This is a genomic window from Pseudomonas sp. GM80, assembly GCF_000282515.1.
Taxonomy (GTDB): domain Bacteria; phylum Pseudomonadota; class Gammaproteobacteria; order Pseudomonadales; family Pseudomonadaceae; genus Aquipseudomonas.
The window spans coordinates 1-57671 of the sequence record NZ_AKJD01000060.1 but is presented as its reverse complement, the minus strand read 5'-3'; the positions used below and the strand labels follow the sequence as shown (position 1 = coordinate 57671).

The window sequence follows — 57671 nt, the reverse complement described above, 5'->3', positions numbered from 1 at the left end:
CGGTGTCGATCTGGTCGCCGACAAACAGGCGATCGCCTTCAACGAGTACGCGACGTACGCCCTCTGGGGACACCACGAATACCTGACCAACAATGCTTTTGACGATGGCAACAACACTGCTCATTGAAGACTCTCCGGGTGTCACGTTCAGTTGACTTCCATGGACCTGATGGCATGGGCGCCGATTCAGTCTGGACGTACTTTAAAAATTTGCGAAACAAGTTTGACGCGTCTACTCGTCAATAATTTGGCTATATTCTTTCGCTATTAACTTTATGCCAAACTATTGACCTTATGGGTGCCATCCTAAACAATCGCCCCACTAATGTCACATTGATATTTCCGCGGCGACCTGTCCTTCAGCGTGTGATCCAGTTCCTGTTTTGAACTTTCCGACATACGGTCAATCTGGTTGCCATCATCCGACGCAGCGCCACGTTTTGCTGTGATTCAAGACAAGTAGTTCTGGGAAATTCCTATCATGCGTTCGCCCCTGTTTCTGGCTGTACCTTTCGCTCTCGCCGCCTCTTTTGTACAAGCACAATCCTTACCAGAAGCCATGCAACAGGCATTGGATGTCCATCCGGAAATCCAGGCAGGGGTCAACAGTCGTTTGGCCGCGGATTATCAATTAAAGGCAGCGAAAGGGGGATACCTGCCCAAGGTCGATCTGCTCGGCGGTTATGGCCGTGAAGGCACCGACAGCGTCACCACCCGTGCCGCCGGTAACAGCAACCACTGGGAAACCCTGAACCGCAGCGAGTCAAGTTTACGTCTCTCGCAAATGGTTTTTGACGGTTTTGCCACGTCCAGCGAAGTAGGGCGTCAACAAGCCACCGTCAACTCCCGCGCTTATTCCTTGCTCGGCACTTCCGAGCGCACCGCGCTGACCGTTGCTCAGGTGTATCTGGACGTGCTGACCCGTCGCGAATTCGTGCGTCTGGCCGAAGAAAACCTCAAGAGCCACCAGCGCATCTACGACCAGATCCAGTTGCGCACCCAGCGCGGCGTCGGCAGCGGCGCCGACCTCGATCAGGCTGAAGCGCGGATGGCTCAGGCCCGCAACAACCTGATCACCGAGCAGACCAATCTGGCCGACTCGGAAACCAACTTCCTCAGCGCCGTCGGCCAGATGCCCGATCAACTGGAGCGTCCGGCGCCGTTCATGGCGATGATGCCGGCCAACCTCAATGAAGCTCGCACGCAGATGCTGGAAAACAGCCCGATCCTGCGTTCGGCCGAGTCCGACATCGCCGCTGCCGAGAAGCAGTACGAAACCGCCAAGTCGACCTTCTACCCACGTTTCGACGCCGAACTGGGCCGCACCGCCGATAACGACCTCGATGGCCAGAACGGTCACAACAACGAGTGGCAAGCCATGTTGCGCATGCGCTTCAACCTCTATTCGGGCGGCAGCAACAAGGCCGATCTGGAGTCCAAGTCGTACCTGTCGAACCAGGCGCTGGACATCCGCAACAACGCCCTGCGCCAGTTGAACGAAGAGCTGGGCCTGGCCTGGAACGCCTTGAACAATGCGAACGCGCAGGTGCCGATCGCGCAGCAATACGTTGATCACAGCACCGCCGTGCGCACCGCTTACCAGCGTCAGTTCAGCCTCGGCGAACGCACCCTGCTCGATTTGCTCGACAGCGAAAACGAGTTGTTCACCGCGTCGCGGCGTCTGGCTGACATCAAAAACATTCAGTTATTTACTCAGTACCGAATCAAGGCGACCATGGGCGAATTGCTCAGAAGCCAGGGAGTGGTCGCACCGTTGGCATCCGTTGTGCAGAACGACGTGAAGCCCAAGGTCCAGCTGCCTGGGATGAATTGAGTTGTCCCTTTTCAACTGTTAAGAGTGTCGAGCGTGGAATCAGAAGTCAGTCGAGTTCATCTCAGTCATGATCCACGCGCGTTGCACGACGATCCGTTACTGGACGGTCTGCTTGCCCTTTGCATGCTGCACCAGAAGCCTGCCAGCGCGGCGATGCTGACCACCGGCCTGCCGCTGCCCAAACAACGCTTGAGTGTCGAGTTGCTGCCCCGCGCGGCGGCTCGCGCCGGCCTGCAAGGTCGAGTGCTGCAGCGCAAACTGGAAGAAATTCCGGCGATCGCCATGCCCGCGTTGCTGCTGCTCAAGGATGGCCGCAGCGCCGTCCTGCTCGGCTGGCAGGGTGACAATGAAGCGTGGGTGTTGCTCAGTGAAACCGACGGCGGCGAGTCCATCGTCAGCCGCGAACTGCTCGTCGACGACTACACCGGCAAAGTCTTCTTCGCCCAGCCGCAACACAAATTCGACGTCAACCACGGCACGCTGATTCCGCGCGCGCGCTCGTGGTTCCGCGACACCCTCAAGCGTTCGCGCTGGCTGTACGCCGATGCGATTGCCGCGAGTTTCCTGATCAACATCATTGCGATGGCCGCGCCGCTGTTCGTGATGAACGTCTACGACCGTGTGGTGCCGAACCAGGCCGAAGCGACGTTGTGGGTGCTGGCCCTCGGGATCACTGGCGCTTACATTTTCGACCTGATCCTCAAGAGCCTGCGCAGCCTCTGCCTGGACCTGGCCGGGAAGAAAACCGACCTGATCATCTCCGCCACATTGTTCGAACGCATCGTCGGCATGGCGATGAAATACCGCCCGGCGCGGGTCGGCAGCTTTGCGCAGAACATTCATGAGTTTCAGAGCCTGCGTGACTTCCTCGCCTCGCTGACCCTGACCAGCCTGATCGATCTGCCGTTCACTATCCTCATCTTTATTGTCATCGCCATTCTCGGCGGACATCTGGTGTGGATTCCGGTGTTGGCGTTCCCGATTGCCCTGGCCATCGGCTACGCGTTGCAGAAACCGCTGGTGGCAACCATGGAACGCACCATGGCCCTCGGCGCCGAGCGTCAATCGAGCCTGATCGAAACCCTCGCCGGCCTCGATGCGGTCAAGGTCAACAACGCCGAGAGCGAGCGTCAGTACCAGTGGGAGCAGACCATCGGCACCCTCAGCCGCCTCGAACTGCGGGTGAAAATGCTCTCCGGCCTGGCGATGAACATCACCTTGCTGATTCAGCAACTGGCCGGGGTGATCATGATCGTCTTCGGCGTGTACCAGATCATTGATGGTCACTTGAGCATGGGCGGTCTGATTGCCTGCTACATGCTCAGCGGTCGCGCGCTGAGCCCGTTGGCCTCGCTGTCCGGTCTGCTCACGCGCTATCAACAGGCGCGGGTGACCATGACTTCGGTCGATCAAATGATGGAGCTGCCGCAAGAGCGCAATTTCGAAGAGCGTCCGCTGAGCCGCAAGGTGTTGCAGGGTGCCATCGAATGCCGCCAGCTCAACTTCACCTACCCGGAACAACAGAACCCGGCGCTGAAGAACATCAACCTGGTGATCCGTCCCGGCGAAAAAATCGGCATCATCGGCCGCAGCGGCTCGGGCAAAAGCTCGCTGGCCAAACTGCTAGTGGGCCTGTATCAGCCGGACGATGGCGCCTTGCTGGTCGACGGTGTGGACATCCGCCAGATCGACGTCAGCGAACTGCGCTACAACATTGGCTACGTGCCGCAAGACATCCAACTGCTGGCGGGCACCTTGCGTGACAACCTGGTGTCCGGCGCACGCTATGTAGAAGACGAGTTAGTGTTGCAAGCCGCCGAACTGGCTGGCGTCCACGAATTCGCCCGTCTGCACCCGCAAGGCTATGAGCTGCAAGTCGGTGAGCGCGGGCAGAATCTGTCCGGTGGCCAACGACAAAACGTCGCGCTGGCCCGAGCGCTATTGCTCAATCCGCCGATCCTGTTGATGGATGAACCCACCAGCGCGATGGACAACACCGGTGAAGAACGCCTCAAGCAACGCCTCGCCGCCGTGATCGAAAACAAGACCGTGGTGCTGGTCACGCACCGGGCTTCACTGTTGTCGCTGGTCGATCGTCTGCTGGTGATCGATCGTGGACAGATTCTCGCCGATGGCCCGAAAGCCGCCGTGATGGAAGCGTTGAAGAAGGGGCAGATCAGTGTTGCTTAAGTCGGGTTTCAAGGATTCGATCCGTCGCTACTTCAAGGGCACTGCTTCGCTGCAGGGCCAGCCACTGCCGGAGGTCAACAAGGCGCTGATCGAGGACGCCCCGCGCGTCGTGCGCCTGACCATCTGGGCGATCATCGGCTTCTTCGTCTTCCTCATGCTCTGGGCCAACTTCGCCGTGATCGACGAAGTGACCAAGGGCGACGGCAAGGCGATTCCATCGTCGAAGATTCAGAAAATCCAGAACCTTGAGGGCGGGATCGTCTCTGAACTGTTCGTCAAGGAAGGCCAGATCGTCGAAGCCGGCGCACCGCTGATTCGTCTCGACGACACGCGATTTGCTTCTAACGTCGGCGAAACCGAGGCCGATCGTCTGTCGATGCTGCTGCGCGTTGAGCGTCTGAGCGCCGAAGTCGATGATCGTCCGCTGAATTTCCCCGAAGACGTGCTGAAAGCCGTGCCGGGTCAGGCCAAGAGCGAAGAATCGTTGTACATCAGCCGCCGTCAGCAGTTGCACGACGAGATCGGTGGCTTGCAGGAGCAGTTGATTCAGCGTCAGCAAGAACTGCGCGAATTCGCTTCCAAGCAAGCGCAGTATCGTCAGCAACTCGGCTTGCAGCGTCAGGAAATCAACATGTCCGAGCCGCTGGTGGCGCAGGGTGCGGTGTCCCCGGTGGAAGTCTTGCGTCTCAAGCGTGCCGAGGTGGAAACCCGTGGTCAGCTCGATGCAACGACGCTGGCGATACCGCGTGCCGAATCGGCGATCAAGGAAGTGCAGCGCAAGATCGACGAAACGCGCGGCAAATTCCGCAGCGAAGCGCTGACCCAACTCAACGAAGCGCGCACCGACCTGAACAAGGCCAGCGCGACCGGCAAGGCGCTGGAAGACCGCGTCAGCCGCACGCTGGTTACCTCACCGGTGCGCGGCATCGTCAACAAGTTGCTGGTCAACACCATCGGCGGCGTGATCCAGCCGGGCAGCGACATGGTCGAAATCGTCCCGCTGGATGACACCTTGCTCGTCGAAGCGAAGATCCGTCCGCAGGACATCGCCTTCCTGCATCCGGGGCAGGAAGCGATCGTCAAGTTCACCGCGTACGACTACACCATTTACGGCGGGCTGAAGGCGCAGTTGGAGCAGATCGGTGCCGATACCATCACCGATGAAGACAAGAAAACCACTTACTACATCATCAAGGTGCGCACTGAACGCAGCCACCTCGGCACGGACGAGAAGCCATTGCTGATCATCCCGGGGATGGTCGCGTCGGTGGACATCATCACCGGTAAGAAGTCGGTGTTGAGCTACCTGCTCAAACCGATCATCCGCGCGCGGGCTGAGGCGTTACACGAACGCTGATCCCCCAATAATCCTGTAGGAGCTGTCGAGTGGAACGAGGCTGCGATCTTTTGATCCTGTTTTTTAACAGCAGAATCAAAAGATCGCAGCGTGCCGCAGCTCCTACAGGGATGTCCGCAAAGTGTGAATAAGTGACAAAAACCGTCACTCACCATCCAGTCCATTCCGCCATATCGTTATTCATTAACGGTATTTAATTTCCAATTCTTATAGCTATAAAGTCATCCCCCTGCGTACCTGCCGACCAATCGGCGCGCCGCACGACCTGAACCAACACGCAATCCAGCGTGAGTGTCTGATCGACGAGCGCGCCCGTGAGCGCGCCGTGCGTGGGAGATGGAAAGATGTCCGCAGCTACTGCTTCCCCTGGTGTCGCGACCGCCGCGCCGCAAACCTTCGAGATTCGTCCCTTCAGCGGTGCCGTTGGCGCCGAGATCATTGGCCTTGACCTCACCCGGCCGATCAATGATCAGGACTTTGCGCGCATCCATCGCGCGCACCTTGATCACCACGTCGTGGTGTTCCGCGACCAGCAAATCACCCCGCAACAGCAGATCGACTTCAGCCGCCGCTTCGGTGTGTTGCAGATCCATGTGCTCAAGCAGTTCCTGCTGGCCGACCACCCGGAAATCCTCATCGTTTCCAACATCATCGAAAACGGCCAGAACATCGGCCTCGGCGATGCCGGCAAATTCTGGCACTCCGACCTCTCCTATAAAGCGCTGCCAAGCCTCGGCTCGATGCTTCACGCACAGGAGTTGCCAGAGGAGGGCGGCGACACGCTGTTCGCCGACATGCACAAAGCCTGGGACAACTTGCCCGAAGCGTTGCGCAAAGCGGTCGAAGGCCGCAGCGCCGCGCACTCCTACACGGCGCGTTACAGCGAGACCAAATTCGAAGGCAACTGGCGCCCGACCCTGACCCCGGAGCAACTCGCCCAAGTCGCGGAAGTGGTGCACCCGGTGGTGCGCACGCACCCGGAAAACGGCCGCAAGGCGCTGTTCGTCAGCGAGGGTTTCACCACGCGCATCGTCGGCCTGCCGGATGACGAGAGCCAGCAACTGCTGAGCGAGCTGTACGCCCACAGCGTGCTGCCGCAAAACATCTACCGCCACCAGTGGCAGCCCCACGACCTGGTGTTCTGGGACAACCGTTCGCTGATTCACCTTGCCGCCGGTTGCCCCGCGCACCTGCGCCGCAAGCTGTATCGCACGACCATTCAGGGCGACGCGCCTTTCTGATTCGCCGGAGATTGATCACATCATGAACGCTCCCTTGCCAGGCCACGCGGCCAGCAACCCGGTCGCCCGCAGCGAAGCGCTGCTGGCCGTCGATCACGTCAGCCTCGAATACCGCACGCCGCAACGTGTGGTGCGCGCCACTCACCAAGTCAGTTTTGAAATCGACCCGGCCGATCGCTACGTGCTGCTCGGCCCGTCCGGCTGCGGCAAATCTACCTTGCTCAAAGCGGTCGCCGGGTTCATTCAGCCGTGTGAAGGCGAGATCCGTCTGCAAGGCCAGCGCGTCGATGCGCCGGGGCCGGACCGGATAGTGGTGTTTCAGGAATTCGATCAACTGCCGCCGTGGAAAACCGTCAAACAGAACGTGATGTTTCCACTGCTGGCCTCGCGCACGCTGAAGAAGAAAGAAGCCGAAGAACGTGCGCTGCACTATCTGGAAAAGGTCGGCCTGGCGGCGTTCGCCGATGCCTATCCGCACACCTTGTCCGGCGGCATGAAAGCACGGGTGGCGATTGCCCGGGCGTTGGCGATGCAGCCGAAAATCCTCTTGATGGACGAACCGTTCGCCGCACTCGATGCGCTGACCCGCCGCAAGATGCAGGAAGAATTGCTGCTGCTTTGGGAAGAAGTGCGTTTCACCTTGTTGTTCGTCACGCACTCGATTGAAGAGGCTTTGGTGGTCGGCAATCGCATCCTTTTGCTGTCGCCACATCCGGGGCGGGTGCGCGTCGAAGTGCACAGCCATCAATACGATTTGCACAGCCTCGGTGGCGTGGCGTTTCAGGAATCGGCGCGGCGCATTCATCGTTTGCTGTTCGATGAAGGCCAGTCGCCGGAAAACGAGCGTGATCACGACTTCAACGACATTCGCATCGCCTATTGAGCGGCCAGGAGGACTACCCGATGAGCCATTCATCATCTGTGCGTGAAGAGTTCGAAATTATTTTAGAGCCGCTGACCGAAGTGCCGATAGAGCGAGAGCTGTCGCTCGGCACGCGGCTGTGGCAACAGGGCTGGTTGCGTAAAAGTCTGATCCTGATTGTGCTCGCTGTCGTGTGGGAAGTGGTCGCGCGGATTCAGAACAACGACCTGATGCTGCCGAGTTTCCTGCAGACCAGCCATGCGCTGTTCGATGGTGTGCTCAGCGGTGAACTGCTGGCCAAGGTGTGGATCTCGTTGGTGGTGCTGATCAAGGGTTATCTGATTGGCATTGTGCTGGCGTTTGCCTTGACCACCTTGGCGGTGTCGACGCAGTTGGGCCGCGATCTGCTGAGCACGATGACCTCGATGTTCAACCCGCTGCCGGCGATTGCCCTGTTGCCCTTGGCGCTGCTGTGGTTTGGTCTGGGGCAGAACAGCCTGATTTTCGTGTTGGTGCATTCGGTGTTGTGGGCGCTGGCGTTGAACACTTATGCAGGGTTTCTCGGGGTTTCCGAGACGCTGCGCATGGCTGGGCGCAATTACGGTTTGAAGGGTTTGCGGCTGGTGTTGTTCATCCTGATCCCGGCGGCGCTGCCGTCGATTCTGGCCGGGTTGAAAATTGGCTGGGCGTTCGCCTGGCGCACGTTGATCGCGGCGGAGTTGGTATTTGGCGCGACCAGTGGCAAGGGTGGGCTGGGCTGGTACATCTTCCAGAATCGCAACGAGCTGTACACCGACAAGGTGTTTGCCGGGTTGGCGGTGGTGATTCTGATCGGGTTGCTGGTGGAGAATCTGGTGTTCGACACGCTGGAACGCGTGACCGTGAAGCGTTGGGGGATGCAGCGCTGACCTGAAAAGATCGCAGCCTTCGGCAGCTCCTACAGGGGATCGCATTCCATGTAGGAGCTGCCGAAGGCTGCGATCTTTTGATCTGCTAGCATTGCACCCAGATCAATCCTGATCCGCCATGAGTGCTCAAGATGCAACTCCCGGACATGAACCTTCTGGTCGCCCTCGACGCGTTGCTCGACGAGGGCAGTGTGGTCGGCGCCGCGCGGCGGATGAACCTCAGCCCGGCCGCCATGAGCCGCACCCTGACGCGAATCCGTGAAGCCATCGGCGACCCGATTCTGGTGCGCGCCGGCCGCGGCCTGGTGCCAACCCCCAAGGCGCTGGAGTTGCGCGAACAGGTGCGCGACGTGGTCGAGCAGGCTGCGTTGCTGTTTCGCTCGGCCGATGCGGTGGAGTTGGGCACGTTGCGCCGGCGTTTCAGCATTCGCGCCAATGACTTTTTCATTGGCGTATATGGCGGCAAGCTGTTCGACACGCTGGATCAACTGGCGCCGCATTGCGAGCTGCGTTTCGTCCCGGAGGGTGATGGCGATGATGAAGCGCTGCGTGAAGGGCGCATCGACCTGAGCGTCAGCAACACTCGCCCGGTTTCCCCGGAAGTGAAAGTGCAGAACCTGTTTTCCACTCATTTCGTTGGCTTGGTGCGTGAAGATCATCCGTTGCTCGATGGCGAAATTACCGCCGAACGCTACGCCGGGTTTTCGCACATCAGCATGTCGCGACGCGGTATCGCCCGTGGCCCGATTGATACCGCGCTGAACGCGTTGGGCCTGGAGCGGCGGGTGGCGGTCATCGCGCCGAGTTTCCATGCGGCGATGTTTGCTTTGCCTGATTCCGATCTGATCTTGCCCGTACCTAAAGAGGCGCTGCTCAGCGTACGCCGGCTCGGATTGAAGCTGCGTTCGTTCGACCTGCCAATCCCGTTGCCGACGTTGATGCTGACTCAGGCCTGGCATCCGCGCTTTGATAAAGATCCGGCGCACCGCTGGTTGCGAGAGACACTCAAGGCCTGCTGCGACGAGACGTGGCTGGCGGCACAACCCTGAAGATCAAAAGATCGCAGCCTGCGGCAGCTCCTACATTGGAATGCATATTCCTGTAGGAGCTGCCGCAGGCTGCGATCTTTCGCTTTTAATGATTGCGTCTGGCGCACTTATAAGCTGCCAATAAGTCAATTTTCGTCATTGCCAAGCCCGACTAAGATGCTCCGGTATTTTTCCCTCCGGAGTGTGTATTCATGACATCCCTGACGGCGGCAGCGTCCATCGCTGCGGCCAGCCCGGCGAAGGCGGCGACGCCACCGGTGTTCGGGGCGCGGATCATCATCGGCCTGGTCGGCGTGCTGCTGGCGGTATTGGTGTCGGGCCTCAACGAGATGGTGACCAAGGTTGCCCTGGCCGACATTCGCGGTGCGTTGCACATCGGCTACGACGAAGGCACCTGGCTAGTCGCCAGCTACACCGCCACCTCAGTCGCGGCCATGGCCTTCGCGCCGTGGTGCTCGGTGACCTTCTCGTTGCGCCGCTTCACCCTCTGCGCGATCGGCCTGTTCACCTTGCTCGGCGTGCTGTGCCCGTTCGCACCGAACTACGAAAGCCTGCTGCTGATGCGCATCCTGCAAGGCCTGGCCGGCGGTGCGTTGCCGCCGATGCTGATGACCGTCGCCCTGCGCTTTTTGCCAGCGAACATCAAACTGTATGGCTTGGCCGGCTATGCATTGACGGCGACATTCGGCCCGGGCCTCGGTACGCCGCTGGCCGGTTTGTGGACTGAATACGTCGGCTGGCAGTGGACGTTCTGGCAAATCATCGTGCCGTGCCTGATTGCCATGGCCGCCGTCGCGTATGGCTTGCCGCAGGATCCGCTGCGCCTGGAGCGCCTCAAGTCGTTCAACTGGAAAGGCCTGCTGCTGGGTTTTCCGGCGATCTGCATGCTGGTAATCGGTCTGTTGCAGGGCAATCGACTGGACTGGTTCGAGTCGAGCCTGATCTGTGGATTGCTCGGTGCCGGCTCGCTGCTGTTGGTGGCGTTCCTGATCAATGAATGGTCGCAGCCGATTCCGTTTTTCAAGTTGCAGATGCTCGGTATCCGCAACCTGTCGTTCGCCTTGATGACCCTGGCCGGGGTGCTGATAGTTCTGCAGGCGGTGGTGTTGATTCCGTCGAGTTATCTGGCGCAGGTGCAGGGTTATCGGCCGGCGCAGACTGCCCCGATCATGCTGATCGCTGCATTGCCGCAACTGATTGCGCTGCCGATGGTGGCAGCGTTGTGCAACCTGCGCTGGGTCGACTGCCGCTGGGTGCTTGGCATCGGTTTGAGCATGTTGACGTTGTCCTGCCTGGGCGGATCGCTGCTGACTTCTGAATGGATTCGCGACAATTTCTACGTCCTGCAATGGCTGCAGATCTTCGGTCAACCGATGTCGGTGTTGCCGCTGTTGATGTTGTCCACCGGCAGCATCCAGCCGCAGGACGGGCCGTTCGCCTCGGCGTGGTTCAACACGGTAAAAGGCTTGGCGGCCGTGGTCGCTACCGGGGTGATCGAAGCGCTGACCACCGCGCGTCTGCATTTCCACTCGACCATGTTGGTCGACAACCTCGGTAATTCGCCGCTGGCCGATCACAGCGATCCGGGCCTCGCCCATCGCCTGCACGAACAGGCTGTGGTGCTGACTTCTTCCGATCTCTATGTGTGCATGGCTGGCGTCGCAGTGGCGCTGATCCTGCTGATTTTCTGGCTGCCGACGCGGATCTTTCCGCCACGCGCGCCGACCTGATTGCTTCACTGAAACAGAAGGTTTTTATGACGACTCAAGCAAAGCAAAAACTCGCGGTGGCCATCGCCGCCGCACTGGCGGTCGGCGTGCTGGTGTACCTGGCGCTGCCCGGCGTGTTTGGCAAACGTACTCAGCAAAACACCAACGATGCCTTTGTCTCCGCCGACTACACGCTCGTCGTGCCGCGCGTGGCCGGGTTCATCAAGGAAGTCTTGGTGGAGGACAACCAGCAAGTGAAGGCGGGCCAGTTGCTGGCGCTGATCGATGATCGCGACTTGCGTGCTTCAGCCGAGGCGGCGGATGCGCAGACACTGGTCGCGCGGGCGCAGTTGCAGAACGCCAAAGCGACGCTGGAACGCCAGACGTCGGTGATCGCCCAGGCGCAAGCTTCGGTGGTGTCGGCCAAGGCTGAAATGGCCTTCGCCCAGCAGGAGTTGAATCGCTACAACCATTTGGCCGGCGTTGGTGCCGGCACGGTGCAAAACGCGCAACAGGCACGTACTCGCATCGATCAGGCCACGGCTCATCTCGACACCGCCACGGCAAAACTGGCGGCTGAGCGCAAGCAGGTCGACATCCTCACCGCTCAGCGTGACGCGGCTGAAGGCAGCTTGAAACATGCGCAAGCGGCGCTGGAAATTGCCAGTTTTGAACTCTCCTACACGCGCATCACTGCGCCGCAGGATGGAATGATTGGCGAGCGTGCAGTGCGCGTCGGTGCGTATGTGACGCCGGGCAGCAAGCTGCTGGCGGTGGTGCCATTGAAGCAGGCCTATGTGGTGGCGAATTTCCAGGAGACGCAACTGACCGACGTGCAGCCAGGGCAAGAGGTGCAAGTACGCGTCGACAGCCTGGGTGGCGAAGCGTTGAGTGGCCGTGTCGAGAGTATCGCCCCGGCGACTGGCGTGACCTTCGCAGCAGTCAAACCGGATAACGCCACCGGTAACTTCACCAAGGTGGTGCAGCGGATTCCGGTGAAGATCATGCTGGAACCGGGTCAGGCGCTCGCCGAGCGGTTGCGCGTGGGGATGTCGGTGGAGGCGAGTATTGATACGCGCAGCTCGGCGACGTCGGTGCGTGAGGTGACTCAGCGATGATTTGTGGTAATTCGACTGGCCTCATCGCTGGCAAGCCAGCTCCCACAGGGGTTCTCGGTGGGACTAGAGTTTTCGCACAACCTGCAAAGTCCCTGTGGGAGCTGGCTTGCCAGCGATGGGGCCAGTGGCAGCCACTGATTTTCAGTGCCTTGGTGACAGCAAGCCTCAGCGCCTGCACCGTCGGCCCGGACTTCCAGAAACCCGAAACCACACAAATCGCCGACTGGGCCAAACCGGCCAAGTCCGCGCCCAGCCAAGCCGTCAACGAACCGTTGAACGAACGTTGGTGGGAAGTCTTTCATGACCCACAACTCTCCGCGCTCACCCAGCGCGCCGTCCGCAGCAACCTTGACCTGCAACTGGCCAGCAGCCGCCTGCAACAAAGCCGCGCCGCCCGCCAAGTGATCACCGCCGACCGCTATCCGAACACCGCCGCCACCGGCAGTTACGGCCGCGAGCGCAACAGCGGCAAAGGCCTGAGCGATCCGTCCGGACACAACGGCGATTCCGCGTTCAATCTGTGGGACGCCGGTTTCTCCGCGTCATGGGAACTGGATTTCTGGGGCCGCGTGCGCCGCGAAACCGAAGCCGCCGACGCCAATCTCGAAGTTGCCGAAAACGACCGGCGCGGAGTGCTGCTGGCTGTGCTTGCCGACACCGCGCAGAACTACATCCAGTTGCGCGGCGTACAGAACACTCGCGCCGTCACTGAGCAGAACCTCGACGTCGCCCGGCACAGCCTGAAACTCTCGCAACTGCGCCTCGCCGATGGCGTGGCAACTGACCTCGATGTCGCTGAAGCCGCCGCGCAAGTCGCCGCCATCGAGTCGCGCTTGCCGGCACTGGAGCAACGCCAATCACAGTTGATCAACGCGATCAGCCTGTTGATGGGCGAACCACCGCAAGCCTTGGCCAAAGACTTATCCACCGACGCCGCCGTGCCGCAGTCGCCGCTGCAAGTCGCTATCGGCTTGCCGTCGCAACTGGCTGAACGCCGTCCGGACATCCGCCAGGCCGAAGCGCGCCTGCACGCGGCCACTGCCAATATCGGCGTGGCCAAGGGCGATTTCTATCCGCGCATCACCCTGTCCGGCAACCTCGGCTCGCAAGCCATGCAACTCAGCGACTTTGGCTCGTGGGGCTCACGCGCGTTCGGCATCGGCCCGCAATTCAGCCTGCCGCTGTTTGACGGCGGGCGCCTGCGCGGCGTGTTGCAATTGCGCGAAGCTCAACAGCAGGAAGCCGCCGTCGCCTACCAGCAAACCGTGTTGCGTGCCTGGCACGAAATCGACGATCAACTGACTGCTTACAACGCCAGCCAACGCCGCCGCGACAGCCTTGCCGAAGCCGTACGCCAGAACCAGATCGCCCTGCGCACCGCGCAACAGCAATACGTCGAAGGCGTGGTTGATTTCGTCAACGTGCTCACCGTGCAAGGCGCGTTGCTGGCGACGCAGGAACAGTGGGTGGAGAGTTCGACCGGCGTTTCGCTGGCGATGGTCGGGTTGTATAAGGCGTTGGGTGGGGGATGGGAGTCGGTGTATCCGGCAGGAGGGATGGCGCAGCTTTGAGGTTTCCCCTAGAGGACGAATTTGGCTAATAGAGCATTTCAACGGCTGAGTGAGTGGAACCTCAGCCTGCGAAATTTTCGATTTTGATTTGTCCGTCGGGAAACGTCGCGATGATTTCGAGTTCTCCGCCCATTGCACGGATGTAATTACGCAGTGTGCTGATGTACATATCCGTACGTCGCTCCATCTTCGAAATCGCTGCCTGATTGACATGCAACGTTTCGGCAAGCGTTGCCTGACTAAGCGCTTTGGCCTGTCGCAGCTCGTTCAGCGGCATTTCCTTGATGTGTTGTTCGTAGATCGAATGGGCGCGCTCCCGGGCTTCGGGGGTCATGCGCGCCTCGAGTTCGGCAAATTTCTTAGCCATTTTTACAACCCTCTTTGCGCAATGTTTCGAGATGCTCATCGTACAGTTGATCGGCGATCGGGACGTTGACTTCATACCAGCGATCCTGACCGGTTTTATCTCCACCGATCAATAGCAGGGCGCAGCGCCTGGGATCAAACGCATACAGTATCCGGTACGGTCTTCCGGCATGTTGAACACGCAGTTCCCTTAAATGCCCATGCCGCGCGCCATTGATTGCGCTGCTGTGCGGAAAGCGTAATCCTGGGCCAAATTGACCCAGCAGTTTCACGCTCGCAGCCACCGAGCTCTGCTCGTTTTCAGTCAGATCTTCCCACCAGTCGCCGAACTCGTCGGTGTATTCGATCCCAATTCATGGGTATCGAATATGAACGTTATGGAATATTCCATCAAGGTTATATTTTAGATAGGTTGACCATAGCTCTTCACTCGCGCGACAGCAAGGATTGCGATGCAATGATGGCCTTTCGCTTGACGCTAACCCCCGCTGTCGTAGACTCCGCACATCCGTCAGGGAGTAGCGGTTATGCAGCGTTTTCGTGGTTGGGTTGTCGGATTGACCTTAGTTACGTGTGCAGTTCAGGCGCAAACGCCCGGGCCAGACGATCCGCTGCTGGATAATCCGGGGACGGCGGCGGCCACCGTGAGCAGTGAGGCGCGCGGGGTGTTGCGGGCGCGTGATCAGGCGACGCTGGCCAGTGAGCTTTCCGGGCGGATTGTCGAGTTGCCCTACAGCGAGGGCGAGTCGTTCAAGAAGGGCGATACGCTGGCGAAGTTCGATTGTTCGGCCTATCAGGCGCAACTCAATGCCGCACAGGCGGCCAGTCGTGGTGCCGGTGAAGAGCTGGCGCACAACAAACAGTTGGCCGCCCTCAATTCTGTCGGCCGATTCGAAGTGGCGCGGGCCGAGGCCAAGGTCAGCGAAACCCAGGCGCAATCCCAGGTTTATCAAGTGCAGGTCAAGCGCTGTAGCGTGGTCGCGCCGTTCGACGGGCAAGTGGTCGAACGCAAAGTGCAGCGCTATGAAAGCGTGCCGGCCGGCGCACCGCTGCTTGATGTCGTCGATAACCGTACCCTCGAAATTCATTTGCTGGTGCCGTCACGGTGGATGGCACGGCTCAAGCCCGGCCAGACCTTCAGCTTCGTTCCCGATGAAACCGGCCAGCCGATCGATGCCACGGTCAAGCGCCTGGGCGCGCGAATCGATGAGGGCAGTCAGACCCTGTTGCTGGTCGCCACACTCCCCGAAGCCAAAGGCTTGCTGGCCGGCATGAGCGGCACGGCACGTTTCCCGGAGCTTAAGTGAACGCCCCGGTGAGCGGCGGCGCCGAGCAGGTATTCGCCAGGTTTCTTGACCTGGAACGCCAGACCCGCGCTGCCCGCGACGCCTCGCAACTGGCCTACAGCCTGGTCAACGATGGCCAGGCGCTGTTCGGCTTTCGTCATGCGGCGTTGTTGATTGCCGGCAAGGTGCAGGCGGTCACCGGGGTCAGTGCGGTGGAGCCCAACGCGCCGTTCGTGGCGTTCGTCGAGCAGGCCGTGGCGCAGTTGTTCAAACAGGGTGTGCTGCAGCAGGCGCGGGTGATTGCCCCGGAATTGCTGAATGACAGCATCCAGGCTGACTGGCGCACGCTGTCGGCGGCGCAGGTGTTCTGGCTGCCGCTGATCGACCGCGACGCTCAGGTGTTTGGCGGTTTGTGGCTGGCGCGCGATGTGCCGTGGAACCCTTCCGAACAAGTCTTGCTGTCGCAATTGGGCGACACCTACAGCCACGCCTGGCTGGCGCTGCAACCGCGCAAACCGTGGCGGTTGCGCTGGACACGTAAACGCCAAGTGGCGCTGGTCGCGGTGCTGTTGCTCGGGCTGTTGATCCCGGTGCGCCAATCGGTGCTGGCCCCGGCTGAAGTGGTGCCGCTGGGCGGCCGCGTGGTGGCGGCGCCGCTGGACGGGGTGATCGCCGAGTTTCTGGTCAAACCCAATCAAACAGTGAAAACCGGTGATGTGCTGGTGCGTTTTGAAAGCACCACGCTGAAGGCGCAGGCCGATGTCGCCGAGCGTGCGCTGGGCGTGGCCGAGGCGGAATTGAAATCCAACTCGCAGCGCTCGTTTGCCGACGCGGAATCCAGTGCCAAGGTCGATTTGCTCGCCGCCCGCGCCGAACAGAAACGCGCCGAACGCGACTACGCCCGCGAGTTGCTCAACCGCAGCGAAGTGCGCGCCGAACGCGACGGCATTGCGGTGTTCGCCGACGCCGAACGTTTGACCGGCAGACCGGTACAGACCGGCGAGCGCCTGATGGAAGTCGCCGATCCGAGCCAGGCCGAGCTGCGCATCGAACTGGCCGTGGGCGATGCGATTGCCCTTGAGCCCGGTGCCGAGGTGGCGCTGTTTCTCGACAGCGATCCGTTGAAGCGCCATCTCGCCACGCTGGAACGCTCGGCTTACGAAGCGCAACCGACGGCGGGCGGGCAACTCGCTTACCGGCTCGACGCCAACTTCGCCGAGGCGCCGCCGCGTATCGGCCTGCGCGGTACGGCGAAGATTTTCGGTGATCGCGCGCCCTTGGCGCTGTATCTGCTGCGTCGGCCATTGGCAGGCCTGCGCCAGAGCGTGGGCCTGTAAATGAACCTGCCGAGCCTGCGTGCCGACCTGCAATTGTCGTCCGCGGCGCCGGCCCTGGACGGTTCGCCGCGCTGGACCCTCGCCGATCCGGTGCGCGGACGTTATTTCAAGCTCGGCACGGCGGCGATGCGCTTGTTGCGCCACTGGTCGTTGGGCGATGCCGAACAGGTCTTGCGCGCGGCCAATCGCGAACCCGGCCTGCCGCTGGATGGCACCGAGCTTGAGCAGTTGCTGGAGTTTCTTCGCGGTCACGATTTGATCAGCGCGCTCGATGACCAGCAGCGCGCCAGCTACCGGCTCAAGGCGTTGGCGCAGCAGCAAAGTCTGTGGCAAATCCTTCTGCATCAATATTTGTTTTTCCGCATTCCGCTGTGGCGCCCTGACGCTTTTCTCAATCGTGCCTGGCCATGGCTGCAGCGCTTCGGTCCGCGTCTGCTGCGTTACGGCTTGCCGGCAACGCTGGCGTTGGGCGTATTTCTGGTGTCGCGGGACTGGCAACGCTTTGTCGGGACGTTTCCCCACCTGTTCAGCCTCGGCGGCGCCATGGCGTTCGGTGTGGCGCTGTTTTTCGCCAAGCTCTGCCACGAATTCGGTCATGCGTTCATGGCCAAGCGTGCGGGCTGTCGGGTGCAGAGCATGGGCGTGGCATTCATGGTTTTGCTGCCGATGTTCTATACCGATGTCAGCGACGCCTGGCGGGTCAATGACCGCCGCGCGCGGTTGCTGATCGGTGCCGGCGGTGTGCTCGCGGAATTGCTGTTGGCGTGTATCGCGTTGCTGGCGTGGTCGTTGTTGCCTGACGGCCCGGCACGCACGGCGGCGTTCATGCTCGCCAGCGCGACATGGATCACCACGCTGGTGGTCAATCTCAATCCGTTCATGCGCTTTGACGGGTATTTTCTGATCAGTGATTTTTGGCAAGTCGACAACTTGCAGGGTCGCGCGTTTGCCCTGTGTCGCTGGCGCCTGCGGGAGTTTTTGTTTGGCTATGGCGCACCCGCGCCGGAGCCTTGGTCGCCGAAGATGCAACGGCGTTTGCTGATCTGGGGGTATGGCTCGTGGTTGTGGCGTGCGGCGTTGTTTTTCGGGATCGCGCTGGCGGTCTATCACCTGTTCTTCAAGGTGTTGGGGATCTTCCTGATGCTGGTGGAACTGGTGTGGTTCATCTTTCTGCCGATCATGCGTGAGTGGCGCCAGTGGTGGAGCCGTCGCGAGCAGGCGCACGCTCCGCGCGTGTTGCTCAGTGCATTGGCGCTGCTCGGGCTGCTACTGGTGCTGATCGTGCCGTGGCGCAGTTCGGTGGAACTGCCGACGATGCTTGAGGCCGGGCGCGCCAGTGCCTTGCATGCGCCGACGGCGGCGCGGGTCAAAGCGGTGAAGGTAACGGATGGGCAGAAGGTTGCGCAGGGCGATGTGCTGATCGAGTTGGAGTCGCCGGATCTTGAATCGCGTCTGGCGATTGTCCGCCGCGAAATCAAAATTCAGCAGTTGTTGATGCGCCGCCAGGCCGGTCGCAGTGAAACCGCCGCGGACGCCGGCATCGTTGAGCAACGCCTGGCAGAAGCGGTGGCCGAGTACCGCGGCTTGAGCGCCCAGCGCGAACGCTTGCTGCTGCGCGCGCCGCATGCCGGCAGCGTGCGCGATCTGCTGCCGAATATGACGGTCGGGCGCTGGTTATCGACCCGCGATGCGCTGGCCCGGGTGGTCGAAGACGGTGCACGGCTGCGCGGATATCTGGCCGAAGCCGAGTTGTGGCGAGTCAAACCGGGGGCCAATGGCCGTTTCATCGCCGATGACCCGATGCACCCGGCGCTCGCCGTGCAATTGAATGAAATCGACACCAACGGCGTGGCTTACGTCGATCAGGAGGCGTTGACCTCCGATCACCACGGGCCGATCGCCGTGCGTCGCGATCAACAGCAGCGGGCGGAGCCGGTGCAGGCGCAATACGGCGTGCGCCTGAGTGTATTGACGACGGCATCGACCCCGACGCAACCGTTGCGCGGCGTGGTGGTGTTGCAGGGCAGCGGCGAATCGCTGCTCGGTGTGGCGTGGCGCCGGGTGGCGGCACTGGGCGTCAGGGAAAGCGGTTTTTAGGGAGAGCAGGATGACGGACAGCGCAGCAGTGGCGGCAGAGGGATTGGTGGTACGGCCTTCGCGGGCAACCGACGGGCCGTTTTTGCAAAGTCTTTATCAAACGGCGCGGCCGGATCTGCAATGGATCGACGGCGAGCCGGAACACGTGCAGCAAGTCGTCGCCCAGCAGTTTCAGGTGCAAGAGCAGGGCATGGGCGACAACTACCCCAACGCCATGCACTACGTGGTGGAAAAACTCGGCACCGCCATCGGCGCGTTGAGCACCGATTTCGGCGCCAATGAGATTCGCGTGTTGTACCTGGCGTTCATCCCGCAGGCGCGCGGCCAGGGCTTCGGCCGTGCCGTATTGCAAGGCGTGCAGAAAGCCGCGCAACAGATTCGTTGCCCGGTGGCGACGGTGGTCTGGACCAGTAATCCACACGCGCGCAGGCATTATCTGGCATTGGGTTTTGCCGTCGAAGAACGCAACCCCGCCGCCGAACGCCTCGTCTGGTACCCCCAATAACCCCCTGTAGGAGCTGCCGCAGGCTGCGATCTTTTGATCCTGTTTTTTCAAACTGAAACTCAAGATCAAAAGATCGCAGCCTGCGGCAGCTCCTACAGGTCAACGATGCTTTTGATGTTGGTTTAACGATGGCCGGGTCAGTTGAAGGTGACGTGGAAGTAAGCCAGCGCCGGGTCGCGCCCCATCGCGGGTACCCGCGAGACGAAGATCCCTTCGACCCGCCCCAGTTCCGGCAGCTCCAGGGCACACAAACCGTCGATGAATTCAGTCGGTTCCAGGCTGCTCAATTCGACGCAGAATGGCATGCGCTCGCTGTAGCGCATTTTCGCCAGCGGTTTTTCTTCGAGTTCTCCGATGTGGATCTGCAGCGCACTGCCATCGGGCAGATGCAGGGTGCCAACGCGACCCAGCAGTGCCTGGAAATGTTGGCTATGAACCGATTGCAGCATGGTCTCGCTCCAGCAAGGTGAGGTGTCGGGGGAGGTGGCTCCCCCGGCGTTCGGTCAGTTGCGCGAAGGAAAAATGCCGTTCAGCGCGATGCTGAAGTTGAGCACCAGATACGGGTTCATGATCGGCAGGGGCAGGCCATTGCCGGTCGGCGTGATGGTCCCGCTGATGGTGGTGGCTGCGCCTTTGAGCGGTACCGGCGATGCGCCTTGAGCGTCGGAAAAAATATTCGCCAGGCCCGGCCCGGTACCCGAAGCGCCGATGTAGGCGTTGGTCGCAGTCGGCGCGCCCGCCGGGTTACTCGCCGGGTTGGCCAGTTGCACGGTGGTGGTGGCCGTGAGCCCGGCCAGGGTGTGGGTGTGGTTCGGCAAGTTGTTGAGGGTGGCGGTGACTTGCTCGGCGCCGGAAATTTCCCCCATCACCCTCGGTGTCAGGCCGGGGCCGTTGCCTTGGCAGATCGGCAGGCGGCTTTGCAGGTTGGGCAGCCCGAACGTCTGCTGGCCGTTGCCTCCATACACCGTCCCCAGCAGTGCAAACAGCGCCTGGTTCTGGTTGATTCCGATGATCTGACCGTTGCACAAGGCCCAGCCGCTGGGCGCATAGTTGAAGGCAAACGTCAGAACAGTGCCCATGTAAACGTCCATAAAGTCCTCATCCTTCTGATTGGTTGTCGGCGGGCCGCTAGTGAATTCAGGCTGCTGCAGTTGCCTTGGCACTCCGTGGCCAGGTCACGCCACGCCAGAGCGTAGACGCGGATTGGCAAGGTTGCCGGATGTCGTGAAAAGGCAAACCGGCATCGACGGTGCTTGTGCGGCTGACCTAAAGTGACTGGCAGGTTTTTGCGGTTCATACGGTCGTGGCGATGTGGTGCGGCGAGAGGAAACGATGGCGCTGAACAGAGTAACCCCGGTGGGCGACACCCAGGATCCGCACGCGACACCAGGGCCGTGGTTTGCCGGTTTGCGCTTGCTTCGTTGGGCCAGAGAACACTGGCTGCTGCCGATCCTGTTGTTGGCGGCGGCCGTGCGTTTTTACGATCTGACGGCTGCGGCGATCTGGGGCGATGAGGGTTCCAGTCTGCTGCTGGCGCGTTACTCGCTGGGCGAGATCTGGCGCCACGCGGCCTACGATGTGCACCCGCCGCTGTACTTCATGCTGCTGCACGGCTGGATCGATTTGTTCGGCGACGGCATTTTTGCCCTGCGCAGTTTCAGCGCCCTCGCCGGGATCGCCGCCGTCGGGTTGGGCATCTGGCTGGTGGATCGACTGGCCACCCGCCGCGCCGCGATCTTCGCCGGCCTGCTGCTGGCGCTGTTGCCGACGGCGGTGCGCTACAGCCAGGAAGTGCGCATGTATGCGCTGCTCGGGCTGTTGCTGATGGCCGCGACGCTGGCGCTGGTCTACTGGATCCGGCGCCCGCAGCGTCATGCTTATCTGCTGTTTTACCTGCTGTTGATGACGGCAGCGTTCTACACCCATTACTTCGCCGTGCTGGCGGCGCTGTGCCACTGGATTTATCTGGCGCTGATCCGGGTCCAGCGTGGCTATCGCTTCCGGCATATCCAGCGCCCGGCGTGGTGGCTGGCGAATCTGGCCATCGTCGTGTTGTACCTGCCGTGGTTGCCCCATCTGCTCGATCTGACCCAGCACATGGAGCAACTGAAGGTGGGCGGGGACGTGGGCTGGGAGCCGCCGGTGAGCCTCGGCTCGTTGCCGTCGATGATCTGGTCCTGGCTGATTCAGGACGATGGTGAAAACCTGCCGCTGCCGGTGTTCGGCGCCTTGCCTCTGGCTCTGTTGACGCTGGCAGCGGTGGCGGTGATCCGTGATCGCAGCGTTTCGCGGGGCAGTGTCTTGCTGGCCTTGTACACCGGCGTGCCGCTGTTGCTGGTGTTTGCGGTGTCGTTCATCACGCCGGTGTTCATCGAACGCTACTTGACCGCTTATGCGCTGGGCCTGCCGCTGTTGGCGGCGCTGGCCATCGACCGTTTGTACAGCCGCGTGCGGGTGTTGGCGCTGGCGGTGCTGGTGTCACTGGTGGCGGTTGAACTGGTCGGTGTGAACAACAACGCCACGGTCGACAGCAATGACCAGCTCGACCGGGTGGTGAACTACGTCAATCAGCATTTCCAGCCCGGCGATCGCATCGTCACCAGCGACATGCTCTGGTACTTGAGCTACGTCTACTACGATCGCACCGGCGCCCAAGTGCGCCTCTACACGCCGCCGACTGCCGATGGCCATCCGACGCGGCCGAACGAGTACGGTTTTGGCACGTTGGTGACGCCCGATGTGTACCTCGACAGCCTTGCCGAGCTGAACGGCAATGGCCGGGTCTGGCTGGTCGGGTCGTTCGATGATCCGGCGGAATTTCTGCCGCTGCCGCCTGCCTGGACCGTCGGCGCGGAGGTTCACGCGGGTGGTGTACAGGCACGATTGTTCGTGGCCAGATCGCCGGCCAACTGAGCCGTGACGGGACTAAAACGATTCATCTGCTTATTCGCGATTAAAAGTTAATCAGTTAGTTCTTTTTGCTCTGAGTGATATCAAAACACTACTAGTCGCAGGGTTACTAGTTGAACTACGCTCTGTCGGACAAAAGGACTTCCGATTACGGTGAAGGGATTGCAGCAGTTCCACTTTATCTCCGGCTTGCCGCGCTCAGGCTCGACCCTGCTTTCTGCGATCCTTTTGCAGAACCCGCGCTTTCATGCCGGCATGACCAGCCCGGTCGGTTCTCTATTCTCCAGTGTCCTTGAACAATGCAGCGCCGGCAGTGAGTACGGCGCGGTGATCGACACTGCCATGCGTAGGCGCCTGCTGCGTGGCCTGTTCGAATCCTTCTATGCCGACAAGGCCGACAAGCCGTTGGTGTTCGACACCAACCGGCAGTGGAGCTCGCGTCTGCCAGCGATCCGCGATCTGTTTCCCCAGGCCAAAGTCATCGCCTGCGTGCGCAACGTGGCTTGGGTGATGGACAGCCTCGAACGCCTGTATCGCGCCAATCCCTACGAAAACACCAAACTGTTCAGCGACGCTGCCGAACGCAACACCGTTTACAGCCGCTGCGAAACCCTGGCCCAGCGCAATCGACTGGTGGGTTTTGCCTGGGCGGCGCTCAAGGAAGCCTATTACGGCGAGCATGCCGAATCGTTGCTGATCGTCGATTACGACCTGCTCAGCCAAGCCCCGGAACGGGTCCTGCGACTGGTCTACGACTTTATTGGCGAGCCGTGGTTCGAGCACGATTTCGAACACCTGGCCTATGACGCGCCAGCGTTCGACCAGGGCCTTGGCCTGGCCGGCCTGCACACGGTCAAACCCAAGGTTGCCTTGCAATCACGGCGCACGATTCTGCCGCCGGATCTGTTCAAGCAATACGCCGATTTGTCTTTTTGGCTCGATGGCTCAGCCAGCGCCGCCAATGTCATTCGTATGAAGTCCGACGCCGCGATCAGTTGATCGCGGCGTTTTTCATTGATGCGTCACGTACCTTCGTTCGAGTTCGGGTGAGCAACATGTGGTGGACCCTTTTTGGTGGGGCAAAGGTCAAGTCTCAGGCAACCGCAGGTCAGCGTCCGCTGGCCTCGCCGCTGATCATGTCGCTGGAACCGCGCATGCTGTTCGACGGTGCGGTCGCCGCCACCGTGGCCGACACGGCCGCGCAGGCGGACAGCCATGCCCCTACCGCTGCCGATGCGGCCAAGGCGCCGACGGCCGATCACCCGGTCGCGAGCAAAGACACCCACGGTCAGGCTGATGCCGCACCCGCCGCCAGTCCTGTTGCCGTACCGGGCCAGAGCGTGGTCTTCGTCGACTCACGAGTGAAGGATGCTGACGCCCTGCTGCAAGGGATCGCGCCCGGCACGCAAGTGGTCAAGCTCGACGCTACCAAGGACGGCCTGCAGCAGATCGCCGATTACCTTGATCAACATCACGGCGTCAGTTCGGTGCAGATCATTGCCCACGGCAATGCCGGTGATTTGTGGCTGGGCAACAGCTATCTGTCCGCCGACAACGTCGCGCAACGCAGCGCGATTCTTGGCGAGATCGGCAAGGACATGAACGTCGGCGGCGACATCCTGATCTACGGTTGCTACACCGCCGAGGGCGATCGCGGCTTGAGTTTCGTCGACTCGCTGGCGCAGTTGACCGGGCGTGACGTGGCGGCATCGAACAACCGCACCGGCGTGGGTGGCGACTGGGATCTGGAGATCGCCACCGGCACCATCGAGAGCGCCAATGTGCTGTCGAGCAAAGCCATGAGCGAATACCAGTGGGGACTGGCCACGTGGACGGCGACCAACAATCTCAACTCGGGCGTCGGCTCGTTGCGTGCGGCGCTGGCGTCGGCGCAGAACGGTGACATCGTCACGTTCAGTTCCGGCATGACCGTCCAGCTCACCTCTGAATTGCTGATCAACAAGAGCATCACCGTCGATGGCGACCTGAACAACGACGGCGTGGCCGACGTGACCCTCGACGGTCAGTACAAGACCCGCGTGGTGGAAGTCACCTCCGGCAACACCGTGACCCTCGACGGGCTGGTGATTACCAAAGGTCTGGTGGCGGGCAACGGTGGTAATGGTGGTTCAGCCGCTGCGGGGGCCATGGGCGGTGGGATTTTCAACGCCGGGACTCTGACCCTGAACAACGTGACAGTGACTGCCAACGCCGCCTCCGGCGGTGGTGGTGGCGGTGGTGTGACCGGCGGTTATGTCGGCGGTGGCGGTGGCGGCGGTGCGGGTATCGGTGGCCAGTCCGGTGGCCATGGCGGTACTTCTGGCCCGGGCACCGGCACTTATGCCGGGGGGGCGGGCGGTGCCAATGCCGGCGGCTATGGCGGTGGTTACAGTCCGACCGACATGGGCGGCCGCGGCGGCACCAGCACCGGTGGCGTCGGCGGCAATGGCGGCAGCGCCGGTGCCGGTTACAGTCATGGCGGCAACGGCGGTTCGGCCAGTAACGGCACGCTGTCCATTGGTGGCGGCGGCGGTGGTTCCGGTTGGGACAAAGTCGGTGGCGTCGGCGGCAATGCGGCCGGCGGCATCTACAACGCTGCAAGCGGCACCCTGAAAGTCATCGGCAACTCGGTCATCAGCAATAACATTGCTGCCGGTGGCGGCGGTGGTGGTGGCGGTGGGGTCGGCAGCAACGGCGCCGATGGCGGGGCTGGCGGTCGCGGCGTCGGCGCGATCTGGAACAACGGCGGCGTGGTGCTGATCACCGCGAGCAACTTTGCCGCGATCAGTGGCAACGGCGCTGCCAGCGGTGGTGGTGGGCTTTCCAACGGCGGTTCGACCGGCACAACGCCGAGCGCACTGGTGGGCATCTACAACAACGGCGGTACGCTCAACACCGCTTACGTGGAACCGCCGACTGCCACCATCGTGGTCGCCGACACCGCGCTGAAAATCGGCGAAACCTCGCTGGTGACCATCACCTTCAGCCGCGCCGTAAACGGTTTTACCAACGCCGACCTGACCATTGCCAACGGCACGCTGACCAATGTGTCCAGCGCCGACGGCGGTATCACCTGGACGGCAACCTTTACGCCGACCAACAACATTACCGACACCACCAACCTCATCACCCTCGACAACACTGGGGTGACGGCGGTGTCCGACAGCGTCGCCGGTGTCGGCACCACCAACTCGAACAACTACGCGATCGATACCCAGCGTCCGACTGCGACAATCGTGATGAGCGATACGGCGCTGAAAATCGGCGACACCTCGCTGGTGACCATCACGTTCAGCGAGGCAGTGAGCGGTTTCACCAACGCTGACCTGACCATTGCCAACGGTACGCTGACCAACGTCAGCAGCGCCGACGGCGGCATCACCTGGACGGCGACGTTCACCCCGAACGCGAGCATTACCGATGCCACCAACCTGATTACCCTCGACAACACCGGGGTGGCGGATCTGGCCGGCAACGCCGGCAGTGGCACCACCGATTCGGCCAATTATGTGGTCGACACCGTACGACCGACAGCGACCATTATCGTTGCCGACACCAATCTGGCGGCAGGCGAAACCTCTGTGGTGACCATCACCTTCAGCGAAGCGGTGAGCGGCTTCACCGCCGCCGACCTGACGGTGGCCAACGGCACCTTGACCGGACTGAGCAGCAGCGACGGCGGCATTACCTGGACCGCCACGCTGACGCCAACCACGAGCGTCACCGACACCACCAACCTGATCACTCTGGACAATACCGGGGTCAATGACCTGTCCGGCAACGCCGGCACTGGCAGCACCAACTCCAACAACTACGCGATCGACACCGCACGGCCGACGGCGACCATCGTGGTCGCCGATACCGCGCTGAAAATCGGTGAAACCTCGCTGGTGACGATTACTTTCAGTGAAGCGGTCAGCGGCTTCACCAACGCCGACCTGAGCATTGCCAACGGCACGTTGAGCGCAGTCAGCAGTGCGGATGGCGGCATCACCTGGACGGCGACGTTCACGCCGACCAGCAGCATCACTGACGCTACCAACCTGATCACCCTGAATAACACAGGGGTCGCGGATCTGGCGGGCAATGCCGGCAGCGGCACCACTGATTCCAACAATTACGCGGTCGACACCGTGCGGCCGACCGCCACCGTGGTGTTCACGCAAAGCACCTTGAAAATCGGCGACACCTCGCTGGTGACCATCACCTTCAGCGAAGCGGTCAGCGGTTTTACCAATGCCGACCTGACCATCGCCAACGGCTCCCTGACGGCGGTCAGCAGCGCGGACGGCGGCATCACCTGGACGGCAACGTTCACACCGAGCGCGAACATCACCGACGCCACCAACCTGGTGACGCTGGACAACACCGGCGTCGCCGACCTGGCCGGCAATGCCGGCAGTGGCACCACCGATTCGAACAACTACAGCATCGACACCCAGCGGCCGACCGCGACCATCGTCGTCGCCGATCCCGCGCTGAGCGCCGGCGAAACGACACTGGTGACCATTACCTTCAGCGAAGCGGTCAGTGGTTTCACCAACGCCGACCTGACCGTCCCCAACGGTACGCTCACGGCGGTCAGCAGCGCCGATGGCGGCATCACCTGGACGGCGACCTTCACGCCGACCGGCGGGATCAACGACACCAGCAACATCATCACCCTGGCCAACACCGGTATCGCCGACCTGGCCGGGAACGCCGGCACGGGCACGACCAACTCCGGCAACTTCACCATCAACACCGTGGCGCCAACCGCGACCATCGTCGTCGCGGACAACAGCCTGACCATCGGCGAAACGTCGCTGGTGACCATCACCTTCAGCGAAGCCGTCACCGGTTTCAACAACGCCGACCTGACAATTGCCAACGGCACGCTGACGGCGGTGAGCAGCAGCGACGGCGGTATCACCTGGACGGCGACTTTCACCCCGACCAGCAACATCACGGACGCGAGCAACCTGATCACCCTCGACAACAGCGGTGTGCAGAACGCCGTCGGCAACGCCGGCAGTGGCACCACCAACTCCAACAATTACGCCATCGACACCCAGCGCCCGACCGCCACCGTGGTGCTCGCCGATTCAGCGCTGGGCGTCGGCCAGACCACCACCGTGACCATCACCTTCAGCGAGGCCGTCAGCGGTTTGACCCTGGCCGACCTGACCGTGGCCAACGGCACGCTCTCCGGGCTGAGCACCTCGGACAACATCACTTACACGGCGACGTTCACTCCATCGGCGGGCATCACCGACACCAGCAACATCATCACCCTGGACAACACCGGCATCACTGACATCGCGGGCAATTCCGGCAGCGGCACCACCGATTCGGCCAACTACGTGATCGACAGTCAGCGCCCGACCGCCACCATCGTCATCAGTGATACCGATCTGCGTCCCGGTGAAACCGCGCTCGTCACCATTACTTTCAGTGAGGCGGTCAGCGGATTCGACAACAGCGACCTGAGCGTTGCCAACGGCACGCTGAGCAATGTCTCGTCGAGCGACGGCGGCATCACCTGGACGGCCACCTTCACGCCGACCATCGGCGTCAGTGACGCCACCAACCTGATCGTGCTGAACAACGCTGGCATCAGCGATCTGGCGGGCAATGCCGGCAGCGGCATCACCAACTCGGCCAACTATGCGGTGCAGACCGAAGTGCCGACCGCGACCATCGTCGTCGCGGATACCGCGCTCAAGGCCGGCGAAACCTCGACGGTGACCATCACCTTCAGCGAGGCCGTCAGCGGTTTCACCAATGCGGACCTGACCATCGCCAATGGCATCCTGAGTAACCTCACCTCCAGTGACGGCGGCATCACCTGGACGGCGACACTCACGCCGACCGCCAACATCACCGACACCACCAACCTGATTACCCTCGACAACAGTGGCGTGACCAACGCCTCCGGCAACAGCGGCGTCGGCACCACCGCTTCGAACAATTTCGCCATCGACACGGCGCTGCCGACCGCGACCATCGTGGTCGCCGACAATCGCCTGGGCATCGGTGCAACCACCACGGTGACCATCACCTTCAGTGAAGCGGTCAGCGGTTTTGACCTGTCGGACATCAGCGTCGCCAACGGCACGCTGGCGAACCTGACCAGCAGCGATGGCGGCATCACCTGGACCGCCACGCTGACACCGACGGCCAACGTCAACGACACGACCAACCTGATCATCGTCGACACGGCCGGTGTGCAGGATCTGGCCGGCAACCTCGGCGCGAGCATTGCGATTTCCAACAACTACGCGCTCGACGCGACCCGGCCGACGGTGAATATCGTGGTCGCCAATCCCCACTTGGGCATCGGCCAGACCACCACGGTGACGTTCACCTTCAGCGAGGCGGTGAGCAACTTCGATCTGTCCGACCTGAGCGTGACCAATGGCGATTTGAGCAACCTGAGCAGCAGCGATGGCGGCAAGACCTGGACCGCGACCTTCACGCCAACGGCCAATGTCACCGACCCGAGCAATTTCATTGCGCTCGACACCAGCAATGTCACCGATCTGGCCGGCAACGTCGGCAGCACAGTGGCGGTGTCGAACAACTACGCGCTCGACAGCGAGCGGCCGAGTGCGACGGTCGTCATTGCCAACCCGAACATCGGCATCGGCCAGACCTCGCAGGTGACCATTACCTTCAACGAGGCGGTCAGCGGTTTCGATCTGTCAGACATCGCGGTGGCGAACGGCACCTTGTCCAACCTGAGCAGCAGCGACGGAGGCAAGAGCTGGACCGCCACCCTGACACCGAACGCCAACGTCAACAGTGCGAACAACGCGATCAGCGTCAACAGTGCCGGGGTCAGTGATGCGTCCGGCAACAGCGGCAGCGGCGTCAGCAGTTCCAACAACTACGCGATTAATACGGTGCCGGTGGTCGTGCCGCCCACCGTGCCCACTGTGCCGACCACGCCGACCAGTGTCGTGATCCCGGATCCGTTGATTCGCAGCAGCGACCCGGTGGTGCCGGCACCGCCACCGAACGTGCCGCTGCAGCCGTTCATCTTCACTCCACCAACCGGCGAGCTCGGTTCACCGCTGACCTTTGCGCCGCTGTTTGAACAACGGGTGATCGGCAACGGCATTCGCCCGCTTGGCGATATTTTCATCAATCACGGTGCCCTCAGCCGCAGTTACATCGCGCAAGTGTTCAGCAGCAGTGACAGCAGCGGCGATGGCTCCGGCCACGGGTTCCTCGGTTTTGGCGGTGGTGATGGCGGCGTATTCGCCAGCAGCACACTGGCGAGCCTGTTCAGTCAGGACCGTGCTGCCGAGCGGGATGCGCTGAACGCATTCGGCAGCCAGTCGCTCAAGGCCGGCGATATTTCCCAAGGCCTGCGCGGTGTGTTTGGCGCGCCGACACTGGGGCAACAACTACAACAGCTCAAAGACACCGAGCAGCACCGGGTCGACGACCTGGCGGCAGCGCTGCAACAGGTCGGCATCAGCGAAATGTCAGCCTGAACTCACCATTACTCAACACTGTGCAGGACCTAGGGGCGATCCAGGGATGAAGAAAAGTCAGAAGTTGTTCGGCGCCAGCCTACTGGCGCTGGCGATCAGCGGATGTGCAGTGACCAGTGACCCGATTGAGCGCAGCGTCAGCGAGCAGCGCGCCAAAAGCGATCTGCAAGGCATGTACAAGGATCAGGAACCGCTGCGCGGCCCGTTGACCCTGCACCAGGCCATGGCCCGCGCGGTGAAATACAACCTCGAAGGTCGCTTGAAGATCATGGAGGAAGCGCTGGCCAAGCGGCAGCTCGACCTCGCCAGTTTCGACATGCTGCCGCGCATGGCGCTGGACGCCGGGTACGTCGGGCGCAACAACGTCAACGCCTCCAGCAGCCAGAGTGTGCGCACCGGCACCCAGTCTCTTGAACCATCGACCTCGCAGGACCGTGACCGCGACGTAGCCGACCTGACCATGGTGTGGAACGTCCTCGACTTCGGCGTCAGCTACATCAGCGCCAAGCAGCAGGGCGACCAGCGCCTGATCGTTCAGGAACGGCGCCGCAAGGTGATCAACACCATCGTTCAGGACGTACGTTCGGCCTATTGGCGAGCGATGGCCGCCGAGCGTCTGCTCAAACAAATCGACAGCCTGATGGCGCGCGTGCAGACCGCCCGCGACAACAGCCAGACCCTGAGTGATCAGCGTATTGGTGATCCGGTGCAATCGCTCGGTTATCAGCGTTCGCTGATCGAAGCGACCCGCCAACTGGAAGAGCAGCGTCGTGCCTTGTCGCTGGCGAAAACCGAACTGGCCACCCTGATCAACCTGCCGCTGGGCACCAACCTGACCTTGGCCACCGATGACGGTTATCAGATTCCCGAACTCAAGGTCGATCTGGCGAAACTGGAGCAGGAAGCCCTGACCAGTCGCCCGGAACTGCGCGAGCAGGACTACCAGACGCGCATCAGCGCTGCCGAAACCCGCAAGGCCATGCTGCGCCTGCTGCCGGGCCTGGAGTTTTCCGCCGGTGGTCATTACGACAGCAACTCGTTCCTCGTCGAGCAGGGCTGGGCCGATTACGGCGTGAAAATCACGTGGAACCTGTTCAACGTGATTTCCGCACCCGCTGCAATCAACGTCGCCAAGGCAGGTGAAGAAGTCGCCACCGCGCGGCGTCAGGCGATGTCGATCGCGGTGCTCGCGCAGCTCTATGTGGCCAACGCCAACTATCAAGAAGCGTTGCGCCAGTTCAAGACCAATCAGCAACTGTCGGACATCGACGGACAAATCGTCGGCCAGTTGCGCAACCGTCATCAGGCGGCAGGGATCGGTGAGCTGGAACTGATTCAGGGCGAACTGAACAACCTGCAAGCGGATCTGCGCCGCGATCTGTCGTACGCCGACCTGCGCAATGCTTATGGCCAGATCTTCGCCAGTGCCGGCCTCGATCCGCTGCCGGATCAGGTGCAGTCGACCGCAGTGCAGTCGATTGCCACCGCGCTGGCCAACCGTGAATCGGCTTGGGCGGCGGGGGATATCTCGACGCCAGTGGTGGCGCATGCTCCGGCGCAGTGATGTGCTGGCGCCGAGCGCCAGTGTCAGCCGCACCCAACGCGAGGTTCGAAATGGGCATCGCGGTGCAGCGATTCTGTTGACCGGCCTACCGGCGGCGGGCAAGTCGACATTGGCGCAGGCGCTGCACGCCGAGTTGTTCGGGCGAGGTTTGCAAAGCGTGGTACTGGATGGCGACGGTTTGCGCATCGGGCTCAATCGGGATCTGCGATTCACCGACGCTGATCGCCAGGAAAATATTCGTCGCGCCAGCGAGCTCGCCGCGTTGCTGGTGGAAAACGGGCAAATCGTGATTTTGGCGATGATTGCGCCACTGGTTGAGCTACGTGAGGTGTTCGCGCAACGGTTAGGTGAGGACTATCGCGACGTTTGGTGCAGCGCCTCTCTGGCTGTTTGCGAACAGCGCGACCCGAAAGGACATTACGCACGGGCGCGACGCGGTGACCTCGCTGGATTTACCGGAGTGTCGGCACCGTATGAGCCGCCAACGCAGGCGTCGCTGGTGCTCGACACCGATGCGCAAACGGTCGAAGCCTGCCTTGATCGATTGCTGACCTGGCTCGGCGAGTGCGCGGTGTTGCCCAGGACATGAGCCGGCCGGCGTTCTCGCGATTGCCGGTGACGGTGGATTTGCCGCTGTTGCTGCAAGCGCTGGCGGCGATTGCCGACGACGCCTGGCGCAGTCACTTCAACACCGAGTATTTCTCGGGTGACTGGAGTGGCGTCGCGCTGATTTCGGCAGCCGATGCGTTGACCGAACTGTCGCCCGGTCGCGGTGAGCCGTTGCTACGCGAACCGTGGTTGCGTGATGAGCGCTGGCGCCACGGTTTGCGCAATCTGTCGCTGAATATCGTCAGCGCTCGACTGCTGCGCCTGGGCCCTGGCGCGCGCGTTCACGAACATCGCGATTACGATCTGAATGGCCCGGACGCCGATCGCCGTTTGCACATTCCGTTGCTCAGTCCGCCCAATGTCGACTTCTGGCTCGACGGTCAACGCGTGCCGATGGCTGCCGGGGAATGCTGGTTTCTCGATCTCGCCCGTCCGCACCGAGTGGATAACCGCGATACCGCTGCGCGTATTCATCTGGTCATCGATTGCAAACCCGATGCCTGGCTTGAGCAGATGATCGTCGAAGGATTGCCCGACACACCAGCGCCGGGTTTGGCCGATACCGACTTGCAGCGCTTTCAGAGGCTGGTGACTGAGGATGACTCGCTGTCACTGGCCTTGCGCACGCTGCATGACCCTGAGATGTTTATCGCCCGAACGCTGGAACTCGCGGCGGAACGCGGCCTGGTATTTTCTCGCGAAGAACTGCGTACCGCGATGCGCAATGGTCGTCGGCAATGGCACGAACAATGGAGCTGTTGAGTTTCGACGGTTGGCTGCCCATTCGTGTCTGGCCGGTCGACGGGCAGTGGCGGGTGGATTGGTGCTGGTTCGGTGACACGCCGTTGCATCAGCCGTTTTTCCGTGAGGCGGTGGACGATGCACTGCGGCTGCCCTTCAATCAGGCGTTTCGACGGCAGACGACGCTGTCGGCGCTGACCGAATGGCAAGCGCAAAGCCCCGGCCTCGTACCAAGCGCTTTTATTCTGCACGCCTCGCGCTGTGGCTCGACGTTGATCAGTCAGATGCTCGCGCAACTCGACGATCACATCGTGGTGTCCGAACCGCCACCGCTGGATGCGCTGTTGCGCGGTGATTTGCCTGATGCCGAACGCGGGGCCGCCATCGTCGGCTTGCTCTCGGCATATGGTCAGCGCCGACGCGGTGTTGAACAGCGTTTAGTGGTCAAACTTGATGCCTGGAACATCGGTGAATGGCCGCTGTTGCAGACCTGTTTCCCGGACACGCCGTGGCTGTTTCTCTATCGTGATCCGCTGGAAATTGCTGTTTCCCATCTGCGCCGTCCGGGCATGCACATGGTGCCGGGGATGCTCGGTGATTGCGTATTGGAGGATGGGTTGCAGTTCGAGGGCCGTGAAGATTTTATCGCGCGGCGTTTGGGGCGGTTGTTGGAGGCGGGGTTGCTACATTGTCGGGATTCGGCCGGTTTGGCGGTGAATTACAACGAGTTGCCCGATGCGATGGCTGGGCGCTTGGCGCGGTTCTTTCGATTGAATGATGTGCAGCGTCAGCAGGTGTTTGCCGCTGCCGCGCAGCATGCGAAACAGCCTTCGCAAGTGTTTGTTGCCGATGGTGAAGACAAACGCCGCGAGGCTTCGGCGCTGTTGCAGGCGCGTGTGCAGACGTGCGCGCGAGCGCCCTATGAAGCTTTGGAAAAATTGCGTGGAGCCTGAAAAGATCGCAGCCTTCGGCAGCTCCTACATTGGAATGTGATCCCCTGTAGGAGCTGCCGCAGGCTGCGATCTTTCGCTCCTCAAGATTTCCCCGACAAATCCGCCATGCCCTTGAGCAACTCGATCGGCAACGGAAAGACAATCGTCGAACTCTTGTCGCCGGCAATCGAACTCAAGGTCTGCATATAACGCAACTGCATCGCCCCCGGCTGACGACCGAGCATCTCGGCAGCCTGCATCAGTTTCTCCGAGGCCTGCAATTCGCCTTCGGCGTGGATGACTTTTGCCCGTCGTTCGCGTTCGGCTTCAGCCTGCTTGGCGATGGCGCGGACCATCGATTCGTTGAGGTCGACATGTTTGATCTCGACGTTGGCGACCTTGATGCCCCATGCATCAGTCTGCGCATCAAGCACCTGCTGGATGTCGATGTTCAACTGCTCGCGCTCGGCCAATAACTCATCGAGTTCGTGTTTGCCGAGCACCGCGCGCAAAGTGGTCTGCGCCAACTGACTGGTGGCCGAGAGAAAATCCTCGACCTGAATGATCGCCTTCTGTGGGTCGAGCACGCGGAAATACAGCACGGCATTGACCTTCACCGACACGTTGTCACGGGTGATCACGTCCTGCGGCGGTACGTCGAGAACAACGGTGCGCAGATCCACGCGAACCATTTGCTGCACCACCGGAATCAGCAGGATCAGCCCCGGGCCTTTGACCTGCCAGAAACGTCCGAGCTGGAACACCACGCCGCGCTCGTATTCACGCAGGATGCGGAACGTCGAGCCGGCGAGGGCAATCACCAACAACAGCAGCGCAACAAAACCGATTTGCAGACCCATGATCACTCTCCGAGCGGCGCCGCGTCAGCCGCGGCCACTTGCAGCAACAATCCCTTGCGAGCCACCACGCGCACCGTTTGTCCGGTGTGCAAAGGGGTGGCGCTGAGCACTTGCCAGCGTTCGCCTTGCAGTTGAATCCAGCCATTGCGCGCATCGCCCGGTTGCACGGTGGTGATCGCGGTGACGCTGCCGAGCAGGCCGGCATCACCGCTGACGGCTTGGCGCGGGCGGGTTTTCAGGGCTCGGATCACCAGTGCAATCAACAGCAGCGCGCTGATCAGGCCGAGGCCGATCATCAGCGGCACTGGCAATTCGGCGTTGCTCAGAATCAGCGCGCCGATGACGAACATGATGATCCCGCCCAGGCCGATCACGCCGTAATTGGGCAGCGCGGCTTCAGCGATCAGAAACACGATGCCGAGGGTGATCAGCCATAGGCCGACCGGGCTCATCGCTGGCAACGAGCTCTCGGCGGCGAAAGCGGACGCGCTGCTCAGCAGGAGCAAGGCAAAGACACAACATCGGCTGTTCACGTGACTCTCCATGAGCGTCAGTGGCGGGTTCTTTCAGTCTAGTTCAGGGTTGGTCTGGATGAATTTTGATCAATGTGCGGATGTGTCCAGTGAGCGGATTTCCCGTCGCCAGCGGCCCGCCGAACTAGACTCAAAACACAGCAACCACCTTCCGCGCGACACCGAGGTGCATCATGCGAATGGCAAGAAAGGTGCAAAGCAGCCTGACCCGGGCGCATTGCGAATATGACGTCGTCGCTCACCGGCATTCATCCAGCAGCCTGGAAACCGCACGGGTCGCCGGAGTGCCCGCCGAGCGCGTGGCCAAATCGATCATCCTCGACGACCACCACGGGCATTACCTGATGGCCGTGCTGCCGGCCAGCCGTCATCTGGATCTGAGCAAGGTGCGCAACAGCGGCGAATGGCAACTGACCCGCGAAAGCAATCTGGCGCACATCTTCGACGACTGCGAACGCGGCGCGGTGCCGCCATTGGGTGATTCCTACGGGCTGGACATGGTCATCGACCCGCTGCTGACTCGGCAGAAGGATATTTATCTGGAGGCGGGCAATCACAACTACTTGCTGCACATGAGCATGCCGGAGTTTCTGAAAATGGTGCCGCATGCCGAGGTGCGGGAGTTGAGTCATTAGGATTTGCAGTGGTCTCGCTGACCTCATCGCGAGCAGGCTCACTCCTACAATGGGATTGCATTGCACCTGTAGGAGTGAGCCTGCTCGCGATTAATCTTCCATACACCCCATTTTTGAAGGAGCTCAGCAATGGAACAACCAACCCACAGCCTCCCATCTCTCTTCAAACAACTCGGCCTGGACAACGACCCGGTCAGCATCGACCAATTCATCGCCACCCATTCCCCGCTTAAACCCGAGCTGCACTTGGCCGATGCGTTTTTCTGGACGGAGAGCCAGTCGCAGTTTTTACGCGATGAGATTCTGGAGGATGCCGATTGGGCAGAGGTGGTGGATCAGTTGAATGTGTTGTTGCGCAAGGGAAGACAGGGCTAAGACCGGTGACCTCTGGTCATTCAACTCAGAACCATGGTTGTTGCAGTTCAAAAAATAGACCAAAATCACGACCTCAATTGAGGTCTTTTATTATGCAAAGTGTTCTCGCCGATATGGCTGTCAGTGTTTCCGAGTTAAAGAAAAACCCTTCTGCCGTGCTGAACGGCGCGCATGGTGGAGCAGTGGCGGTTCTCAACCACAATCGCGTTATGGGCTACATGGTTCCAGCGGATGTGTACGAAGCAATGATGGAGCGGCTTGATGATCTGGAGCTTGCTGAAGTCGTTCGCGCCCGCAGCCACGAGACGCCAATTTCGGTAAGCCTGGATGACCTATAAGCTCGAATTTCTGCCATCTGCTTACAAAGAATGGAACAAGTTGGGTCACACACTACGAGAGCAATTCAAAAAGAAGCTGGGCGAACGGCTGAATCTGCCTAGAGTGCCTGCCGATGCGCTGCATGGGATGCCGGATTGTTACAAAATAAAATTGAAGGCTTGCGGCTATCGCTTGGTTTATCAAGTGATCGACGAACGCGTAGTCGTTTCCGTTGTTGCGGTCGGCAAACGGGAGCGCAGTAGCGTTTATGAGAATGCTAAAAAGCGCTGAATGACTTTCGGAGAGATTTTCTCCGCCCGAATAGGCAATTTGTTTCAAAACTTGACTGAAATTCCCCTCCAATGCGATATTGATAGTTAGCAAACTAACAGTGTGCATTTTCCCGTGCCCGATTCCCTCGACGCTCTCCAGATGAACATCAGCAGTGCCATGGTGGTGGCCGCCAGGCATTGGCGGAAGATCTGCCAGACCACGCTGGTCAACTATGGAATCTCCGAAGCCTGCGCCGTGCCGCTCTTGATGATCGGCCGTTTGGGCGAGGGTGTGCGGCAGGTGCAGGTGGCGCAGGCGGCCGGGATGGAGAGTCCGTCGCTGGTGCGTCTGCTCGATCAGTTGTGTCATTCGGGTTACGTCTGCCGTACCGAAGATGCCCACGATCGCCGCGCCAAGTGCTTGAGCCTGACCGACACCGGTCGTGAACTGGTGCAAGCGGTGGAGATCGAACTGGTGCGTCTGCGTCATGAAGTGCTTGAGGGCATCGACCAGAGCGATCTGGAAGCTACGCTTCGGGTACTCAGAGCTTTTGAGGCGGCCAACCCGCCATTGGTGGTTAATTCTTGAACGGTTTTTTCTCCGGCATTCCGCCGGCCCGGGACTGGTTCTACGGGGTGCGGACTTTTGCAGCGTCGATGATCGCGCTGTACATCGCCTTGCTCATGCAGATGCCGCGTCCGTATTGGGCGATGGCGACGGTGTACATCGTCTCCAGCCCGTTCCTCGGCCCGACCAGCTCGAAAGCGTTATACCGTGCGATCGGCACCTTTCTCGGTGCGGCAGCGGCGGTATTTTTCGTGCCGATGTTCGTGCAGAGCCCGTATGTGCTGGTGGTGGTGATCGCGCTATGGACGGGGATTCTGTTGTTCATGTCCCTGCATTTGCGCACCGCCAACAGCTACGCATTGATGCTCGCCGGTTACACCTTGCCGCTGATTGCCTTGCCGGTGGTGGATAACCCGCTGGCGGTGTGGGACGTGGCCGAGGCGCGTACTGAGGAAATTTTCCTCGGCATTGCTGTTGCCGCCGTGGTCGGTGCGATGTTCTGGCCGCGACGCTTGGCGCCGGTGTTCAACGACGCCGTGAGCAAGTGGTTCGCCGACGCAACCACCTACAGCCTGAAATTCCTCAGTCGCGACGTGCAACCCGAAGAAGTCACCGCGCTGCGCATGGCCATGGTCGCCAACTTCAACAGCCTCGAATTGATGATCGGTCAGTTGCCCCACGAAGGCTCGCGACCGCAAACCGTGCGCAACACCAAAGAATTGCGCGGGCGCATGATTCATCTATTACCGGTGATCGATGCGCTGGAAGATTCGCTCTACGCCCTCGAACGACGCACGCCGGAACTGGTGGAAAAATTCGAACCGCTGCTGGCCGCAACCCGCGAATGGCTCGCTCGCCAGGACGCCGATCTCGACCGCTGGCAAGCGCTGAAAGATCAGCTCGAAGCCCTGCAACCGAGCGCTGAAGCGCTGGAAGATCGCCGGCAACTGCTGTTCTCCAACTCGATCTACCGGCTCGGTGAATTCATCGATCTGTGGCAGGACTGCCGCAGCCTGCAGGACGCCATTCTCTGCGAGCGCCAGGACAGCTGGCGCGCGGTGTATCGCCACTGGCGCCTGGGTCGGTTGACCCCGTTCATTGATCGTGGGCTGATGCTCTACTCGGTCGCCTCGACGATTCTGGCGATCATCACCGCCTCGGTGCTGTGGATTCTGCTCGGCTGGCCGGACGGCGGCAGCGCGGTGATTCTGGCGGCGGTGGCGTGCAGTTTCTTCGCCTCGATGGACGACCCGGCGCCGCAGATTTACCGGTTCTTTTTCTGGACCGGCATGTCGGTACTGTTCGCCAGCCTTTATCTGTTTTTGATTCTGCCCAACCTGCACGATTTCCCGATGCTGGTGCTGGCGTTTTCCATCCCGTTTATCTGCGTTGGCACCCTGACCGTGCAGCCGCGTTTCTACCTCGGCATGCTGCTGACGCTGGTCAACACCTCGTCGTTCATCAGTATTCAGGGCGCTTACGATGCGGACTTTTTCGCCTTCGTGAACTCCAACCTGGCGGGGCCGATCGGTCTGCTGTTCGCGTTTATCTGGACGCTGGTGGCGCGCCCGTTTGGTGCCGAATTGGCAGCGAAACGCCTGACCCGTTTCAGCTGGAAAGACATCGTGCACATGACCGAGCCGGCCAACCTCGCCGAGCACCGCAAACTGGGCGTGCAGTTGCTCGATCGGCTGATGCAGCACCTGCCGCGTCTGGCCCTGACCGGCCAGGACACCGGCATCGCCATGCGCGAAGTACGCGTCGGTCTGAACCTGCTCGATTTGCTCGCCTACACCCCACGGGTCACCGGCGCACCGAACGCTTTGTTGCAGCAAGTGGTCAGTGAAGTCGGTGAGTATTTCCGCGCTTGCCTCAAGGCCGGCGAACGCTTGCCGGCGCCGGCCCCTCTGCTGATGACCCTGGATCGCACCCGCCGTGCGCTCAATGGCCACGGCGACGATGAAACCCGTCTGAACCTGTTGCACGCCTTGAGCGGTTTGCGTCTGGCGTTGCTGCCCGGCGTCGAATTCGTTTCCAGCGCCGAGCCCGAAGAACCGCTGCCCGATGGAGCGCCCCTATGATCGGTGATCTGGACATCAGCGGCATTTTCCTGCCGACCTTGCTGGTGTTGATGGGCATCACTTATGTGCTGTTTTTGTTGGTGCATGCCGTGCTGACGCGCGTGCACTTTTACCGTCTGGTCTGGCACCGGGCATTGTTCAACGTGGCGCTCTACGCGGTACTTCTGTACGGCGTGGACTCACTCAGTCGATACCTGATGACATGAAAAAACCGTTTTTGACCATCGGTCGCGTGGTACTGACCCTGCTGATCGTGACTTTTGCCGTTGTCCTCGTCTGGCGCATGGTGATGTATTACATGTTCGCGCCGTGGACCCGTGACGGCCACATTCGCGCCGACATCATCCAGATCGCCCCGGACGTGTCCGGGCTGATCCAGCAGGTTGGCGTGAAGGACAACCAGTTGATCAAGCGCGGTCAGGTGCTGTTCAGCATCGATCAGGATCGCTTCAAGCTGGCGTTGCGTCAGGCCAAAGCAACTGTCGCTGATCGCGAAGAAACCTTGGCTCAAGCCCAGCGAGAAGCCAAGCGTAACCGTGGCCTCGGTAATCTGGTGCCGGCCGAGCAACTGGAAGAAAGCCAATCGAAGGTCGCCCGTGCGCAATCAGCACTGGCCGAAGCCATGGTCACCGTGGACAGCGCCCAGCTCAACCTTGATCGCTCTGTGATTCGCAGCCCGGTCGACGGCTACGTCAACGACCGCGCGCCGCGTCCGCAGGAATTCGTCACTGCCGGGCGTCCGGTGTTGTCGGTGGTCGACAGCAACTCGTTCCACATCGATGGCTATTTCGAAGAGACCAAACTCGACGGCATTCATGTCGGCCAGTCGGTGGACATTCGCGTGATCGGCGATCGCGCCAAACTGCGCGGGCATGTCGAAAGCATCGTCGCCGGTATCGAAGACCGCGACCGCACCAGCGGCAGCAACCTGCTGCCCAACGTCAACCCGGCGTTCAGTTGGGTGCGGCTGGCGCAGCGGATTCCGGTGCGGATTGCCTTTGATGACGTGCCGGAAGATTTCCGCATGATCGCCGGGCGCACTGCCACGGTATCCATCATCGAAGACTTGAAAGTCGACGATAAAAAGCAGGAGCCCGCGCAATGAGCAGGGCCCTGATGATCGCCGGGATGGGCATGATGCTGTCGGCGTGTCAGATGGTCGGGCCGGACTATCACGTGCCTGAGAGTTCGGCGGTTCAGCGCAAGGATTTTCAGGGCGAACTGGCCGTGGCCGGTAAACCCGTCGTATCGGCACCGGTGCCGGCGGACTGGTGGCGGCTCTATAAAGACCCGCGCCTCGATCAACTAGTGCAGCAGGCGATGGCCTCCAACACCGATCTGCGCGTTGCTGCTGCCAACTTGCAGCGCGCTCGCGCCCAAGTCGACGAAGCCGAGGCCGCTGGTGGCTGGAGTGCTGGCGTGAAAATGGGCGCCGAGCGTTTGCAGGAATCCGGACAGGCGTTTTTGCTGCCGGAAAAAGTCCCGGTGGCCAATATCGGCGACATCGGCATCAGCGCCTCATACCAATTCGATCTGTGGGGCACCTTGCAGCGCGGCATTGAAGGCGCCAAAGCCAACGCCGATGCCACCCAAGCCGCCGCCGATACCGCACGCATCACCTTGGTCGCGGACGTGGTTCGCGCTTATACGCAAGTCTGCGCGGCCAACGAAGAACGCGAAATTGCTCAGCATTCCCTCGACCTGCAATCGCAAGGCACCACGCTGATTCAGCGTCTGCGCGACGCCGGGCGTGGCGATGAAACCCAGGTCACCCGTTCGCAAACCCAATTCAAATCCCTGCGCGCCGACATGCCGCGCTATGAAGCGGCGCGTCAGGCCGGGTTGTTCCGTCTGTCGATGCTGCTGGCGAAACCGGTCGATCAATTGCCGGCTGGCACTGCGACGTGCGCCGAGCTGCCGAAGATCGCCCAACTGGTGCCGGTCGGTGATGGCGCGGCGCTGCTCAAGCGTCGTCCGGACATTCGTCAGGCTGAACGGCGTCTGGCCGCTGCAACTGCCGGGATCGGCGTCGCCACTGGCGAGTTGTACCCGGACATCAGCATCGGTGCGACCATCGGCACCGTCGGCATCATCGACGACCTCGGTGATCCGTCGACCAATCGCTGGGGTTTCGGCCCGTCGCTGAGCTGGAAAGTGCCGACCAACGGCGCCCGTGCGCGCATTCGTGAAGCTGAAGCGACCACCCAAGGCGCGCTGGCGCACTTCGACGGCGTGGTGCTCAATGCCATTCGCGAAACCCAGACCGGCCTCGCCCAGTACAGTGCGCTGCTGCAACGCCGCGACGCGCTGGCCGATGCCGAGCAGTCGGCGAAACTGGCGGCAGACCAGACGCACCGCTTCTTCCAGGCCGGCCGCGAGTCGTTCCTGGCGGATCTGCAAGCGACTCGCACCTACACCGATGTCACCGCGCAACTGGCCGCTGCCAACACCCAGGTTGCGATGAGCCAGATCGATTTGTTCCTCGCCCTCGGCGGCGGTTGGGAAAGCGGACGAACGCACGCTCCAAGCCCGAGCAAACCCTGAGGCCATAGCTATGCTTTGAAGTGTTGGAAGGGCGCCCCGTGCAAAGCACCCTTCCAGCGCACATTGCTAGCGCTGGTCTAGGGGAAACCAATAATGAAAAACCCTTACGCTCTCGGCTTCTGGTGCGCCCTCGCAGCGCTGGTGCTGCTCTCGGCCACCTATTTCTACGGCATCATGCTGGCCCACCAGATCGACAAGGCCATGATCTTTCTCGACAGCACCGTCGCGCTGATCGCGGTCATGGCGATCGTCGTGGTGGCCTGGGCGTCGATCCAGGTTCAGCGCGTCAAGAAACGGCAGCTTGAACAGGGCAAGACCCTGGTGCTGATCTGGGACACCAAAGTCGCCCTGCGTCGGGTCGAAACCGTGTTCGACCGGTATTTCTGGGGCAGCTACTGGCAGCCGGGACGAACGTTCGCCGAAGTCATGGGCGAACTCACCGGTACACCGCTGGAGAAAAGTCTCGAAGCGCTGAAAAAGCAGTGCCTGGAACTCGACAAGCAGATTGATGGCGAGGGCTGGCATTGGTTGAACAACGCCCGCGAATTGTCGGATGTCGCCACGGCCATGGCCCGTGAGCGTTATCAGCTGGATTTCTGCGACCCGCGCGCTGATGGGCCGGGTGGGGCGGTGATTGATCGGGATTTCGAAGTGCTGGTCTACACCTGGACCGCGCGACTGAAAAGCTTTGATCATCAGCTGGATGAAATCGAGGTTCAGTATTCCTGATTCTCGGCTGAATCATCTGGCCTCATCGCTGGCAAGCCAGCTCCCACAGGTTGACGTGGTGTGCACAAATTTTGTGTTCGCTGAAGATCCCTGTGGGAGCTGGCTTGCCAGCGATGGCAGTTTTGCTAACTGCGAAACTCTCACTGCCTGTCGGTTGTCCATTCTCCCCATAGACACTCTTTCACCTTTAAACGTTGGGCCGTCTTGCGCGCCCGGTGCTAATCTCCATCGCTGAATTCAGCGCAGTCGAGCCGCGACCCGGTCACGGGTTCAGGGAAGACGACCACACTCACAGCCACGGAAATCGATCAGGTCATTCATGAATAAATCAGCAGGCGTGCTTCTCGGAATTGTTGTTGCCATCGGCGCGATCAGCGCAGGCGGGGCCTGGTACACCGGGACCAAGATCGAAGGCGTGTTGAACAACGCCGTCAGCAACGCCAACAAAGAGCTGCAGACCGCCATGGCCGGCTCCAACGGCAGCGCGTCGTTGGAACTGGTGTCGCTGGAACGCCACACCTTCACCAGCACCGCGCACTATCGCCTCAAAGGTGAAGGCGAGATGTTTGGCGACAAGCCGCTCGAATTGCTGTTCGTCGACCACATCGAACACGGCCCGCTGCCGTTCTCGCGTCTGGTTTCGCTGAAATGGCTGCCGGTCATGGCCACCAGCAACTACGAGCTGGAAAAGAACGCCGCCACCGAGAAGTGGTTCGCCGCGACCAAAGGCGCCTCGCCGCTCAAAGGCGTGACCAACATTGGCTACGATGAATCCACCACCAGCACCCTTGATCTGCTGCCGTTCGAAACCGCGCTGGATGAGCAATCGAGCCTGAAATTCTCCGGCCTGACCATGAACATCTCCGCCAGCGCCCAGGCGCAGAAGGTCAAGGCGGACGGTTACATGGACAACCTGAAACTGGTCACTGTGGCCGAAGATCAGGCGCCGGTGCAGGTTGAACTCAACGGTCTGACCCTGGCCAGCAATCTCGCCAAGAGCAGCTACGGCTATTACACCGGGGAAAACACCCTGGTGCTGACCAACAGCAAAACCACCTTCGGCACCAAACAATCGGTGCTCGGCGTGAAGAACTTCGAAATGAAGAACCTCACCGAAGAAAACGGCAGCAATGCCTCCGGCCGCGCGGACTACAAAGTTGGCGAAGTGTCGCTCAACGACAAGAAAATCGGTTCGGCGAACATGGCCATGAGCCTGAAAAACCTCGACATCCCGTCGACGATGTCGCTGATGCAGATCTACCAGACCAAACTGCAGCCGTACGAAAAAGCTGCCGCCGAGGCTGCAGCTCAAGGCTTGCCGGCTCCGGAGCTGAACCTGACCGAAGCTGAAAACGCCCAGGTCAAAGCCGATCTGCAAAAACTGCTGGCTGCCGGCCCACAGTTCGCGCTGGAAAACCTCTCGTTCAACACCGCCAACGGCGAGAGCAAGGCCAATCTGGTCATCGACCTGACCAAGCCGCAATCGATGGACTTGCCGCCGGATCAGTTGGGCAAACAGCTGATCGCATTGCTTGATCTGAATATTCAGGTGTCCAAGCCGATGCTGGTCGATTTGCTCAGCGTGCAGGCGCAACTGGATGGCCAGACTGACGCCAAAGCCATCGTCGATCAGTCCAAGGAAGCGGCGGACATGTTCGCCGGTATGGCAGTCGGTTCGCAGTTGGCCGTGGTCGACGGCAGCAACGTCGTGACCAAACTGCATTACGCCGCCAATCAGGTCGAATTCAACGGCCAGAAGATGACCGTCGAGCAGTTCGTCGGCTTCCTGATGAGCAAGTTCGCCGGCGTCACGCAAGTGCAGTAATCCTGCGCTCTTAATAGCAACGCCCGGCCTCTGTGTTGAACAGACGCCGGGCGTTTTGCTGTCTGGCGTTCGGGTTTTGGCTGTTGCGGCGCAACCGTCGTGACGATTCTGAACAATTATTGTGTTCTGAATTCTGGTCTACGCTTGCGTGCAAGACTGCCTGACTAAGCTTGGCCGTTGGATGTGCACTGGCGGCCACCGTTACGAATGGGCAAGGAGGGCATTGCGACCCGGCTGGCCATGTAAGGATGCTGACGAATGCCGCGTATTGATGTTCCTGTATTGCATCGTGGTTTACGCCCTTTGTTCCGTGTTGCGCTGTGCAGCCAGTTGCTCTGGCCGGCGCTGGCGTTTGCCGACACACCCTACGATCAGATGGTGCGCGACGCCCGTGCCGGGCAAACCACGCCTGCGCTGACGGTGCTGCGTCAGGTGCCGCCGGGCCAGTCGACCACCGGGCAGATCAGCGATCACCTGCAAATCGCCAGTTGGGCCGGGCTCGACGCCGAAGTGGTGCAGGTCTATGAAACCCAGGGTCGCGATCGCGTCTTGCCGGTGCAGGCGCTGACTGCCACGGCGCACGCCTATCGCAACCTCAAGCGCTGGGATCAGGCGACCCAGGTCTACAACAAGGCCCTGGCGCTGGAACCGGACAACGCCGACCTGCAACTGGGCCTGGCCCTGACGCAGGCGGATGCCGGCAAGCCCGACGAAGCGGTGACCCGCGCCAAGGCGCTGGTCGCAGCCAAACCCGATGATCCTTCCCGTCGCCTCGCGCTGGGCTATGCACTGACCCGCGCGGGCAAGCAATACGACGCGCTGTTCGAATACGATCAGGCCTTCAAACGCGCCGGCAGCAAACCGGAAGTCGCCCGCGAATACGTGGTCGCTTTGCAAAAAGCGCGACTCCCGGAGCCAGCACTGCGCCTGGCCAATCAACGCCCGGGGCTGATTGATCCGGTCACGCTGCGCCGCCTCGAAGGCGACCTGGCCGCCGAACGCGTGCGCCTCGCCGAACTCGCTACCCGCAGTGAAAAAGAACGCTACGTCATCGCCGACCGCGCGCTGGCCGACTACGACAAACTGCTCGCCACCTGGACACCGGACGCGACCGCGCATGACGACGTCACCCGCTGGCGCATCGACCGCATGGGTGCACTCAAGGCCCGCGCGCGCACCGCCGACGTCATCACGGAGTACCAGAAGCTGCAAGCCGAAGGCGTGAAGATTCCGACCTATGCCTTGCGTTGGGTGGCGGCGTCTTATCTGGATCAGCGCGAACCGGAAATCGCCACCGACCTCTATCGCCAAGTGCTGGCTGCACCGGACGCCGATGTCGGCGACCGCCTCGAAGACACCACCGCGCTGTATTACGCGTTGCTGGAAAGCGACCGCGCCGACGAGGCACGTAAAGTGGCGGAAGACGCCGCCAAGTCGCAGCGTCCGCGCATCGAACTCAAGGGCTTGCCGATCGGCAACCCCAACGATGAATGGATGGACGCCCAGCAACTGGCGGCACAGGCCGGCACCTACGGTTCCGATTTACCGCACGGTGAAGAGCGCTTGCAGACTCTGGTCGATCAGGCCCCGGGCAATATCGGCTTGCGCCTGGCCCAGGCCGATTTGTACCTGGCCCGCAACTGGCCGCGCCGCGCAGAAATGCAGCTCAAGGAAACCGAGAGCATCGTGCCGCGCGACATGGGTCTGGAAATTGGCCAGGCGCACACGGCCATGGAGTTACAGGAATGGCGGCAAATGGATGCGCTGACCGACGACGTCGTCGCGCGTTACCCGGACAACCGCCAAGTGCAGCGTCTGGCGCGTGAGCGCGAAGTCCATGACATGTCCGAGCTGCGCGTCGAAGCTTACGGCGGCAAGGCCAACGGTGGCGGCAGCAGCGGTGCCGGGGCGGTCAGCGGCAGCCGCGATTTCGGCATTCAAAGCACGCTATACAGCCCGCCAATCGATGACGACTGGCGCGTGTTTGCCGGCGTCGGATACGCCACCGGCGACTTTGCCGAAGGCACCGGCAACCATCGCTTCCAGCGTGTCGGCCTGGAGCGGCGCACCCGCGACATGACCCTCGAAGCCGAAGTCTCCAATCACGATTACGGCTACGGCGACAAACAGGGCGCGCGTCTGGCGATCGCCCGCGACATCAACGACCACTGGCAGTACGGCGGCAGCCTTGAATACCTCTCGGCTGAAACACCGCTGCGCGCGCTCAACAGCGACATTAAGGCCAATGGTGGCAGCGGTTTCATTCGCTGGCGCGCCAACGAAAGCCGCGAGTGGCGTCTGGCGGTGAGCCCGTCGCATTTCAGTGACGGCAACAACCGCGTCGAAGCTTTGCTCACTGGCCGCGAAGGCGTTTACAGCGCGCCGAACGTGCAGGTCGACGCCGGTCTGGAGGTCGGCACCAGCCACAACTCCAAGTCTGATGACGTGCCGTACTTCAACCCCAAATCCGACTTCAGCGTGATGCCGCTGGTCAACGTCAATCACGTGCTCTACCACCGCTACGAAACTTCCTGGAGTCAGCAATTCCAGGCCGGCGCGGGGACGTACAGCCAGCGTGATCACGGCACCGGCGGCATGGCCCTGCTCGGTTATGGGCAACGCTATGCCTGGAACGACGTGTTCGAGGTGGGCGGTTTGTTCAGTGTGATCAACCGGCCCTACGACGGTGATCGGGAGACCGATCTGCGTCTGCTCGTCGACCTCACTTTCCGCTTCTAGAAGAGTTTGAAGATGCCTTTGATTTCGCGTTTCATCCTTCTGCTGGGAGTGCTGCTGATCAGCGCCTGCGCCCAGCAAGCTCCGGCCTTCGCGCCGCCGTCCGAGCGTCCGCTGGCGGCCAGTGAAAAACCGTGGCCGAAAAATCATGTGCTCGGCATTGCCTATCACGATATCGAAGACCGCGACCCCGATCAGGCCGTGGTGGCGGTGCGCACCGAACGCATGATCGAGCAACTCGCCTGGCTGCGCGAAAACGGCTACAAGCCGGTCACGGTCGACCAGATCATGGCCGCGCGCAAGGGCGGCCCGGAGCTGCCGGCGAAAGCGATTCTGCTCAGCTTCGACGACGGCTATTCGAGTTTTTACACCCGCGTGCTGCCAGTGCTGCGCGCCTACAACTGGCATGCGCTGCTGGCGCCGGTCGGCAGCTGGATCGACACACCGCTCAATCAACCGGTGGATTTTGCCGGTGCGCCGCGTGCGCGTTCCGACTTCCTGACCTGGGATCAGGTGCGTGAAATCTCGCAATCGGGTCTGGTGGAAATTGCCGCGCACACCGACGCCAATCACAAAGGGATTCTGGCCAACCCGCAAGGCAACATGCAGCCTGCCGCCGCGACACGGCGCTACGATCCCGTGACTAAACGCTATGAATCCGAGGCCGATTTCCAGGCGCGTATTCGCACTGACGTGAACAACATCTCGGAGAAAATCCGCAAGGTCACCGGCAAGAAACCGCGTGTCTGGGTCTGGCCTTACGGCACGGCGGACGGTACTTCGCTGACCGTGGTCGGCGAACAGGGCTACGAAATGGCCCTGACGCTGGACGACGGCCTCGATGCCCTCGACAACCTGATGAGCAGCCCGCGCTTCCTCGTCGCTTCCGATCCTGACGGCGAACATTTCGCCAACAGTGTCGTCGGGGTGCAGTCGGATTTCACCATGCGCGTGGTGCATGTCGATCTGGACAATGTCTACGACCCGGACCCGGCGCAACAGGACATCAACCTCGGCAAGCTTGTGCAGCGCATGGCTGACATGGGCGCCAACACGGTGTTCCTGCAGGCCTTCGCCGATCCGCAGGGCGACGGCCTGGTGCATTCGCTGTACTTCCCCAACCGCCACTTGCCGGTGCGCGCCGATATTTTCGACCGGGTCGCCTGGCAACTGCGCACCCGTGCCCACGTGAAAGTCTTCGCGTGGATGCCGGTGCTGAGTTTCGGTCTCGATTCGAAGCTGCCGCGCGTCACCCGTTGGGACCCGAAAACCGGCACCACGTCGGTCGACCCGGACCAGTACAAACGCCTGTCGCCGTTCGATCCGGAAGTACGGCGGATCATTGGCGAAATCTACGAAGACGTCGCGCGCCTGACCTCGGTCGACGGCATTCTTTACCACGATGATGCGGTGCTCTCGGATTTCGAGGACGCCAGCCCTGAAGCCTTGAAAACCTACGCCGCCCAGGGCTTGCCCGGCTCAATCGCCGCCCTGCGCGACGATCCTGCCGCGATGCAGCGCTGGACGCGCTTCAAGAGCAAATACCTCATCGATTTCACCAACGAACTGACTGCCAAAGTCCGCGCGATTCGTGGTCCGCAGGTGCTGACCGCACGCAACATTTTCGCCGAGCCGATCCTCAATCCGCAGAGTGAAGCGTGGTTTGCGCAGAACCTCGACGACTTCCTCGCGACCTACGACTGGACGGCGCCGATGGCCATGCCGCTGATGGAGAAACAGACCCAGGCAGAGTCCGGCCCGTGGCTCGAAGCCTTGGTGGCCACGGTCAAGAAACGCCCCGGTGCACTGGACCGCACGGTGTTCGAATTGCAGGCACGTGACTGGACGAAAAAGGATCAAGCCGACATCGACGGTGCGCATCTGGCCGACTGGATGGGCCGTCTCAAGCGTCAGGGCGCGACCAGTTTCGGTTACTACCCGGACAACTTCCTCGACAACCTGCCGGACCTGAAAACCGTAAGGCCTGCGCTCTCCAACAAATGGAATCCATAACATGCTGGATAGACTGTTAGCCCTGCTTGTTCTGGCGATTGTCCTCGGCGTTCCGCTGGGGCTGATCTTCCTGGTGACCGGGCAGTTCCTGATGGACTTCGTGTTCTTCTACCCGTTGTTCATGTCCGGGTTGTGGATTGCCGGTGGCCTGTATTTCTGGCTGCACTGGGAGCGGCACTGGCCGTGGAAGGACGATACCTTGCCGCCGCCGCTGGAAGGCGAGCCGCTGATTTCGATCCTGATCCCTTGCTACAACGAGGGTGATAACGCCGCCGATACGATTCACGCGGCGCTGGCCCAGCATTACCCGAATATCGAAGTCATCGCGATCAACGACGGCTCCAAGGACAACACCGCACAAGTGCTCGACGCACTGGCCAAAGAAGACCCTCGGTTGCGAGTGCTGCATCTGGCGGAAAACCAGGGCAAGGCGGTGGCCCTGCGCATGGGTGCGATTGCCGCGCGCAGCGAATATCTGGTGTGCATCGACGGCGACGCGTTGCTGGCGCCGAACACGGCGGCGTATCTGGTCGCACCGATGCTGGATAACGCGCGCCTTGGCGCGGTGACCGGCAACCCACGGATTCGTACACGTTCGACGCTGGTCGGGCGGGTACAGGTCGGCGAGTTCTCCTCGATCATCGGCCTGATCAAGCGCACGCAGCGGGTGTTCGGGCGGATCTTCACCGTGTCCGGGGTGATCGTCGCGTTCCGCCGTACCGCACTGAACCGGGTCGGTTACTGGAGCCCGGACATGATCACCGAAGACATCGACATCAGCTGGAAGCTGCAACTCGATCACTGGAGCATCTTCTACGAGCCGCGCGCGCTGTGCTGGATTCTCATGCCGGAAACCCTCGGCGGCCTGTGGAAGCAGCGTCTGCGCTGGGCCCAGGGTGGCGCCGAAGTACTGTTCAAGAACATTCGCGGCATCTGGCAGTACCGCCATCGTTACCTGTGGCCGCTGTTGTTCGAATACTGCCTGTCGACCGGTTGGGCGTTCACCTTCCTGCTGTCGGTGATTTTCTGGGGCGTGGGCAAATTCGTGGTCATGCCGGAAGCGATTGCGGTGGATCACCTGATGCCGCCGGCGTTTACCGGTTTGCTGTTGGCGTTTGTCTGCCTGGTGCAGTTCGCGGTCAGCATCATCATCGACCGGCGCTATGAGCCGGGGCTGGGCAAGACCATGTTCTGGGTGGTCTGGTATCCGTTGGTGTTCTGGCTCATCAGCCTGCTGACCACGCTGGTCAGCTTCCCGAAAGTACTGTTCGGCCAACATCAGAAACGTGCGCGTTGGGTCAGCCCTGACCGGGGCATCAAACCGATTGGCGACGACGAAGAGGAGGTCATCAAATGAAAATCATCCGGACTCGCCAGCGGCCCTTCCTGGTTGTGGTCGACGTGATCCTTACGGTCATTGCCTGGGTTGGCCTGTTGTTTCTGCTGATTCGCGGCTTATGGCCGTTGATCGAAACGCACGCGGGCGGGCCGCGCATCGACAACTCGGCGTTCGATGCGCTGGGTACCTTGCAGATTTACCTGTGGGTGGCGTTGGTCAACGCGGTGATTCTTATCAGTTGGGCGCGTTATCAGCAGCGCAAAAGTCGCAGCTTCGCCCAGCGCCGGTTGCCGTCGCCGGTGATCGACGATGAAGGGCTGAGCAAGAGCTTCAAGCTTTGCGATGACCGCTTTCAGAAATTGCGCAGCCCCGGGGTGATGACCATTCACAACGATCAGGAAGGCGACATCAGCCATGTGGTGACGCATTTCTGGCCGGTGCAGCAGCAGGAATTGCCACCGCCGTTGGCACCGCTGGAGCATCCGCGCGTGATCTTTCTGCATGCTGAAGACGACGACAACCGCGAGCCTCTGCCCCGCTAACCGCACGAACAATCCAACCCCTGTAGGAGCTGCCGCAGGCTGCGATCTTTTGATCTTTAACGTCAAAAGATCGCAGCCTGCGGCAGCTCCTACAGGGGGATGATCAGTGTTCGGGCTTCTTCCATCGGCAATGGTTGTTTCATGCGTTCGGCGAGCAAAGCCATGGCGCGTTCTTTTTCGCAGGCGACTGCTGCGACTAGCACACCGTTTCTGCCGAACAGCCCAATAAACGGCGGGTGCTCCGGCTCGCCGAGAAATTCGACCTCATCCCAGTGTTCGGCATGACCGAGGTAGTCGTAGTTCTTGCCGAAATGCCAGGTCCAGAAAAACGGCACGTCCAGATAATGTTCCTCGCCGCCGAGCATGTTCGCGGCGGCGATGCGCGCGTGCTGCTGGGCCAGGCGCCAGTGTTCGATGCGTTGCGGCAGGCCGTTCAACGTGAAGGTGGCGATGTCGCCGATAGCCCACAGACCTTCGCTTACACGCATGCCGTCATCGACGCGCAACGATTGGTCTTCCTCCCTCGGCAGCGACGCAAACGCCTGCGTGGCCGGGTGTACGCCGACCCCCGCCAACACCAGATCCGCCGACAACCGCAGGCCATTGTCCAGCAGCACGGCCTCTACTTTGCCGTCGCCGATGATCTCTGTCGCTTGGTGATCGGTGATGAATTTCACGCCTTTTCCTTCGTGCAGTGCGCGGATTGCTTTACCCACCGCCTCGCCGAATTGCGCCGCAAAAGGAATATCGTGGCGCGCCAGTACCGTGACGTCGAGACCGTGTTGGCGCAGAGCCGAGGCGCACTCGAGGGCAATAAAGCTGTCGCCGATAATCACCGCGCGCTGATCGGGGCTGGCCGCTTTCATGATCTGCTCGGCCTGGGCCTTTGAGCGCAGTAAAAACACTTGTGGCAGGTCGGCGCCGGGCAGCTTCAAGGGATTGGGCTCGCCACCCGTGGCCAGCACAGCGGCGTCATAACTCAACGTCTGGCCATCATCGAGATGCAGGGTTTTTGCTGTGGCGTCGAGTGAGACGACTTCACCGTGCTGGCGCTCGATACGTTGCTCGCTATAGAAAGTTTCATCTCGCAGCGCTGGGGTTTCCTGCGGCGACATTTCTCCGGCGAGGACAAATTTGCTCAGCACCGTGCGGTCGTAACCGGCAGCGGGCTCGCGGTCGATCATCAGGATGCGCCCGCCAAACCCTTTCTCCCGCAGGGCTGCCGCGCACGCGGTGCCCGCCGCTCCGGCGCCGACAATCACGAACGTCCGTGGGTCGTCCGCCGGCGGTGTGTGCGGATCCGGCAGCGGTTGGTCGTCGACCCAGACCTCCTCGCCACGCAGCTCCAGCGGGTAACGCTTGAGGCTGTCGAGGGCCGGCGGTTCGCACAGCGCGCCGTCCTCCGCACGAAAAGCCGCTTTATGCCATGGACAGATCAGCCGTCCGTGGCACAACGCGCCCTCCGCCAGCGGCGCGCCGGCATGCGGGCATTCGCCCTGAAACGCCCGCAATTGGCCGCCGGTGCGCAGCAGGACGATCTTGCAATCGGCGATTTCGACTTGCAGACCACGGTCTTCAGGAACATCGGCGACACGGGCGACTCGGTGCAGGGACATGTTCGGCTTCCTCGCAGGCATTTCTCTTACGAGTTTGCGCCACGGTGTGAGGTTCAGCCATTTGCCACTGCCACGGCACGAACGGTACGGCTATAGTTTGCAGGCCGACGATGGCCCAACTGCACAAGGTGCTCCCGGAATGACCCGATTGACCTCTCTCAACCCATGGCTGGCGGCGCTCGCTGTCACCCTTTGCGTGCAGTTTCCGGCGCAGGCCCAGGAGCGTTTCACCCTGAGCATCCCTGGCGTGTCCGATAACCGCTTGTTCACCTCGGCGGCTGCCAGTGATGCCGCCGGTTGCGGCGGCAAGAACCAGTCGCCGGCGCTGAGCTGGAACGCCGGCCCCGCAGGGACCCAGAGCTACGCGATCGTCATGCATGATCCGGACGGGCAGAAAGGCCTGGGCGTCGATCACTGGATTCACTACGGCATCAAGGCCAACACCCGGCAGATTGCGGCAGGTGTCGGCGCCAAGTCGGCGTTGGAAGGCGTCGGCGGTACCAACAGCAAAGGCAACACGCATTACATGGGGCCTTGCCCGCCGGTAGGCGACAGTGCGCACCACTACATCATTCAGATCTACGCCCTGGACCTGGCCCCGGACGCCTTGCCCGCCGGCCTGACCCGCGCCGAGCTGATGGAAAAAATCAAAGGCCATGTCCTGCGCAACAGCAGTGCCGTGCGGCGTTATCACCGCTGATGACACGCTGAAAAAAGCGCGCGCTCCGTTCGGGGCGCGCGCTAACGGTTGGCGTCGGCCGCTGAAAGCGAGCACTATCCCAGCGCCCCCCCTTCGCGCTGCAGGCCCAATTCGCAGGCTCGTGCTGACGGTCTGTTCCTCTCCTCGCGCCGATGCGGGTGTACGCTACCCTTTGCAAACGGGTTAACCCTGAACGCTGGAAATGGTCACCGGGACTGTCGAAGATGCCATGTGTCCGGCACTCGACGCGGGTCCGGGGAGAATGCCGTGCCGATCATCTTCGGGCACATGTGTGACTATCGAAAACGCCCACTGCTGAAAACGCTTTTAGACCGACTGGCATCTGTACGATGTCCGAGCGTTGGCATGGATGGCCGAGTGCAAGTGTTTGCCCCGTGGTCTTGACCTCGAGGGGCGAGCGCAGTACCTAACGCACCAGGATTTAAAGCGATTGAGCATGAACCCAAGTAAAGATTCGACATTTGCCTACCAGGCTGTTTACCGCTATCTCGTCGAACTGATCGAAGCCGCGAGTCCCGAGGGAGAGCAGAAACTGCCGTCACTGCGTCAACTGGCGCAGCGTTTGAACGTGTCGGTGTCCACCACCAAATACGCCTATTCACTCCTGGAAGACCAGGGGCGGATCTACGCCCGACCGAAGCTCGGTTACTACACCCGGGCAATGCCTTCGGCACTGGTCAGCGAGGGTTCGCCGAACCTGCTCGACAGCGTTTTCGCCAGTGCCCGGCAACCCGGCATGCTGGCGCTGAGCAGTGATGCCCCGGCCATGTTGTTGTCGCTGGAAAATCCATTGCTGATGACCGAGCGCGAGCTGACGCGCCAATATCCACGCAGCCATGCGCCGCTTTATCAACCGTTTGGCGAAACCGAGCTGCGCAGTGTTCTGGCTGATCGCTACACCCGTTCGACGCGCTGCTACTGGCGTGCCGAACACGTGTATATCGGCTCCGATTTGCGCAGTGTGCTGGAATTGTCCCTTGAAGCCCTGCAATTGACAGGCACCGTGGCGCTGGTGGAGTCGCCGTGTTCCTGGGCGATTTTGCGCCAGTTGCATGCGGCGAAGATCCGCGTGATCGAAGTGCCGTTGGGCGACGATGGCCGCTTCGACTTGCCGCAGCTGCAACTGTTGTTGCAGCGCGAGCCCATCAGCCTGGCCGTGTTGTCGTCGACGGTGAGTATTCCCCACGGCAGCCTGATGCCTGGCGAAGATAAAAAACTGATCTGCCGCTGGTTGGCCGAGCGGCGTATCTGGCTGTTTGAAAATGACAGCTACGGCGAGTTCTGTTTCGAGCCGGGCGCCACCCGTTATCGTGATTTTGCCGACCCCGAGCGCCTCGTGGTGTTTTCGACGTTCGACAAGATCATCGGCTCGGAAGCCCCTTATGGCTATGTGTTGAGCCGGTTTCAGGGGCCCGAGCTGCATCGTCTTTTTCTTGAGCGAGCCTTTCGCCTGTCGCCGATTCGGCAGAAGGCGATTGCCCGCTTGTTCACCACGCGGCGCATCGATCAGCACACGCAGATGTTGCGCAGCCTGTTGATCGGGCGCATGCAGCGCATGCAAGGCATGCTGCACGAGCACACCGAAGGCCAGTTGCGCATCGTCGCGCCGCTGGGCGGTGCCGCGTTCTGGGTCGAGGCGACGCGGCCGGTGAACATGCGCCGGGTGTTCGAGCGTCTGTTGGCCAAACGCATCGTTATCGCTCCCGGCGAAATATTCAGCCAGCAAGGGGCCTGGCAGCATCACCTGCGCCTGAGCTACACCATCGACTGGAGCAAGGACATTACCCAGGCGTTGAAGATGCTCACTCAGGCCATTCAGGATGAAAGCTGAGGCCCTGACGTTCAATTGATGCCGTAGCAGTGCTTGGGCTCGGGGAAGGTACCGTCGCGAACTTCCGCAGCAAACGCTTCGCACGCCTGCGTGATCAGCGCGCCGACATCGGCGTACTGTTTGACGAAGCGTGGCACATGATCGCCACCGAGCCCGAGCATGTCCTCTGTCACCAGCACTTGGCCGTCGCACGCCGGTGAAGCGCCAATGCCAATGGTCGGCATTGGCGAGAAGTCGGTGACCCGGCGTGCGACCCCTTCGGCCACCCCTTCAAGCAGCAGGCTGAAAGCACCGGCTTCAAGGTGCGCGCGTGCATCGGCTTCAATCGCCAGCGCGGCCGTCTCGTTCATGCCTTGGGCCTTGAAGCCGCCCATGGCGTTGACGTACTGCGGCATCAGGCCGATATGCGCCATTACCGGGATGCCACGTTTGACCAGGAACTCCACCGTGTCGGCGAGCACCGCGCCACCCTCCAGCTTGATGGCGTCGCAGCCAGTGCGCGCCATTACCTGCGCACAATTGCGATAGGCCTGCTGGGGCGATTCCTGATAGCTGCCAAACGGCATGTCGGCGATCACACAGGCCAGCCGTGTGCTGCTGACGACGGCGCGGGTGTGCGCGATGATTTCCTCCAGGCTCATGTCGAGGGTCGACGTGCGGCCATAACCGACCATGGCGGTGGAGTCCCCCACCAGGATGAAGTCGACGATGGGGTCCATCAATTTGGCGATATGGCTTGTGTACGCGGTCAGGGAGACAATTTTCTGTTGCCCCTTCATCGCGACCAGTTGAGGAACGCTCAGTCGTTTGGTTCGGGTATGCAGGCTCATGGCTCTCTTCCTTGTTAAACCCCGTTGTCAGGGGTGTCTGTGGTTACAACCAGTCCCTTTCCCATCCACGCCACGCGGCGTAATCGGCGTCGATGCGTTCGAGCAGCGGGTGCAGCAAAAACACCGCGCCCGGGGAGCTGTTCAGGTCAATGGTGGGGGCCATCCTTGCCCCCTCGGCGAAACGAAACCTGACGTTATGAAAACTCGGCAGGCTTTCCAGGCGCTGGCGTGCCTGGCCCTGCGCGAACAGGCCCGGGCGATGGGCAATCAGGTTCAGGCACTTGGCGTGTTGCAGCAGCCGATAACGCTTGGGCCATTGCGCCAGGCGCAACGGGTCCAGATAGCTCAGGCACGTCAGCGCCACTTGATCGTTGCCAGTGGCGGCTTGCAGCGCGGGCGGGCAAGCCAGGCCGGAGAGCCGCGCGCCGCTTTCCAGCAGGCGCGGGCCGTCGGCGGTCAGAATCAGTTCGGTGTGCGCCGGGCCGTGCACAATGCCCAAGGCGTCGAGCACGCCTTGCACGTACTCGATCAGTGCTGGCAGCTGCGCAGCTTCGGGTGGCACCAGGTCTTCGCGGTCGTAGATTTTGCGGCCATCGGCGGCGAAGGTTTTCGAGCATTTCCAGACGTCGGTGATCCAGTGCTCGCCCTGATGGCTGACGCTGTTGATCACGTATTCATCGCCGCTCAGGTATTCCTGCAACAGCAGGGCTTCGTTGTTGAGCATCATCAGGTTGGTCGCACCGAGGATCGACTCGACGGCCGCCTGCAATTGCCGCGCATCGTCGCAGATGAACACGTTGTCGGAACCGGCGCTGTCCAGCGGCTTGGCGACCACGCGGGTGCCGCCGCGTGCCTTGAACCAGGCCAGTGCCTCAGCCATCGATCGGGTGCGCAGTTGCGCCGCCACGGGCAGGCCGGCCTGCGCCACGTGCTCGGCCATCAGCGATTTGTCACGACGCGCGGCGGAGGTGGCCGGATCGTTGCCGGGCAGGCCCAGCCGCGCGGCCAGCAAATCGGCCAGTTCGACGCCGAATTCACTGCCGGTCAGCACCGCCGCCGGTTGTTGCGCGGCGAGTGTCGCGACCAGTGCATCGAGGCCTGCGTCGGCGACGCTGTAGTCCTCGGCAAACAGCTCTTTCGGGCAGCTCGCCGCAAAGGCATCGGGCATGTGCGCGCGCGAGCGTACATGCAGCAAGCGGCGTTGCCCGGCGAGTGAGCGCGCCAACAGCGCGCCGGTGGAATAGGCGTCGACCAGAATCAACGGCGCCAGGCTTAAATCAATGCAAGGGTTGGTCATAACGATTCACCGTGTAATGCAACATCTGAAACAGTTCGCTGGAGCTGACGCCGGGGCCATTCAGCGACCAGCCGCTGCTGCGGGGCAACGGCAGGCTGCCGGTATTGCCCCAGCGCAGCGCGCCCTTGTCGTCGATGCGGGTGGTGGCGCGGCCGGGGTTGTCCGGGTGCAGGCAGTAAGGGATGTCGAGCAAGCCGCGCGCGAACGCCTGGATCAATGCCAGGCCGATGTCGGCGTGCAGATTGCGCACGGTGTCTACCAGTTGCCGCGCTTCGAAGAGGGTTTCCTGGTAGTAACCGGCGCTGCTCGCGTCGATCGTCGGCAGGTCGCCGGCGGCCA

At 61.4% G+C, this 57671-nt stretch carries 47 protein-coding genes and 2 pseudogenes (1 of these 49 running past the window's edge); 38 read left to right on the top strand and 11 right to left on the bottom strand.

Annotation, left to right across the window (positions count from 1 at the left end; genetic code table 11):
- Positions 1-124: part of a retention module-containing protein coding region (locus PMI37_RS09750; RefSeq protein ID WP_008080364.1), annotated on the bottom strand (this coding region is incomplete at its 3' end). The annotated region extends 3075 nt beyond the left edge of the window; the window shows 124 of its 3199 annotated nt.
- A gap of 357 nt (positions 125-481) precedes the next feature.
- Between PMI37_RS09750 and PMI37_RS09745 the strand changes: the two genes are divergently transcribed.
- From PMI37_RS09745 to PMI37_RS09700, 10 genes are all read left to right on the top strand, one after another.
- Entirely contained in the window at positions 482-1834 is a 1353-nt protein-coding gene (locus tag PMI37_RS09745) for a TolC family outer membrane protein (protein ID WP_008080363.1), read from the top strand.
- Between the two features lie 33 nt (positions 1835-1867).
- On the top strand, positions 1868-4024 hold the full coding sequence (locus PMI37_RS09740; RefSeq protein WP_008080362.1) for a type I secretion system permease/ATPase: 2157 nt from the start codon (positions 1868-1870) through the stop codon (positions 4022-4024).
- Positions 4014-5381, top strand: coding sequence for an HlyD family type I secretion periplasmic adaptor subunit (locus tag PMI37_RS09735; protein ID WP_008080361.1), 1368 nt, complete (start codon positions 4014-4016; stop codon positions 5379-5381). Before PMI37_RS09740 ends, PMI37_RS09735 begins: the two co-directional genes overlap by 11 nt.
- Positions 5382-5725: 344 nt before the next feature.
- Entirely contained in the window at positions 5726-6622 is an 897-nt protein-coding gene (locus PMI37_RS09730; RefSeq protein ID WP_008080359.1) for a TauD/TfdA dioxygenase family protein, read from the top strand.
- Positions 6623-6644: 22 nt separating this feature from the next.
- A complete protein-coding gene (locus PMI37_RS09725; RefSeq protein WP_008080358.1) occupies positions 6645-7505 on the top strand; it encodes an ABC transporter ATP-binding protein in 861 nt (286 codons plus the stop codon).
- 20 nt (positions 7506-7525) lie between these two features.
- The gene (locus PMI37_RS09720; protein ID WP_008080357.1) at positions 7526-8392 is read left to right on the top strand and encodes an ABC transporter permease; all 867 of its coding nucleotides are present in this window, start codon (positions 7526-7528) and stop codon (positions 8390-8392) included.
- A gap of 131 nt (positions 8393-8523) precedes the next feature.
- Positions 8524-9441, top strand: a complete 918-nt coding sequence (locus PMI37_RS09715; protein WP_008080355.1) for a LysR family transcriptional regulator — start codon at positions 8524-8526, stop codon at positions 9439-9441.
- 191 nt (positions 9442-9632) lie between these two features.
- Positions 9633-11171 carry an MFS transporter gene (locus PMI37_RS09710; RefSeq protein ID WP_008080343.1) on the top strand — a complete coding sequence of 513 codons (1539 nt, stop codon included), beginning with the start codon at positions 9633-9635 and terminating at the stop codon, positions 11169-11171.
- A 26-nt stretch (positions 11172-11197) separates the two neighbouring features.
- Complete coding sequence (locus tag PMI37_RS09705) at positions 11198-12268, top strand: HlyD family secretion protein (RefSeq protein WP_008080342.1); 1071 nt, start codon at positions 11198-11200, stop codon at positions 12266-12268.
- Entirely contained in the window at positions 12265-13839 is a 1575-nt protein-coding gene (locus PMI37_RS09700; protein ID WP_008080341.1) for an efflux transporter outer membrane subunit, read from the top strand. The genes PMI37_RS09705 and PMI37_RS09700 overlap by 4 nt, the downstream gene beginning before the upstream one ends.
- Positions 13840-13900: 61 nt before the next feature.
- On the opposite strand, the gene PMI37_RS09695 is transcribed toward PMI37_RS09700, so the two are convergent.
- Together PMI37_RS09695 and PMI37_RS09690 are read right to left on the bottom strand one after the other, a co-directional pair.
- Entirely contained in the window at positions 13901-14206 is a 306-nt protein-coding gene (locus PMI37_RS09695) for an XRE family transcriptional regulator (RefSeq protein ID WP_008080340.1), read from the bottom strand.
- Positions 14199-14562, bottom strand: a pseudogene (locus tag PMI37_RS09690) (type II toxin-antitoxin system RelE/ParE family toxin). The gene PMI37_RS09695 and the pseudogene PMI37_RS09690 overlap by 8 nt, the downstream one beginning before the upstream one ends.
- A 170-nt stretch (positions 14563-14732) precedes the next feature.
- On the opposite strand from PMI37_RS09690, the gene PMI37_RS09685 reads away from it, so the two are divergent.
- The 4 genes from PMI37_RS09685 to PMI37_RS09670 are packed head-to-tail and all read left to right on the top strand — an operon-like array spanning position 14733 to position 19430.
- On the top strand, positions 14733-15512 hold the full coding sequence (locus PMI37_RS09685; RefSeq protein ID WP_008080339.1) for an efflux RND transporter periplasmic adaptor subunit: 780 nt from the start codon (positions 14733-14735) through the stop codon (positions 15510-15512).
- Positions 15509-16828, top strand: a complete 1320-nt coding sequence (locus tag PMI37_RS09680) for an efflux RND transporter periplasmic adaptor subunit (protein WP_008080331.1) — start codon at positions 15509-15511, stop codon at positions 16826-16828. The genes PMI37_RS09685 and PMI37_RS09680 overlap by 4 nt, the downstream gene beginning before the upstream one ends.
- On the top strand, positions 16829-18925 hold the full coding sequence (locus PMI37_RS09675; protein WP_008080330.1) for a biotin/lipoyl-binding protein: 2097 nt from the start codon (positions 16829-16831) through the stop codon (positions 18923-18925).
- Between the two features lie 10 nt (positions 18926-18935).
- Positions 18936-19430, top strand: a complete 495-nt coding sequence (locus PMI37_RS09670) for a GNAT family N-acetyltransferase (RefSeq protein ID WP_008080328.1) — start codon at positions 18936-18938, stop codon at positions 19428-19430.
- 137 nt (positions 19431-19567) lie between these two features.
- Here the strand turns inward: PMI37_RS09670 and PMI37_RS09665 are convergent, their stop codons facing one another.
- Entirely contained in the window at positions 19568-19879 is a 312-nt protein-coding gene (locus tag PMI37_RS09665) for a DUF6916 family protein (protein WP_008080325.1), read from the bottom strand.
- Between the two features lie 54 nt (positions 19880-19933).
- Positions 19934-20521 (bottom strand): phage tail protein, encoded by a 588-nt coding sequence (locus PMI37_RS09660; RefSeq protein WP_008080324.1) that lies wholly within the window; start codon positions 20519-20521, stop codon positions 19934-19936.
- Positions 20522-20762: 241 nt separating this feature from the next.
- Here PMI37_RS09660 and PMI37_RS09655 point away from each other — a divergent pair, with 241 nt between their 5' ends.
- From PMI37_RS09655 to PMI37_RS09625, 7 genes are all read left to right on the top strand, one after another.
- Positions 20763-22343, top strand: coding sequence for a glycosyltransferase family 39 protein (locus tag PMI37_RS09655; protein ID WP_008080323.1), 1581 nt, complete (start codon positions 20763-20765; stop codon positions 22341-22343).
- A 150-nt stretch (positions 22344-22493) separates the two neighbouring features.
- A complete protein-coding gene (locus tag PMI37_RS09650) occupies positions 22494-23339 on the top strand; it encodes a sulfotransferase family protein (protein ID WP_008080322.1) in 846 nt (281 codons plus the stop codon).
- Positions 23340-23395: 56 nt separating this feature from the next.
- A complete protein-coding gene (locus PMI37_RS09645) occupies positions 23396-29821 on the top strand; it encodes an Ig-like domain-containing protein (protein WP_008080321.1) in 6426 nt (2141 codons plus the stop codon).
- A 46-nt stretch (positions 29822-29867) separates the two neighbouring features.
- Complete coding sequence (locus PMI37_RS09640) at positions 29868-31385, top strand: TolC family protein (RefSeq protein ID WP_008080320.1); 1518 nt, start codon at positions 29868-29870, stop codon at positions 31383-31385.
- Positions 31369-31974, top strand: coding sequence for an adenylyl-sulfate kinase (gene cysC / locus PMI37_RS09635; RefSeq protein ID WP_008080318.1), 606 nt, complete (start codon positions 31369-31371; stop codon positions 31972-31974). The genes PMI37_RS09640 and cysC overlap by 17 nt, the downstream gene beginning before the upstream one ends.
- A complete protein-coding gene (locus tag PMI37_RS09630; protein WP_008080317.1) occupies positions 31971-32756 on the top strand; it encodes an aspartyl/asparaginyl beta-hydroxylase domain-containing protein in 786 nt (261 codons plus the stop codon). Before cysC ends, PMI37_RS09630 begins: the two co-directional genes overlap by 4 nt.
- A complete protein-coding gene (locus PMI37_RS09625; protein WP_008080316.1) occupies positions 32744-33688 on the top strand; it encodes a sulfotransferase family protein in 945 nt (314 codons plus the stop codon). Before PMI37_RS09630 ends, PMI37_RS09625 begins: the two co-directional genes overlap by 13 nt.
- Positions 33689-33768: 80 nt before the next feature.
- Here PMI37_RS09625 and PMI37_RS09620 read toward each other — a convergent pair whose 3' ends face one another.
- The gene (locus PMI37_RS09620; RefSeq protein ID WP_003220464.1) at positions 33769-34527 is read right to left on the bottom strand and encodes a slipin family protein; all 759 of its coding nucleotides are present in this window, start codon (positions 34525-34527) and stop codon (positions 33769-33771) included.
- A gap of 2 nt (positions 34528-34529) precedes the next feature.
- Entirely contained in the window at positions 34530-35060 is a 531-nt protein-coding gene (locus PMI37_RS09615; protein ID WP_008080315.1) for an NfeD family protein, read from the bottom strand.
- Positions 35061-35233: 173 nt separating this feature from the next.
- Between PMI37_RS09615 and PMI37_RS09610 the strand changes: the two genes are divergently transcribed.
- The 15 genes from PMI37_RS09610 to pgaD all read left to right on the top strand — a co-directional run bounded on the left by PMI37_RS09610 (position 35234) and on the right by pgaD (position 51037).
- Positions 35234-35695 carry an aminoacyl-tRNA deacylase gene (locus tag PMI37_RS09610; RefSeq protein WP_008080313.1) on the top strand — a complete coding sequence of 154 codons (462 nt, stop codon included), beginning with the start codon at positions 35234-35236 and terminating at the stop codon, positions 35693-35695.
- Positions 35696-35824: 129 nt separating this feature from the next.
- Positions 35825-36070, top strand: coding sequence for a DUF2789 domain-containing protein (locus PMI37_RS09605; RefSeq protein ID WP_008080312.1), 246 nt, complete (start codon positions 35825-35827; stop codon positions 36068-36070).
- Between the two features lie 92 nt (positions 36071-36162).
- Positions 36163-36408 (top strand): type II toxin-antitoxin system Phd/YefM family antitoxin, encoded by a 246-nt coding sequence (locus tag PMI37_RS09600; RefSeq protein ID WP_008080310.1) that lies wholly within the window; start codon positions 36163-36165, stop codon positions 36406-36408.
- Positions 36398-36679 (top strand): type II toxin-antitoxin system RelE family toxin, encoded by a 282-nt coding sequence (locus tag PMI37_RS31210; protein WP_008080308.1) that lies wholly within the window; start codon positions 36398-36400, stop codon positions 36677-36679. The genes PMI37_RS09600 and PMI37_RS31210 overlap by 11 nt, the downstream gene beginning before the upstream one ends.
- Positions 36680-36820: 141 nt before the next feature.
- Positions 36821-37249 (top strand): MarR family winged helix-turn-helix transcriptional regulator, encoded by a 429-nt coding sequence (locus tag PMI37_RS09590; protein ID WP_008080307.1) that lies wholly within the window; start codon positions 36821-36823, stop codon positions 37247-37249.
- Positions 37246-39309: an FUSC family protein gene (locus PMI37_RS09585; protein WP_008080305.1), complete on the top strand. Its 2064-nt coding sequence runs from the start codon at positions 37246-37248 to the stop codon at positions 39307-39309. The genes PMI37_RS09590 and PMI37_RS09585 overlap by 4 nt, the downstream gene beginning before the upstream one ends.
- Positions 39306-39515 carry a DUF1656 domain-containing protein gene (locus tag PMI37_RS09580; RefSeq protein ID WP_007917703.1) on the top strand — a complete coding sequence of 70 codons (210 nt, stop codon included), beginning with the start codon at positions 39306-39308 and terminating at the stop codon, positions 39513-39515. The genes PMI37_RS09585 and PMI37_RS09580 overlap by 4 nt, the downstream gene beginning before the upstream one ends.
- The gene (locus tag PMI37_RS09575; RefSeq protein ID WP_008080303.1) at positions 39512-40414 is read left to right on the top strand and encodes an efflux RND transporter periplasmic adaptor subunit; all 903 of its coding nucleotides are present in this window, start codon (positions 39512-39514) and stop codon (positions 40412-40414) included. Before PMI37_RS09580 ends, PMI37_RS09575 begins: the two co-directional genes overlap by 4 nt.
- Complete coding sequence (locus tag PMI37_RS09570) at positions 40411-41853, top strand: efflux transporter outer membrane subunit (protein ID WP_008080301.1); 1443 nt, start codon at positions 40411-40413, stop codon at positions 41851-41853. The genes PMI37_RS09575 and PMI37_RS09570 overlap by 4 nt, the downstream gene beginning before the upstream one ends.
- A 93-nt stretch (positions 41854-41946) precedes the next feature.
- Positions 41947-42582 (top strand): hypothetical protein, encoded by a 636-nt coding sequence (locus PMI37_RS09565; RefSeq protein WP_008080300.1) that lies wholly within the window; start codon positions 41947-41949, stop codon positions 42580-42582.
- Between the two features lie 319 nt (positions 42583-42901).
- Entirely contained in the window at positions 42902-44407 is a 1506-nt protein-coding gene (locus tag PMI37_RS09560) for a YdgA family protein (RefSeq protein WP_008080299.1), read from the top strand.
- 258 nt (positions 44408-44665) lie between these two features.
- Positions 44666-47146 carry a poly-beta-1,6 N-acetyl-D-glucosamine export porin PgaA gene (pgaA, locus tag PMI37_RS09555; RefSeq protein WP_008080298.1) on the top strand — a complete coding sequence of 827 codons (2481 nt, stop codon included), beginning with the start codon at positions 44666-44668 and terminating at the stop codon, positions 47144-47146.
- Positions 47147-47158: 12 nt separating this feature from the next.
- Positions 47159-49156, top strand: a complete 1998-nt coding sequence (pgaB, locus tag PMI37_RS09550) for a poly-beta-1,6-N-acetyl-D-glucosamine N-deacetylase PgaB (RefSeq protein ID WP_008080297.1) — start codon at positions 47159-47161, stop codon at positions 49154-49156.
- Between the two features lies 1 nt (position 49157).
- Positions 49158-50513: a poly-beta-1,6-N-acetyl-D-glucosamine synthase gene (gene pgaC, locus PMI37_RS09545; RefSeq protein WP_008080296.1), complete on the top strand. Its 1356-nt coding sequence runs from the start codon at positions 49158-49160 to the stop codon at positions 50511-50513.
- On the top strand, positions 50510-51037 hold the full coding sequence (pgaD, locus tag PMI37_RS09540) for a poly-beta-1,6-N-acetyl-D-glucosamine biosynthesis protein PgaD (RefSeq protein ID WP_008080295.1): 528 nt from the start codon (positions 50510-50512) through the stop codon (positions 51035-51037). The genes pgaC and pgaD overlap by 4 nt, the downstream gene beginning before the upstream one ends.
- An 89-nt stretch (positions 51038-51126) precedes the next feature.
- Here the strand turns inward: pgaD and PMI37_RS09535 are convergent, their stop codons facing one another.
- Positions 51127-52653, bottom strand: coding sequence for an FAD-dependent oxidoreductase (locus PMI37_RS09535; protein ID WP_008080294.1), 1527 nt, complete (start codon positions 52651-52653; stop codon positions 51127-51129).
- A gap of 139 nt (positions 52654-52792) precedes the next feature.
- Here PMI37_RS09535 and PMI37_RS09530 point away from each other — a divergent pair, with 139 nt between their 5' ends.
- Both PMI37_RS09530 and PMI37_RS09525 read left to right on the top strand, forming a co-directional pair.
- Positions 52793-53353, top strand: coding sequence for a YbhB/YbcL family Raf kinase inhibitor-like protein (locus PMI37_RS09530; RefSeq protein ID WP_008080293.1), 561 nt, complete (start codon positions 52793-52795; stop codon positions 53351-53353).
- A 457-nt stretch (positions 53354-53810) separates the two neighbouring features.
- Positions 53811-55205: an aminotransferase-like domain-containing protein gene (locus tag PMI37_RS09525; RefSeq protein ID WP_045123082.1), complete on the top strand. Its 1395-nt coding sequence runs from the start codon at positions 53811-53813 to the stop codon at positions 55203-55205.
- An 11-nt stretch (positions 55206-55216) separates the two neighbouring features.
- Here the strand turns inward: PMI37_RS09525 and panB are convergent, their stop codons facing one another.
- The 3 genes and pseudogenes from panB to PMI37_RS09510 form a co-directional block, all read right to left on the bottom strand.
- Positions 55217-56035 carry a 3-methyl-2-oxobutanoate hydroxymethyltransferase gene (gene panB, locus PMI37_RS09520; RefSeq protein ID WP_008080290.1) on the bottom strand — a complete coding sequence of 273 codons (819 nt, stop codon included), beginning with the start codon at positions 56033-56035 and terminating at the stop codon, positions 55217-55219.
- A gap of 43 nt (positions 56036-56078) precedes the next feature.
- Positions 56079-57332, bottom strand: coding sequence for an ATP-grasp domain-containing protein (locus tag PMI37_RS09515; protein WP_008080288.1), 1254 nt, complete (start codon positions 57330-57332; stop codon positions 56079-56081).
- A pseudogene (locus PMI37_RS09510) lies at positions 57313-57671 on the bottom strand (methylaspartate mutase); the annotation flags it as partial. The pseudogene PMI37_RS09510 and the gene PMI37_RS09515, both read right to left, overlap by 20 nt.

Excerpts from the sequence above, each read along its gene's own strand:
- PMI37_RS09745 (WP_008080363.1), top strand. The coding sequence starts at position 482 with ATGCGTTCGCCCCTGTTTCTGGCTGTACCTTTCGCTCTCGCCGCCTCT.
- PMI37_RS09730 (WP_008080359.1), top strand. The coding sequence starts at position 5,726 with ATGTCCGCAGCTACTGCTTCCCCTGGTGTCGCGACCGCCGCGCCGCAA.
- PMI37_RS09725 (WP_008080358.1), top strand. The coding sequence starts at position 6,645 with ATGAACGCTCCCTTGCCAGGCCACGCGGCCAGCAACCCGGTCGCCCGC.
- PMI37_RS09720 (WP_008080357.1), top strand. The coding sequence starts at position 7,526 with ATGAGCCATTCATCATCTGTGCGTGAAGAGTTCGAAATTATTTTAGAG.
- PMI37_RS09715 (WP_008080355.1), top strand. The coding sequence starts at position 8,524 with ATGCAACTCCCGGACATGAACCTTCTGGTCGCCCTCGACGCGTTGCTC.
- PMI37_RS09710 (WP_008080343.1), top strand. The coding sequence starts at position 9,633 with ATGACATCCCTGACGGCGGCAGCGTCCATCGCTGCGGCCAGCCCGGCG.
- PMI37_RS09705 (WP_008080342.1), top strand. The coding sequence starts at position 11,198 with ATGACGACTCAAGCAAAGCAAAAACTCGCGGTGGCCATCGCCGCCGCA.
- PMI37_RS09700 (WP_008080341.1), top strand. The coding sequence starts at position 12,265 with ATGATTTGTGGTAATTCGACTGGCCTCATCGCTGGCAAGCCAGCTCCC.
- PMI37_RS09695 (WP_008080340.1), bottom strand. The coding sequence starts at position 14,206 with ATGGCTAAGAAATTTGCCGAACTCGAGGCGCGCATGACCCCCGAAGCC.
- PMI37_RS09685 (WP_008080339.1), top strand. The coding sequence starts at position 14,733 with ATGCAGCGTTTTCGTGGTTGGGTTGTCGGATTGACCTTAGTTACGTGT.
- PMI37_RS09675 (WP_008080330.1), top strand. The coding sequence starts at position 16,829 with ATGAACCTGCCGAGCCTGCGTGCCGACCTGCAATTGTCGTCCGCGGCG.
- PMI37_RS09670 (WP_008080328.1), top strand. The coding sequence starts at position 18,936 with ATGACGGACAGCGCAGCAGTGGCGGCAGAGGGATTGGTGGTACGGCCT.
- PMI37_RS09665 (WP_008080325.1), bottom strand. The coding sequence starts at position 19,879 with ATGCTGCAATCGGTTCATAGCCAACATTTCCAGGCACTGCTGGGTCGC.
- PMI37_RS09660 (WP_008080324.1), bottom strand. The coding sequence starts at position 20,521 with ATGGACGTTTACATGGGCACTGTTCTGACGTTTGCCTTCAACTATGCG.
- PMI37_RS09655 (WP_008080323.1), top strand. The coding sequence starts at position 20,763 with ATGGCGCTGAACAGAGTAACCCCGGTGGGCGACACCCAGGATCCGCAC.
- PMI37_RS09645 (WP_008080321.1), top strand. The coding sequence starts at position 23,396 with ATGTGGTGGACCCTTTTTGGTGGGGCAAAGGTCAAGTCTCAGGCAACC.
- PMI37_RS09640 (WP_008080320.1), top strand. The coding sequence starts at position 29,868 with ATGAAGAAAAGTCAGAAGTTGTTCGGCGCCAGCCTACTGGCGCTGGCG.
- cysC (WP_008080318.1), top strand. The coding sequence starts at position 31,369 with ATGCTCCGGCGCAGTGATGTGCTGGCGCCGAGCGCCAGTGTCAGCCGC.
- PMI37_RS09630 (WP_008080317.1), top strand. The coding sequence starts at position 31,971 with ATGAGCCGGCCGGCGTTCTCGCGATTGCCGGTGACGGTGGATTTGCCG.
- PMI37_RS09625 (WP_008080316.1), top strand. The coding sequence starts at position 32,744 with ATGGAGCTGTTGAGTTTCGACGGTTGGCTGCCCATTCGTGTCTGGCCG.
- PMI37_RS09620 (WP_003220464.1), bottom strand. The coding sequence starts at position 34,527 with ATGGGTCTGCAAATCGGTTTTGTTGCGCTGCTGTTGTTGGTGATTGCC.
- PMI37_RS09610 (WP_008080313.1), top strand. The coding sequence starts at position 35,234 with ATGCGAATGGCAAGAAAGGTGCAAAGCAGCCTGACCCGGGCGCATTGC.
- PMI37_RS09605 (WP_008080312.1), top strand. The coding sequence starts at position 35,825 with ATGGAACAACCAACCCACAGCCTCCCATCTCTCTTCAAACAACTCGGC.
- PMI37_RS09600 (WP_008080310.1), top strand. The coding sequence starts at position 36,163 with ATGCAAAGTGTTCTCGCCGATATGGCTGTCAGTGTTTCCGAGTTAAAG.
- PMI37_RS31210 (WP_008080308.1), top strand. The coding sequence starts at position 36,398 with ATGACCTATAAGCTCGAATTTCTGCCATCTGCTTACAAAGAATGGAAC.
- PMI37_RS09590 (WP_008080307.1), top strand. The coding sequence starts at position 36,821 with ATGAACATCAGCAGTGCCATGGTGGTGGCCGCCAGGCATTGGCGGAAG.
- PMI37_RS09580 (WP_007917703.1), top strand. The coding sequence starts at position 39,306 with ATGATCGGTGATCTGGACATCAGCGGCATTTTCCTGCCGACCTTGCTG.
- PMI37_RS09575 (WP_008080303.1), top strand. The coding sequence starts at position 39,512 with ATGAAAAAACCGTTTTTGACCATCGGTCGCGTGGTACTGACCCTGCTG.
- PMI37_RS09570 (WP_008080301.1), top strand. The coding sequence starts at position 40,411 with ATGAGCAGGGCCCTGATGATCGCCGGGATGGGCATGATGCTGTCGGCG.
- PMI37_RS09565 (WP_008080300.1), top strand. The coding sequence starts at position 41,947 with ATGAAAAACCCTTACGCTCTCGGCTTCTGGTGCGCCCTCGCAGCGCTG.
- PMI37_RS09560 (WP_008080299.1), top strand. The coding sequence starts at position 42,902 with ATGAATAAATCAGCAGGCGTGCTTCTCGGAATTGTTGTTGCCATCGGC.
- pgaA (WP_008080298.1), top strand. The coding sequence starts at position 44,666 with ATGCCGCGTATTGATGTTCCTGTATTGCATCGTGGTTTACGCCCTTTG.
- pgaB (WP_008080297.1), top strand. The coding sequence starts at position 47,159 with ATGCCTTTGATTTCGCGTTTCATCCTTCTGCTGGGAGTGCTGCTGATC.
- pgaC (WP_008080296.1), top strand. The coding sequence starts at position 49,158 with ATGCTGGATAGACTGTTAGCCCTGCTTGTTCTGGCGATTGTCCTCGGC.
- pgaD (WP_008080295.1), top strand. The coding sequence starts at position 50,510 with ATGAAAATCATCCGGACTCGCCAGCGGCCCTTCCTGGTTGTGGTCGAC.
- PMI37_RS09535 (WP_008080294.1), bottom strand. The coding sequence starts at position 52,653 with ATGTCCCTGCACCGAGTCGCCCGTGTCGCCGATGTTCCTGAAGACCGT.
- PMI37_RS09530 (WP_008080293.1), top strand. The coding sequence starts at position 52,793 with ATGACCCGATTGACCTCTCTCAACCCATGGCTGGCGGCGCTCGCTGTC.
- PMI37_RS09525 (WP_045123082.1), top strand. The coding sequence starts at position 53,811 with ATGAACCCAAGTAAAGATTCGACATTTGCCTACCAGGCTGTTTACCGC.
- panB (WP_008080290.1), bottom strand. The coding sequence starts at position 56,035 with ATGAGCCTGCATACCCGAACCAAACGACTGAGCGTTCCTCAACTGGTC.
- PMI37_RS09515 (WP_008080288.1), bottom strand. The coding sequence starts at position 57,332 with ATGACCAACCCTTGCATTGATTTAAGCCTGGCGCCGTTGATTCTGGTC.